We start from the raw sequence: 57,671 nt of genomic DNA on the forward strand, positions 1-57,671 counted from the left end.
CTTGAGCAGTTCTCAGTTCGATCTCATACACATAGCGACCATCATCATGATCAAGTTCGACTTTGGTTACTTTACCACCCGTAACTTGTTTCAAAGCAATGTTTGAAGCTTGCGATGCTGTCAATTTAACCTGCTTGGAAGCAGAGCTGTTAGATGCGTTACCTGTTACAGTACCTTTATAGTCATCATCATCATCGTAGTCTTCATCATCCACGACTGCCAAGATTTTGCCTGTGTACGCATCCAGACGAACGACAACATCATTTTTGCCTTTTCGATCAATCTCGATTTCATAGAACGTTTGGCCGTTTCTGCGCTCCAGATCCACGTCATCCACTTTACCATCGGCTGCTTTTAACGCCAACGCTTTCGCTTGTGATGCATTCAGCATTTTACCTGTGCTGTTCTGATTCTGTGTTACAGATTGTGTTGTTGACGTTGGTGTAGTTTGCACCGATTGTCCGTTCACATTCCCGCTAGCCGCTACGGCCGATCCACCAAGTAATACCGCTGCTGATAAGCTGCCAATCCAAAGTTTATGTTTGTTCATCATCATCATTCATCTCCTCGTTGTTGTTGTTTTCGTTCTCGTCTACATTTATAGAATAACCTGCAGGAATGAGAGATCAGCGAGAGTTAGATTAGAATTTGATGAGAAAATGAGGAGAGTGCTCATTTAACAGGTATCCATGTCCATCTAATTGAAAAAGATGACCCCTAAACTAGGAATCATCTCTTTGAAGCGATTTTACCCTGTATTCAAAGGGGTTTCTTCTGAACTTTAACTTTTAATCATCGTCCTCATCCCAAGTCACCGAACGAATCGCTCCCGAGATGGCATTCACCTGCACAATAGCCTCCCGGCCATCCGCCAGATCAATTTCAACCAGATAATACGGATTCCCGCTATTGGTTCCACGCAGTTCAATGTCGTCCACTTCCCCCGGGACCTCCGCAAGTGCCTTCTGCTTGGCTTGTTTCTCGCTCAGAAACTGAGGTTTGGGATCATCCTTGGTTGGTTCAGTTGTCGGGGCTGTTATTGTTTTGGAAGATATCGTCTCTCCCGTATATGGATCAATCGTGAGTTCTTCACGGCTGTTATCCTTCGCCTTCACTACCGCAGTGTATACCGGACTGCCTTGCTGCTCTACAAGTTCAAGCGAGACCAATTGGTTATCTGTTTGTTGTTTTAACAACGCCGTCTTGATCTGCTCGCGGCTCCATAACGTCTTCTCTTCCGCTTGCGGGTTCGACTCCAGCCGTTTAATGGAATTCACAGCAGCTGTAACGGCATCCACTTGCACATCATATAGGCCGGTCTCCGAACGGAGCTGCATGATATACGTCCCGTCCTTCAACGTGGAATTCACAATCTCCCCTGGATATTGATCCAGTACGGATTGAGCTGCCGCATCTGCCGTAAGTACCGCACCCGTCGATTGCCAAGGCTTCCACCAAGCAACTACTGCTACAATCAGCACAATGAGAAGCCCTGAACCCCACCAGAGTGATCTTCGCGATTTCGCCCATCCACTGTTCCCCTGTTCATGCCGTTTCATCTCCGGTGGTCGCTGCTCATGCTCTGTCATCACGTTTCCCCCTTATAGCTCTCCCCATAGCCCAAGTTCAAATGCTATATATTCGGTCTGAGTTTAGTTTCCAATGGCTACTACATAAAATGAACTAATCTTTTACACAGTACGGAGAGGACAGAAAAAACCTGAAAAGCGAAGCGTTCGCCTTTATCCCCGGATTTTCCCCTTTGAGAAAAGGGAATCGAAAAATCTGGGGATAACAGCGATTGGAAGGTTGTTCTGTCATCGTAGTGTCAGTGTGAACAATCTTTAGTTCAGTTTATATAGTATATAAGAGAAGAATGAGAATTTCATGAGAGCGGCCCGTTCTGAACGGATATTGGCAAAATAATCGAAGCCTCGGTGCCTTCACCCTCGGTGCTGGTCAGTTCGATTCGTGCTCCAACTGCTCCTGCAAGCTCTTTGGCAAGTGACAATCCCAGACCCGAACCGCTTGCGCCCAAGCTGCGTGTTCTGGCCGGATCAACCCGATAGAATCGGTCAAATACCTTCTTCAGCTCATCCTCCCGTATACCAATCCCGGTATCCACAATCCGAATTCGGCACTCTTGTCCCTCGGCTTCCAGCCTGACTTCAATTGCATCTTCACTATACTTCCGGGCATTATCCAGCAAAATAAACAACAGTTGCTTCAGCTTGCTCTCATCGCTGATTGCCCAGATTGGACCTGGATCGACACACCGGACTTCGCGGTGGTAGGCTTCGCGAAACGCACGTGTGGATTCTGTTGCCAGTCTCGTGATATCCACTCGCTCCAACTGTACATTCCATTGCTCTGGCTGCTTCGCAAGCAGTAAAAGTTGCTCGGTCATCTCCCGCATACGAACCGATTCGGACAGAATCGCTTCTACCGCTTCATCAAATACCTCGGGTCGCTCTTTTCCTCGCCGCTGTAGCAGACTAGCGTAGCTCTCAATAATGGTCAGCGGCGTTTTGAGTTCATGAGATGCATCCGATACAAATCGTTCCTGACGTTCAAAGTTGGATTCGAGCAGATCCATCATCCGGTTAAACGTCTGTCCCATCGTTTTCAGTTCATCCTTCGACCCTTCCTCCAGTGGAAGACGCTTGAATTGGCCGCTGGACTGTATATCAGTCATCGTACGTGTCATCTGCTGAATCGGTCTGGTCATCCGGTTCGCGAGAATTCGGCTGGAGATAATGGCTGGAATGAGAGCAATAATCGTGACTGCCACAAGCACGGTACGCAGTACCGACAGACGATTCTCCGTTTCTGCTATGCTCTCGGTGACCTGTACATTCACCACCTCACCATCAGGCCAGATGACCGGGACTGATACCCACACATACCCAATCTGTTCCACTTGGGTATACTCCGATTTCTTCTCACTTTCGTACTTATAGGGCAGCTTGCTCAGCTGCTCGGAGGCTGATGTTGTCGTCACCGGGGAACTGGTGCCGTCTTCATTAACAATCCGAAGCATGCCGTTCACAGGCGCGTAGGCCCGCAGCAAGTCATCCGGCGGAATGGAGCCGGCAGACTGACGTACTCCTTTGACAATAGACTCCGCTTCCGCTTCCACCCGATTAACCTCGTTATCAATCGACATTCGTTCAAACACGATATAGACGGACAGGTTCACCGCGATTAACAGCACAGCAAATAATACAGACGAATATCCGTAGATTTTACTGCGCAGACTCATGACTGTTCCTTCAGGACATAACCTACGCCCCGTACGGTATGTATTAAGGGCGGTGTGAATCCGTTATCCACCTTTTTGCGCACATAACGGATGTACACATCCACCACATTGGTATCTCCATAATAATCGTATCCCCACACGGCCTGCACAATCTGGTCACGACTGAGCACCTGACGTTGATTCTGCAGCAGATACACGAGCAAGTCGAACTCACGTGGAGTAAGCTCAATGGCTACACCATCTCGAGATACCTCTCGCGTTCCTTCATTTAGTTTCAACCCGGCTGCCGTCAACCAGCCCGCCTCAGCTTCATCCTGATGCCCAGAAGAGTCATTCCCCGTATCAGCAGTTGTAGACGAAGAAGCAGAAGAAACAACAGACGCCACTGCACTAAGCCGTAAAGCCGCCCGAACTCGGGCAAGCAGCTCTTCAATCTGGAACGGCTTGGTGATGTAGTCATTGGCTCCGAGATCCAGACCGGATACTTTGTCTTCCACGGAATCTTTGGCGGTGAGCATGATGATCGGAACCGTAGCATCTTTGGCCCGAATTCGCCGCAACACTTCAATTCCACTCAGACCAGGCAACATCACATCAAGCAGAATCAGATCCCACTGTCCTTCTGCATACTTCTCCAGTCCTTCTGTTCCACTACCCGCCTTGCCTACCTGATATCCCTCATACTGTAATTCCAGTTCCAGCAGACGTGCTATTTTGGGCTCATCCTCTATGACCAGCACGGCTTCGTTCATGCAGCGCTCCCCCTCATCCCCATCATTTCATTCTCCCGTTATCTTACAATAACATCTACAATTTGCCCAAGGCATCTTCAACCGGATGCTCCCCAGCAATCAGATCAAAGGCCATTCGGTACGTCTTCTCTTCCTGCAAAGAAGCCACAATTACACGGGCCACATCTTCACGCGGGATACTTCCCGGCTCCAGATCGGTTCCTACTGCAATCTTGCCCGTACCCGGTTCATTCTTCAGACCACCTGGGCGAATAATCGTGTAATTGAGATCACTTGCAAACAATGCACGATCCGCGTAATGCTTAGCCACGTAATATGGCTTGATGGACTCTGACCATTTCTCCCGTTGATCTGCGCCATACGCACTGACCAGAATATATCTGGAGATTCCTTGCTGCTCTGCGGCTTCCATCGTTTTCACCGCACCGTCGAGATCAATCAGCAGTGTTTTGTCCTGACCGGTAGATCCGCCAGAACCTGCAGTAAACACAATGGCATTATGATCCTTCATGGCTTCAGCCAAGTCCTCCACACTACCCTCCAGGTCACCGATTATCACATCTGCACCGAGTTCCTTCAGTGCATCCGCCTGCTCCGGTTTACGGATCATGGCCGTTACTTTATGTTTGCCTTCCTGTGCCAGCTGCTCCACCACCAACTTGCCGATTTGTCCATTTGCTCCTATAACTAAAACGTTCATACGTCATTTCTCCTCTCGGTTGAACGGACCACTTGTTGCAGCTATCCGTTCGTTATATATATAGATACTCATCTATAATTTAAACGAAAGCCGGCGCTTCTAAGCGCCGGCTTCATGTTCATGCCCGTTCAGTTCATCTATGAAATGTGTGTCATCCGTTGTCCCCATTAATATGCCATATCCCCTAGGTGGTTTATACGCGACCTCACATTGACCGCTTCTGCCATACCTTTTTCACATCTGAATATCTGTGATTCCTTGCCATCGGGACAACTAAAAAAGACGCCCAAAAGGGCGCCCTTGAATAGCATTTAAGATTAGTAAGCCAGTGCGAACAAACCGTGAATATGAGCCAGGTAACGGATGTTACTTGCTTCTTTCATCATGGTTGCAGGCAGACCTTTCAGACGAGTCTGGTTGCCACCGATCATGCCGACAGCATCTTTACGACCCAGACTTCCCAGCGTACCGGAGAATACTGGTGTGAAGGATTCCATTGCGCCACCTTTGAACATAACACCCAAGTTGTGACCAATAGTCTCACCCATTTGCCAAGCCAATTGTGCTGTTGGAGGGTATGGGCGAGCGCCTTCGCTAGGGAAGACCACTGCGCTGTCACCAGCAACAAACACGTCTTTGTGAGAAGTAGATTGCAGAACTTCCGTAACTTTCGCACGGCCACGATCCACTTCAATTCCGCTGTTAGCAACAACAGCGTTGCCTTGTACGCCACCTGTCCATACGAGTGTGTTCGTAGGGATGGAGCTGCCGTCTTTCAGCAGAACTTCGTTTTCTTTCATCTCGGTAATCGCTACGCCAACGATGAAGTTAACGCCACGTTTCTCAAGACTTGCTTTCGCACGGTCAACCAGCTCTGGCGGGAATCCTGCCAGGATGGAAGGACCTGCTTCAACGGTATACAGGGATACTTCTTTGAAGTCGATGCCTTTTTCTTGACATACTGCAGGAAGCAGGTCAGCGAATTCGCCAACAAGCTCAATACCTGTCAAGCCGCCGCCACCAATAACAAACGTAGCGTCTGCTTTGTTGCCGGACTGTTTGTAAGCATCAAGACGTGCTTCAACGTGTGCACGAATACGGTTTGCATCGCTAACCGATTTGAGCGTGAAGCTGTACTCTTGCAATCCCGGAATTCCGAAGAATGCCGTTTCGCTGCCCAAGGCAACAACAAGTGCATCGTAAGAGTATGTGGAGCCGCTGGTCATCAGAACTTTCTTCTCGTCCGGCTTGATTGTATCCACCGTATCGATTTTCAAGTTCACGTTTTTGCCACGCAGCAATTTTTCAAGTGGAAGAGCAACAGCTTGTTCAGCAATGCTTCCCGCTGCAAGACGGTGCAGTTCCGTGATAATTTGGTGTGTAGGGTAACGGTTAACGACAGTAATTGTCGCTTCTTCCGGAGACAAGTATTGACGTGCAGTCAATGCAGTCAACAGACCGCCGTATCCTCCACCCAAGATCAAAATTTGCTTCGACATATCCATCCTCCGTTCTTCTAAGTCTTAACGTTTCGGTTGTTGACGCTCGTTCAGGATGCTCAGGAAAGATTGAGCAAAACGAAGCGATTGTTGTACGTTTGGATCTTTAAGCATTTTCAGCATAGCGAACAAGCCAACTGAAGTTTGCTCTGTTTGCGCACGGTCATTGGCTTCGATGGCAGCAGAAGCTACCCCTTTAGCTTTGTCTACAACAGGCTTAGCGAACTCGCCCATCGCGCTCATTGTGTCGCTGATCAGAACTTTGTCTGTTGCTACACTTTGTGCAAAGTCATAAGCTTTCGTCATAGCAGTAACCATTTCAGCCAATTTAGGCAGGTTCTCCACCAGAACGGTTAAAGACTCCTGTACCTCAGGCTTCATCAGTTGATCCAGAACGTCCAAGGACTGGCGCTCGGAAACGTTGGCACCTTCTGTAACTGGCACCTCTTGTTGAGTAGGCGATTGTGACATAAGAGAAAGTCCTCCTTTACTTTGGGATAGAAGTCCGCGACTTTCATGATGCCTGTCAAGCAGAGCCGAACCACAAAATACATCGAATACATCTAAATGTACCAAATTTCACACAATAGGATGAGCGTAGCTCAGGGCCACTCCCATATCATGCATTGTATCTTGGATCTATTGCGGACAACATGTGTTGACGCACAAAACGACAAGCAGGCCGAAACCGAACTCTATACCCCTATATTACACCTCTTACACATGAACATGAAAAAGAAATTTTTTACACTTGTGAAGATATTGTGAACATTGTAACAAAATCGATCTTTTTGTCAACCCATGAAGACAGACTAAATCCGCCGATCCTCCTGTCCAAGATCCGTATTCCTACCACATGTGGTATTAAGACAAGATCACATATGACCAGATGTGCGATATGTACACAAGGAAGGATTCGTTTATCCAAAATTTCAGGAATTGTTTTCCAATATCTCGATAATCATGCAACGAAATTGGTCACTGTCGTTATTATGCAGCGTTGGGCTCGGCCTTATTCCATCATTGAGACACTTTTCTATTTCAAGTATGAACCTCTTGCGTCACGAATGCAAAAAAGTCAGAAAGAAGGCCTGACGGATCGCCCTGCCTCCTGATATTTGTTTTCGCTGTTTGCCCAATCTGATCGTTATAATTAGGTCACATCATAACTTTTTCTGGAGAATGCTGATCCATTCCTTCAAGCAACGCTTTTATTACAACGACGGCGGCTCGCTCCAATTCCTCCACTTCCAGAAGTATCGAGATAGCCTGATCAGCATGAAGCTTCTCATTGGGCAGTCCTCCATCTGGAAAAGGAAATAATGCCGCGAGTGTATTTAACTTTTGGGACATGTTTCGATATAATTCTTCTGCCTGAAGACAGAATGGAATCAAGCTGGAATAGCAGGCAGTCGAAGCCCACTTTAGAGAAAGTTCTTTGAAAAACTCACTAGCATAACGTCTTGCATCCCACAAAACCGCAATGTTATAGGCGTGACCGTTTGGTTCTACCCGTCTGTGTTCTAAGGCTTCTCTCCAGACTGCATAGGCAGCCACACCACTGACTGTGTTAGGCAAGGTATACGGGTCCTCTCCACGATAATGAGCCAACACAGCTGTCATTGCCGCGTGCAAGTTCATTTCTCGTATCATGCCATCCGATTCCGCTGCCAGTACAAATACTTCCTGATTCACCCCCCGGCCTACATGATCATAGGGAATTGTTCCTGATTTAATGAAATCGGTACCGTATAGGGTCCGGGCTGCATCATCATAGCCATAGATCAACCCGAATTCGGGAATATTCAGGTCCCACACAACGGCCGGAATTCCCCGATGAATGGCGTAACGTATCAGGGAGAGGGCCTGGACAAGTCTTGGATTAAGCAACCTTTTCCCTTTCGCTTTCTCCTCTAGCATCAAAGGATCGACCAGATTGGCATTGAGACCCGCTTCGCTCGCCAAAGCCTCAACTGCATGGGAACGATAACCCATATGTTGCAATCCTCTTGTAAGCACCTCTTTGAAGTTATAGGCGGTAGGTCCAGCGATATGTATGTCCTGAGGCAGGATAGTCAGACGAAAAGAAAGTCCACTCATCCCCATAACCATGGGGAGAGACGGAGATGGACCGATATAACCTAACATCTCGTGAATGGACGCTGCTGCCGAGTTCCAGGTTTGGGGAGCACGAAACGAAAGGGGTTCCTCCAGAGTCACTCGGTTTTGCCCGAGTGAATTCCACTCTGCCAGCATTTCCTCTACAGATAAATGAATATGAAGCTGAGACACTTTTTTACGTGAACGGGACAGAATTTGATACACATTGGCAATTGTCAAATTGAATTTGCAGGCCATTTCTTGCGCTGACAGCTGCTCCATCCAATATGATGTGAAGACCTGTTGTTCTCTTTCATTCAGACAAGCCAACAGCCTGTGGAGATTGTTCCTCATTTCCTGCTGAGCAACAGCTTGATACGGATCATAGCCTGTCTCCTGCGATGTCCGATTTGAGTCATTCAAAAGATGATTCAGCGTGATGTCGAGCGAGTCTTGATCGCTCCATGAGGCATCATCGGCTCCAAATCCAAATGCAAAGAATGAAGAAAAATGTTCTTCCCGCAGCTGCTTTTGGCGCTGCATATGTGAGTATGCCTGATTACGCACAATGCGCTGCATCCAGGCCATAAAACGCTCAGCATTCTGAAGCTGTCCCATATGAATGAACGCACGAATAAGCCCATCTTGTAAAATGTCTTCTGCGAGATAAGAATCATACGTAAGTGCTCGCACATAACGAAACAATTGCCCACGGTAACGGTAAATCAACTCTCCAAAGGCCTCTGTATCCCCCGTTTGGGCTCGTTGGATAAGCGCGATATCCGGCTCCTTTTGCCGATCCTCTAATATCTCATCTTCCCCTGGCCTGATATGGCGATTGTTAGTTAATCCATCCATGTATATCTCCCTTTCTTATAGCGCCGCTTCACTTTCATTACCCCATCTTCAAAATAGAAGCTTCGATCATGGCTTCCGTCTCCGCGAGTGCCACCATGATTGTCGCAGCAGCCTCCCAGTTCCGAGAGACAAGACGGGATTGGCATTCCCCGAATTGGCGGGATTGTGCGTATTTCAAAGCAGAAAGGTCAGGATGGATTGTTTTAAAAAACAAACCATAATCATGGGCACGACGTGCGCCTACTGGCAGAGCAAAATACACATAATGAGCCCACTCATTACCATCGATTGCTCCAGTACGAACCTGTTCCGCCTTATGCAGAATGGCTGAAGCTCCGGTTCGTCCTTCCTGTGCAGCAATATCATGGGTCTGTTCTGTAAGGATTGATTTGAACCAAGTAAAAGCCCGGCGGTTAATCTCCTCCAGATCAGGATGTTCAATGCGTTCAGGACTCCACCATCGTCGATACACACCACTACTCCATGGGAATTCAGACTTCCATGCTTCCTCAAGTTTATCCAGTGTCAGGAGTACATTGGGGAATCCCGCTGGGTCATGCAGGCATATTTCATCGCCCCTCATATTGAGCGCAACTACATAATGATCGCTACCACCCAGGTTGGGAGAGTTGGGATTGTAAACGAGTTTGCCCATATCCAGCGGACCCATCATTACAGGGCCCTGCTTCAAAGCCTCTCTTAGCTCGTCTACAGGCATCTCTGTACCCCGTGCTTGCACACTTTCGCACACCCTAAATCCCAGAATGCTCATCGCCTTGCTGATGGCCAGATCAGGACTGGATGTACAGTTATCAAAAAAAAGCATATCTTCCTGCGTTCGAAAGGCCCCTAGTGAAAAGCCACCGATGGTTTCGAGCAGGCCGGGATCTATCTTTTCTCCAACGGACGACAGCAGCATTGAAGCTGAATTGGCGTAGCAATACGCACCATTTCCAATATAATTGCTCATATCATAACATCCTCTCATTCCTTTAATGAAGCACGGGATTAAGCAATGCCTATACTTATACTGACTCTTCGTACAGATCATTTCTGACAGAATATCCAGAACAAATTTCTGACCGCCATGAAATAGTGAACGTTTAGAATGCGGACATCCCGGTTAATAAGGACTACACCAGAAACGAAGGAGATGTTCGATATGAGTAATTCAACTAGCGATAAAATCAAAGCAGGCGTAAACAAGGCCAAAGGCGAAGTGAAGGATCAGATCGGTAATGCAACCAATAACAGATCCCTTCAGGCTGAGGGTAAAAAAGACAAAGCCAAAGGTGCTGTACAGGATAAAATTGCCGACATTAAAAAAGATCACTAGATCCTTTTGATGTAAAACTCAGAAAGCACGAAGATTTCGTGCAATAGATCGTTTTAAAATAGCCTGACCGTCCGTGTTCGGAAGCTATCCGAAAATGAGACGGAGGCGCAAAAAAGCCAAGGAAGGTGTTACTCAATACACCCTTCCCTGGCTTTTTTTGTGCATTTTATACGGCTGGAACTGCGTATCTTGCCATATCGATAATGAAACTGCGCGTTTCCCTTGTTGTATGGTATTCACGGCTGAACTGTCTGACCCATTCGGGATGTTCCCGATACCAACGGAAAGTTTTTTCCAATCCCTTTTCCAACGTGGTTTGCGGTAACCATCCCAATTCCGCTCGCAATCTGCCTGAGTGCACGACCAGACTCGACCCCCTGGACTGGGTTGGTTCTTGCTCCCGGATCTCTACAGCAGCTACGGATCGATCCATTGGTTTCAATATCTCCCCGATCTCCTGCATGGTTGTTCCAAGCCCTGTCGATATGTTGTAGACCTGTCCGTCTTTGCCTTTCAGCATAATCTGTTCAATGGCCCGGAGGGCATCATCCACATACAAGAAATCACGCACTGCCGATCCCTGAATATCCAGAGGCAGTCCGTCCAACATCCGTCCAAAATTTCGGGGAATAATACGGTCTGGTAATTGCCAGGGTCCATAGAGGTTGGTCAAACGAAAGAGTTTGACTGGAAGCTGGTAACATTGAGCGTAGGAGTGAGCCAGCATTTCACAGGCAACTTTGGATGCGGAATAAGGAGAGACGGGTGCATACGGATCTGATTCGTGATAGACTCTGCCCCAATCGCCTCCATACACTTCAACGGATGAAGCCAGCAAGACTGGAATGTGATGTTCCGTAGCATATTGCAGGATAGCCTGTGTGCTAAGTGTATTATTGCGGAAGACTTCTCCTGGTTGATGATACGAATAATCCACGTGTGGCATGGCCGCCAGATGGATAATGTAATCTGTTCCTGAAGGTAGATGAATTCGGTCCGATGCAAGGTTACAACAGATGAACGGCATCTCATGCAGAGGAGAGATATGAACCAGCCTCTGACAATAATCATCCCGATCCAGAAGGGTAATTCGATGCCCTTTTTGCGCCAAATACTGTGAAAGATTAAATCCCACAAATCCAGAAGCCCCTGTAATAACAATGTTCACACACGATTCCCCCTTGCGATTTATACAACGAGTGCATTGAAGAGAGTTTATGTACTGAGTATAACCTTAAAATGATACATTTTGTATCATTTTACAATTGTTTTTTGTTCGTCCTTGAGATTATCGGGTAATTTATAGTGAGGTGATGTGAGATGAATGAACGGAAAAAGGACATAGAGACGTTATTCCTTCAGGATGACGGTGTAATTCCCAATCACCCGACCCTGCCTGTGCTTTTGTATAAAAACGTATGGGCTGAAGAGGCTTTTCATGCAGAATCGTTGCTGAACCGTAATGGCTGGGGAAATAGCTGGTTGAATGGTGTGTTCAATTATCATCACTATCATAGCAATGCTCATGAGGCTCTCGCGGTGGTGAGTGGATTCGTACAACTGATTCTGGGCGGAGAACATGGGCAGAAAGTTTATCTTCAAACAGGTGACGTTGTCGTGCTTCCTGCCGGGACAGGGCATAAACGTCTGGAGGCCAGTGCCGACTTTCGTATTGCGGGCGCCTACCCGGGCGGTATGAGCTACAATACACGCACAGGTGAGGAAGATGATCGTGCCAAGGCTCTTCAGGAAATCCGAGAGGTTCCGATCCCGGATACCGATCCTGTCTATGGTCAGGATGGGCCACTAATCGAAATTTGGAGTGGGAAGAATTCATAACCGATATGAAGAAAATGAAGAAAAGAATACTATTGGACCATGCACAGTTGAAGTTGGTTCAGTTTTTAACGAGAAACAAATAGACTGTTCTCCGGACATGTAGGAGTTATCCACCGGTGGAACAGTCTATTTAAGTGGGAATTATAAACATCTGGTATCGGAGAAACTTCGTGATAACCTTCCTGATTGCGGAAGGAAATGCTCAGGTCTTTTTTCAAACTTTTCGATCACGTATATTGATTTCTATCCGTACGTTTCACCTTAGGCCCTTTCAGCGTTCGGCAAGCCGAACACTGTAATACCTCATTGCAAGTGGCTTTCCATCCATCTCAAGTCGGCCTTGCAGCACCAGTTGTCGTAGACGGTACTCCACGAACGCATCACCTATATGCTGGCTGCTCGTCCCAATCACTTCGCCCACAATACGAGCTGCTCGGATATACTTGCCTGGCTCCCAGTTCGGTGTCAGTTCCCTTACCTTCTGCATAATGTACTCGTCCAACGCATCTTCAGGTAGACTTCGAATCTCACCATTCTCCATCATACGCAATAGTCCGGGCTGTACCGAAAGTTCCAGCCAATCCTGTTCCAGTTGGAGGCGTTCTTGCTTGGACAGCGGCTCTTGCTCAGAGCAGACTTGCCACATCGACAGAAGCTTTTCCGGAAGAATCTCGCCTGTGTGGAGCACATCATATTGAACATCAGGTCTATTGAATAATTGCTGATATAAGCCGCTCGTTTCGATCAGATATATAGGACTCTTACTGCTGCGCAATAGATGCATCGCATAGAGCAGTCCCGTCTTCTCACGTGCATTATTCGAATACCAGATGATGATTGACGTCTTGGAATCAATAGACTGCATTGTGGAGCTAAGCTCAAATATTGATTCAAGCTCATGCATGGCATAAGCCTCGCGGTCACTGAGACACATTCGTTCGGTCAGCCAAAGATGCCTGCGCTGCAAATCTGCACGATGGGCCAGATCACCTAACGGACCCACAGCATAATCATCATCCATAGAGAAGAAGCTCCGCTTTTCCTGATTAGGTAACGTGCTCATTCCCATTTTCAGACTACTCAGAGGTGATTCTCCAAACGTAATATGAATTTCATTTGGCTTGTCGACCTCGGCGAGAGCTTGTTGTTCCAGACGCCCCAAATCAAACGGGGTATCCATATTCCTAAACAGTGACTGTACCGCGTCCGCAAAATCCACCTTTTCGCCTTGCTCTTCCTGCCGCTTGACCACCTGTGCTGATTTCATATAAAGCACACGCAGTGCTGAACGAAGTTCATTCTCATTCATGCGATTCAACCATCGACTGAAAGCAAAGATATCATCAATCATGCTGATCCTCCTTCAAGCTAACGTCAATATTGACAGAAACTATATCTGAACACTGATATTCCTTTGTTTATGAGGAGATTGATTTTCCAGATGGTTGATTCAGATCATTCAACTCTTCACCATCTGACGATGACCGGGTAAAATGTCGCTCCAGTTTGCGGCTTGCCCACAGGGATACTGCAATAAAAAGCAATACACCTACCCATCGTACAGGGTGCTCCAGAAATTGTTCCACATTGGAACCGATATACGTCACAGAGAAAATCATAATCGCTTTACCACAACCCACCGCGAGCAGGAAAGATAACAACCGCATTCGCGCGATTCCTGCCGCCACATTAATAATGACGAACGGACCCACCGGGAAGATACTGAGCAGAAAGACATACCCGAACGCGTTCCTCCGAATCCATACCATGCTGCGTTGTACACGAGGTTTGCGTGCCCACCGTTCCACAAAAGCAGATTTCCCGATCTCCCTTACGATCAGAAATGTCACAGTACAACCGAGAATCATGCCAATCCATGAATATAAGAACCCTGCCCACAGACCATATACCGCACCGTTCACGCCCACAATCAACAGTGTTGGAAGTGGCGGCACAAATGATTTCATAAACGTAAGCAATATTCCCGGTAAGGGGCCGAAAGAGCGAAACTTCTCCAGCCAGAAACGAATATTTTCTTCCGTAATATATGACATAATATCCAATGCTGCTGGGGTCATTTGCATCCATCCAATCTATACAATCTAAATTCTTAGGTTTGATGTCCACATTTCATCATTCAACTGAATGATGAAGCTTCTTACGCAACTCCCTCCCAGTATAACGTACATCTTCGATGAACACCGTTGTCAATTTGAAGAAATTATTGCACAGTGAACAAACTTTCCACCGAAATCTAATTGAAATCCAAAAAGCACACCCCGACCCTCTTGTGGTCTTGGTGTGCTCTTCATATTAAAACCCGATTTTATCTTCGGGAGTATATCATCCTTATTCCAGCTGCGCTTCCTGCATTGCGAGTTCAATCAATTCTGCCTGATGGGCAGCATTCCATTCGGGAATCCCGGAACGCATGAACTCTTCAGCATCCATTGCCGCTTTGGACTGGTTGCAGAGATTGCAGGCGCAGACACAGTTAAGCGGGGTGGTATGTCCACCTTTGGCACGCGGCAGCAGATGGTCGATTGTATCCCCATACGATCCACAGAAGTAACAAGTGTAGTGATCCCGCGTCAGAATATACCGCTTGAAATCCTTGTTGCTGAACAATCGGCGAATCGTGTACCGATTGACCACCACAGCAGCTTTTTCCTTGACCAACGTAACCGCAAGCTCCATATCCACTTCCTGATGCCAACGGCGCCCCTTGTCCGTCTTGCCACGCATCCGCACCATGCCTTGCCGGTTGGTCCGGAGCGAAGCCGGATCTTCCGGGTCGATGGCTACCGGAGCCGACGGGGTCTGGCGGCGGGGACGGCCATCCGTGCCAGCGCCGTGGCTGCGGCTGGCATGCGCGGGTCGCTGCCCGGATGCACCGCGGGCAGCGTCTTCGCCGTTCGCCTTGGGCGCACGCTCCTTGCGCGCCTGGCGCGGCTTGGACCCTGGCGAGCCAGGCTGGCGCACGGGCGCTGGAGGCCCTGCCTCCGCAGCAGCCCCCGGCGCTTGCCCAGGCTCGCGCCTGGTGGCGGCAGGCTGTGCCTCCGCCGCCGTAGGTGCAACGACCGTGGTGGCATCGCCACGGTCGCTCAGTGCCGGCGCATGGGCCTCAGCAGCTACGCTGCGGGCCTGCCCTGCGCCGGGCGCGAGCGCGGCAGCACGCTTGCGGCGCCGCTTGCGCTTGCGTTTGGCTGCGGTCGGTTGATCCGCAGCCATGGGCTCTGCTGCCGGGCCTTGCGGCTCAGCAGGCAGCAGAGCTTGGTGGGCCGCCGCAGCTTGTTCGGCTGCCTGCACTGCAGCGGCTGCGCGCGCGCCAGCCCGCTGTGCAGTGCCTTTTTCATTCGCAGCAGCATGCCCCTGCGAATGCCCTTCTTCCCCACGCCAGTGCTCACCTGGCTGTGGCTCATCTCCTACCTCACCCGCCGAGCCATCCTGCTCCAGACTCGTCTCTCTCAGTTCATTTCCCGTTATGCTCTCCGATCGGTTGCTCTTCCTCCGTCTTCTCCTCTTCTTCCGTATACCCGAAGAAGAGGGGGGCGAAGTCACCAATTCAGCGCGTTCATCGTCATTCGAAGAACTTGAGTCTACTGACGATTGAGACACCAGACTTCTGTCAGACTGAGACACCGTAGCAGCTCCATGCTCCATACCGTGGGAGGTACGACCTGCCTCATTTCTCGCAGATGCAGAGGGTCTGGCAGTAACAGCACGTGTCTCTAAGCCATCCCGTTGACGCTCCATCCGTTCATTCGTTCGTCCGACGCTTGAACCTGACTCGTGATCAGCAGCCTGTCCACCAAGCTGGCGACAGCTGCGGCAGGCTCCCCGCCTGGCTCCGAGACCTGCCCGCTTTCCGGTTCTGCGCCGGAATTCGGACATCGGCCGCTGTTGTCCGCAATACATACACGTTTTGCTCAGTCGCGCTTCTTGTTCCGTCTTTCCTTGCCGGAAAGGGGCTGGACCCGTCTCCATGTTGTCACCTCGGTTCCGTATGAATCCGGTTTCTTTCTATTGTATCACATCTGCTCGCGAACACCCTCATGGCCAAAGGCCTGATAATCTTTCGAGTTGTACTCCTGTATCTGTTCACTGCATTCGTGAAGAATGTGTTCCACATATTCCAATATATCCTGCATCGGTCTCCCGCATTTTTCGCATGTTGTCATGTTATTCACCTTAATCCTGTTATCCATAATGTATTATCGTTCCGCCTTATGATTACCCATCAACCATGAAAAAGAAACACTCGTTCCCCACATTACACATATCTGCATACATCAAAAAAACCGCTTCCTGCTCTCCCCTAAGGTCGACCAAGAAACGGTTTATTATTCCTGTGTTGGAAATACATCTTATCAAACGTCCAGTTGGCCCGAGTTCTGTTGTGGGACCAGTCGCGGTTTCGGTTTTGGCAGATTGCCAAAGATGACCCATGCATAGGGAACGAACCTTGCCGTCAATCCAACGACAATCCACGAAGCGATCAGAGCTACACCGAATCCTCCCGCATACCACAGATGCACTAACCAGGAGACTCCTGTTTGCGGTGGAAATTCACGATACACCAGCAGGAAGAAGGGGTGAATCAGATAGATGCCAAAAGACAATGCCCCAAGCCGATTCAGCGGCTTGACGATGAGTGACGGCCCTTTGCGATAGAGCAGATAGGCAATCTGGATAAGCACCAGCGCACAAGCAAAGGTATGCACATTCCAGAAGAATTCATACCACAGTGTGTTATACGTTGCGATCTTCAGACGCAGCAGATAATAGATATACACATGGCCAAGTCCGGCAATGATCCACACCGCCCAAAGCAGAATCCATGAAGCTACGCGCCCTTTGGTTGCATTGGCCCGACTGATGACAAACCATTGCTTGATTTTAGGGAAATACACCCCGATAAAAGCACCCAGCATGAAGTAGGAAAAATACGAGAAAGCCCAGCTTCCCTTGTTGGGTACCTGGAATCCATATTTATTACTTACGATGAATGCCCATTGAATCAATAGTCCAATCGGAACAGACCATTTCACCACAGAAGGATATTTCTTAAGCAACCATAACACCAATGGGAATAACAGATAAAATTGCATGTTAATAAACACAAAGTACAGATGTGTATAGGCCTTACCTGTAAACAATTTCGTGATAAAACTTACTGCCGATTCGCCGAAAGGTCGGCCCTGATAATGCGTGAAATGCAGCAACACAAAATACATTAATGAAAACAGGAAATACGGAAGCAATATATACACGAATCTTTTCTTGTAAAAATTACTTACGAGTTTCTTATCCAGCGGACGGGAATAATAGTTATAGAACAGTACAAAACTGCTCATAAAAATAAAGGTTGGCGTACCATATTTCATAAAGATATTAATAAAGTTGTACAGCCAGTAGTAGCCTGAACCCGTCATGTCCACCGTCGCATAGGACGTGGAATGCACGCACAGTACGCCGATAATTGCCATGGCACGCACCAGATTCAGCTCTGGGATTCGCTCTCTTTTCAGTGTTTCACTCATGTTTACGTTTCTCCTTAATGTGTTCGTCAATATGTCAGATATGACTTAATACAATAAAGCTCTCTATCTATTAAAAGCCATAATGCTTAAGATGGATAGTCCATTTTCTTAACAATTCCTAAAATTCCAACACATTTCACACTATTTTCATGTCTATATATGTAAAAAAGACCGCGAGTACGCGGTCTGTGGAACATCCTGCTCTCAACCAAATGAATATTGGATCAACCGGATGAGAATGGTAAATTTGGGTTGGGACATGATCACGCCCCTGACTGAGTCTACTTCCCACGACTCGCCAGAATCTGTTTGTACACCTCAATTGCTGCCTGTCTTGATGCCTTTAGATCCACAATGGCATCCTTGCGCGGCTGATGAATGTCTTTGCTGTGCAAGTCTTTCAATTCAGGCAACCACTTGCGAATATAATCGCCTTGCGGATCATATTTCTCGGACTGCGTTACCGGGTTGTTCACCCGAAAATACGGAGCCGCATTCTCCCCAAGCGAGGCACACCATAGCCAGTTACCACGGTTCTGAATGTTATCATAGTCACTCAGCTTGCGCCTGAAATAGGCTTCACCCAAGGTAAACGGACATTGCAGGTTTTTGGTGAGAAACATCGCCGTGAGAATCCGCAACCGGTTTGGCATATGTCCGGTTTCATTCAGTTCCGTCATAGCTGCATCAATAATTGGAATGCCTGTCTCCGCCTTGCACCACCGTTCAAAATGATCGTCATGGAGGGACGAGAGATCGTACACCTTTTCATATGTAAAATAGTGACTCTCATAGACCGCCCGATACAGATAGAAGTCGCGGAAACACAGCTGCCTGATCCACTCTCCAGCTTCCGCCGTGCGATTCGCGGCATCGTACATTTTGCGGATAGACACGGCTCCCACCGCTACATACGAACTGAGATGACTCGGCTCGTAAGCCTCATATTCATCTCGATGATCCCCATATTCAGCAATTCGATCCGATAAGAATTCATCCAACAGCAGATGCGGGTCCTCGTCATTCGAACCACTGCCCTCCAGCAACTCTGAAGGTACCCTCATCGCATCCGGCCATTCAATCGGACGATCACTCACCTTCAACTCGGCAACGGTTGTTGCCGAAGGAGGATTGGGATGTTCATTCATGAATTCCACCCACCGCCGATGGAAAGCCGCAAATACCTTATAAGGCTCCGACTTGCCCGTGAAATTCGCGAATCCATTCAGATCCATCAGCAGATGATCTGTCAGTTGTGTGAACGAAACCTCGCGTGCCTCACTGACTTTGCGTATGGCCCTATCCCGCTCGATTGCATATGGCGTCATGTCCCGATGGACCACAATCTCGTCAATCTCACCTTTGAATTCGTTCAGGATGAATTCAACCACTTCAGCCGGTTTGCCGTAAGCAACATGCAGTTTTCGTTTGGCTTCAAGATACTGCCTGCCTAATTCCGCTGCGTGCTGCCTGAAATTCACACCGCTGTGTTCCTTCTCTCGGCCTTGCCGCAGGAGGAATGAATCATAGATGAGAATATGCACACTCTCTTCTTGGTGTTCCCGCAAATAGTCGAATGCGGCCAGATCATCCGTACGCAAGTCTTTGCGGTGTATGAATAGCTTCATGCCCCACCCTCCTGTCTGATCTTACGTCTATTTATCCGTCAGGCTCTGATATAACCTGCTTGTTTCCGGTTCTGGCTGATGTCCCAGATCCTCATTTAATGTCAATGTAAATGAATGATACAAACGAAGTATGCCTTGCTGATCATCCATGGATGCATACACTTCCATCATGAGTCGGCAGATCTCTTCCGAATAAGGCTCCCGTTCCTGTAATATCGTTAATTGCTCAATCGCTTCTTTGCCACGCCCATGCTCCATGTCCCATCTCGCGATATCCATAACCAGCGCTGTATACTTGCGTCTGAGTTCCCTTGCTTTGGCCTGTGCCCAACGATAATCATGCTCTTCCAGATAATCGCCACGATAAAGCGGAATCATATGCTTCAAGTCACCAATATTGTCTGATGTGATGACGTTGTAGACCATGGCTTTTTCAAATTGGTCCACATCACTTACCAGATTACCTGATAACAGACGATAACGGTTCATATTGTACTCCAGCTTGCCTGTCATGTTCCATTCCTTAAAAAGCTTTCGAATCTGGTACACGGAAGTATGTAGATGGGTTAATCCCTTTTCCTGGGAAACATCACCCCATAGCTTATCCAGCAGAATCTCCTTGCTTACCCATTCTTCCCTGTGATGAAACAAAAAAGCAAACAATTCCTGTGATTTGGTTGTGCGCCACTTATGTTTCTTGGCACCCTGATCCAAACTTCTGTAGATATCCAGATGTTTGAACGTTAGCAGCCCCGGAACTTCAGTATCCAACTCCACAGGTACGGGTTCCGATCCCTGTACCTCGGCGGTGGCTGCAACTTGGGAATGATGCGACATTATGCCCGCGATTCGATCAACGGTTTTGGCCAATCGGGTCGAGCTTACCGGTTTCAGTACATAATCCAGTGCATGCAGTTCAAATGCTTCCACTGCATGGTCCGCATAAGCCGTAACAAAGATAATACGAATACTCTGATCCAATTGCTGTATATATTCAGCCGCTTCCAGGCCATTCATCTCCGGCATTCCAATGTCCAAAAATACAACATCTACACGTTCCTTTGCCAGAAAATGCAGACCATCACGAGCTGTCGAAAAACATTGCACGGGTGTAATTCGTCCGTCCGTTCGTAGTAGTCGCTCCAGATGAAGCTGCGCTGGCTTCTCATCATCGATCACAATGGCTCTCACCGTTCTTTCAGCCTCCTGCCATGAAAGATTCAATTAGAATGCCGATTTTATCGGCATCCGCTTATTAGGGCGTGTCTCAAAACTCGCTGAAGTGCATCTTTTACCGCCTATTCGCCCCCTGCTGCGTCACTTTCCCTTGACGTGCCCCGGCACGCCTGCGTAAAACTTCCTGGCTTGGAACGAAAATTCGGCAAAATCTGCTTCCTTCGGAGTTTTCAGACACCCCCTAGTCTGTTAACCATAATTGCTTAATTCGGCACACTATTTGGCATAATCCACCTTTTGCACAGGGATGCGGAACCGAATCTGTGTGCCTTTACCCACATGGCTATGAATCTCCAGTCCCTGACCATAGAGGGACATCAGGCGACGGTTTATATTTTGCAGCCCGACACCTCCAGGACCTTCGGTGTTCCCAGACTTGACCTGAGCCATACGCTCGGGAGGGATACCCACACCATCATCCTGAACCTGTACAACCACATGCTCACTCTCTTTGAAAATCCTAAGATGAACTGTCCCGCCGGCTGCCCGCTCCATCACGCCGTGTCGAATGGCATTCTCCACAAGTGGCTGGATACTTAGAGGTGGCAGATAGAGCTGCACATCCGGTTCCACCTCATATTCAACCACCAGTCTTTCCTCAAATCTGGCCTGTTCCAGATGCACATACGATTCCACCAATTCCAGCTCTTTGGTCAAAGGAACAAGCTGCTCCCTGTTCTGGAAGTCAAAACTTCCGCGCAGGTAATGACTGAGTTCAATCAGCAGATCGGTTGCTTTGTCCGGATTCACTGCACAGGTCGCGATAATGACATTGAGTGCATTATATAGGAAGTGAGGCTTGATCTGGGCCTGCAAAAAGGCCATTTCGGTCCGGATAGCTTCCTGCACCGAACTCCGCATTTCAATTAACGTCCGAACTCTGGCTCGCAATTCACCAGCATCCACCGGTTTGCTCAGAAAGTCATTGGCTCCCGCCTGAAATCCGTGTTTGATATCCTCAGGCAACCCTCGAGCAGTGAGCATCAGAATCGGCAACTCAGACAAGGAACTGTGCTCGCGCAACTTGCGACATAACTCAAGCCCGGACATCTTAGGCATCATCCAGTCCGTAATAACAAGATCAATGGACGGGAATTCTTCACGGAGTTTCAATGCAGTGGGCCCGCTGTCCGCTGCAATCACACGATACCGTTCCGTCGATAACAGGTTAAGCAAAACCTGTCGATTGACGGGATCATCGTCTACAATCAGAATCGTGTGCTCGGATTCTGCAAGATCTTCCTGCTCATCTGACTCTCTTGTCACAAACTCCTTTGCCCCCGCCCCCTGTGCAGCAACATATCGTGCCACAGTTGGTTTCGAATGAGATTGCAGCAGAGGCAACTTCATCACAGGCAGGGTGAAATGAAAGATCGAACCTTGCCCCGGCTCCGATTCAACCCAGATCTCACCACCGCCAAGTTCAACGAGTTTTCGCGTAATACTCAGACCCAGTCCGGTTCCATGATTCAATCGCTCAATCGTGCCGTTACTCTGCTCATACGCCTGGAAGATATCCTCCTGTTTGTCCAAGGCAATACCTACCCCTGTATCAGCGACCGATACCTTCACCCAATCTCCTTCAACACTAGCGTACAATCGAATCTCACCCTGCTCAGTGTACTTATAGGCGTTACCCAGCAAGTTATACAGAACTTGCCTTAGGCGATCTTCGTCTGCCTCAACAAGTGGCAAGGACTGGGGCCATTGTTGAATCAATATAACCGGCTTGTCTTCAAACGTGAAACCCGAGACTTCAACCACAGTACGAGCAACGGATTCCAGATCAACAGCTACCCGTTTCAACTCAATTTCACTATTTTTTAATTTGGCAAAATCCAAAATGTCGTTAACCAGCAGTGACAGGCGCTTGCCGGTTGAAGTAATCATGGACAGATTTTTGGCTTGCTTGGGCGTAACTGCTCCGGCAGCTCCTTCCAGCATCGATTGCGCAATATTAATAATGCCGTGCAGGGGAGTTCGCAGCTCATGCGACGTGTTCGCCATGAACTCGTCCTTGAGGCTGTCAATGGCAAGTAATCGCTCCGACAGGGCTTCCACGTCCCGGAATGATTGTGCGAAACGGATTGCGGTCACAATCATCTGGGCAATTACAAATAATAAAAGTTCAATCAGCGCGAAGAATGCTGTGTCTACGGCAGTAAACGCACCAATCGTGTGTAGCACAACAACCATGAGTATGCTCATCATGCTCACCAGTGCAAAATGGCTGTCATTGGGACGTCCTTTTAACCAATAGAACATGGCTCGCAGTGAATAGAACATGACAACAAGTGAGATCAGCAGCATAGGAATCTCAAAAGTCGAGAAAAGCGTCGGAGGAAGCGTTAGACCCACAATGGTTTGGGCAACGATTAGCACGACAGCCAATCGAACAAACCACTGATGAACCGCTCCCGGTACACGGGCATCCATATACCGAAGTAAAAAGTAATACGCAAAGGCTGAACTAAGGAGTTGAATCCGAAGCATCTCATTATTGGTCAGGAACGGTACAAACGTTCCCAGTAACTTCTCCCCATGGGTCAGAGCGTATACCGCACCAGAAAGGCTGAATAATCCGAGGAAACGAAGCTCCCTCTCCGTACGCCTTAATCTGAACAGAAGTAGAAAAAAGGCGGCTGGCAAGATAAAACCAAATAAGGTCATCAGATCCTTGAGCCAATCTTGTTGCTGGCTTTTCAGAATACTATGCTCGTCTCCAAACAAAATGGGCGCCACAATGCCCCCGGAAGAATAACTATAGTTCGATACCTGAATGATAATGTCAGCCGTGTTGCCATCAATGGACGTGAATCCCGTAAAGGGCAGATTTAATTGTAAATCTGTTCCCGGTGTCATTCCTGGCAGGCCTTTGCCGCCAATCTCTTTACCATCAATAAATACCCGGTGTGCCATGCGTATATTCCGCGTGCGTATACCATAATCGTTTTTCGTCGTTCGGGGTGTAAGCTGGACTTGCAAATGATAGGTCCCATACCCATGCGCTTGCCCCAGAGATTGGTTCCATCGGGCCGGAACCTGAGTACCAGACGAAGCAGGCAATGGCTTACGGCCAGATACACTCGCTTCAATATCTGCCGGGCTCAGCAACTGACCGGGGTAGAAATCCCAGTCTCCCTTTAAAGACGCTGCACCCATACGATCAAAGTTCCATTGGGTCAGGTCAATTTTTCCATCCATAGCCTGGGGATTACCACGCTCGTTAATTAACGTCTGGGCAATCCAGCCTAGCGGAACAATGACAATACATATGAAGCTTATGGTCAGCATAATCCAGTGTTTTCTCATCTATGTATTCCTTCCATCCACAATGGCGAGAGACGTCTAATTTTGTCGATTTATCACTAAAATTCATGTTACACGTTTCTGGTGCTCACGGAAATAGTTTCCGTATCATAATCGGTCAAATTCGTTATAATTTGAAGGATCTCTATCTGTTTTCGCCAGTTCTTGGTACACCAAGAAACCCCAGGCCGAATTTCACCGGAATGAACGGGCGAAATTGCCTGGGGTTGATTGAATGAAGATTTATTTAACAACTTGGGCAAGCTTCTGAACGATTCCGGCCCATCCCTGTTCCATACGTTCGCGTACGATGGCGTGGGCCTGTCCAAACTCAGTCAGTTTATCCGCATCCCAACCGCTGTGAATCAGTGTGAAATCCGTACCTTCGGGCTGTTCATTCAGTTGGAACGTCAACGTCCAGTCCTTACCCCAGCGGAATGACAGCTTGTGCAGCGGAAGAACTTCCGTCACCTGACATGGTGATTGGCCGAAGGGGCCTGCTTCCAATATAAACTCATGACCCTCCACAGGTTCCAGATTGCCCGGCATGAACCATGCACCCAATCCTTGCGCTGTCGAGACCATCTCCCACACCTTCTCTACAGGTGCATGAAGCAATAGTTCCTCCCGGATATCCGGTAATGCACTTGATGATGATTCCAATCGTATCGCCTCCTTGGATATATTTATTCATTGTTTGAGATTTTAGGATTCATGTCAAATGGGTTCACATAACGACCAAAAAAGGTGTTGACCCCAACTGTGACACCACCCATAATTGGAATATACTACATATAAGGTGCGTGATTTCTATGATAGTCTGCTCTGAAAAATCCAATTCCAACCGTTGCCGGAAGGGATTATTTTAACGTATTCCCTTCCCCTTTTGCAATTCATTACATCAAAATGTGGGGGATACTTACACGATGTCTTTCAGTTATTATGGTCCATTGTGCACTGCCGTTTATGATCTAACCAAACCCGTGGGACACTCCTTGGGAGGAGACATCGAATTCTATCGTCACTATCTTCAGCGCTGCAAAGGACGGATCCTTGAAGCCATGTCGGGATCAGGCCGAGTGCTCATTCCTTTGCTTGAGGCAGGCCTGAAGGTGGATGGACTTGATTATTCAACCGATATGATTGACTCTTGCCGTTCTCGTTGCACCGAGCGGGCATTACCTATACCTGAGCTGTTCGTTGCCGATCTGGAGAAGCTTGACCTTCCATATCGATACGAGGCAATTATCATTCCCGGAGGTTCTCTGCTCCTCATCCAAGACAGACAGGCGTCGATTAACGTATTACGTAATCTATTTCAGCATTTAGAACCTGGCGGCAAGTTCGTGTTTGATCTGTTTCTGCCCGATGTGACACAACCCTCTTCTGTGGAAACATCAACCGTTTCATTACCGGATGGCGATACAATCACGGTAGAAGTGAAAAACATTGAAGTGAACCTTCTTCAACAGTACAAAGTGAGTCTGATCCGCTACGAACAATGGCATCAGGGTTCTCTTGTTGCTACGGAGCTGCAACAACTCACTCTACGTTGGTACGGCATAGAAGAGTTACGCCTAATTCTCGAAAACATTGGTTTCTCTGACATTAAAGTGTACGCCGATTTCAACCCGAATCAGCCACCTACACAGTCGAATCAAAAATTCGTCTATGAAGCAACTCGAAGAACGTAGTCATCCGTAATTTAGTCTACATGCTTCTCATCATACAAATCAGGCCACAGCATGAGTTTTAACCCATGCTGTGGCCTGATTTACTATATAAGATTTGCAATAACATTTACACGAGAACGCAGAGGACAGAAATAGCCTGAAGAAGCGACGCTACAAGCTTTCTGCAAGAAAGCTGCATCGAAAGCATACACTTCGCCTTTATCCTCAGATTTGCACCTTTGAAAAAGTGAATCAAAAAATCTGAGGATAACAGCGATCGGAAGGTTATTCTGTCATCGGAGTGGCAAGTGTAACTGTTAGTGCAAATTAGTATCCACGAGAATATTGCTCCGCAATGGCAGCTTGATCCTTGCTGACACCCAGTTCCAGAGCGGCATGGTTCGCCCAGTACGGATCACGCAGCATGCCTCTGCCCACGGCAACCAGATCCGCGTCGCCGTTTCCAATCACCGCCTGAGCCAATGCTGCATCCTCCAGCATACCCACTGCGATGACAGGAACGCTAAGTTCTTCACGGAAGCGACGGGCAAATGGTACCTGATACCCCGGATAGTTCCCCGGTTTCCGCTGTCCCGAAGGTCCTTCGCCACCTGAACTGATATGGAACATGTCCACGCCTGCGTCTTGGTAAGCACGAGCGATATTGATCGTATGGTCGATATCATACCCGCCATCCGCGTATTCGACAGCCGAAATCCGCATAATTAGCGGCATATCTGCTGGCATTTCTTTTTTCACTGCCCGAATGACTTCAACGCCGAAACGGGACAGATCCTGCCCATATACATCCTCACGATGGTTCATCAGCGGGGAATGGAACTGGTGGATCAGGTATCCATGGGCACCGTGCAACTCAATGGTATCGACTCCAGCCTGGACTGCGCGGCGAACACCGTCTGCGAACTTCTGCACCATAGCTTCTACCTCTTCCGTACTTAATGCACGAGGTTCCTTGTACTTTTCTCCCGGGAATGTGACTACCGAAGGAGCAACCGGCTGCGCTGCATCCTCTGCTTTTCGTCCTGCATGTGCGATCTGAATAGCTACTTTGGAGCCGTAGGCATGAATTCCATCTACAAGTTTGGTGAAGGCAGGCACATGCTCATCTGACCATATACCCAAGTCATTATCCGTAATACGACCATCCGGATCGACATCGGTCATCTCGATCACGATGAGTCCTGTTCCTCCAACCGCACGGCTCACATAGTGAACCTGATGCCAATCGTTCGGAATGCCGTCCTTCGCAGTGACAGAATATTGGCACATTGGTGCCATGACGACACGGTTATTTAATTGCAGACTCTTGAATTGATAAGGGGAAAATAATTGCTCAGTCATCGTTGCTGCATCTCCTGTTCCTTGATCATGATATATATGAAGCCTTCCTTATTTGTCTAAGTCCGAAAACAGTTTTCCGTTCTTACCGTAATTGTCCTTCTCCAAATCCTCAATGAAGATAAAGACTTTGCTCGGATCAACATCCAGTGTCTCACAAGCCACCTGAGTCATACGTTCAATCAACTGACGTTTCTGCTCAACCGACTTGCCTTCCAGTACCTTAACCGTGATAAATGGCATGTCTAGAACCCATCCTTTCTTCATCATTTATTATGAACCTGACGTATGGAAACACAAGTACGTACATTTTTGTGCCTTGGTACCCTTTTTGATACCTAGTCATCCTCCTATTTCCGATCTACCCCATTCTGGAAATGACTGCAAAACATGATATGATAACCGTAGAGAACCACAATAATTACTATACCCAATTTACATAAGTTGTGACTAACGGTTACACGATAACGGAGAGGGCAGAAATAACCTGTAGAAGCGGAGCGTTCGCCTTTATCCTCAGATTTTCACCTTTGTAAAAGTGGATCAAAAAATCTGGGGATAACAGCGATCAGAAGGTTATTCTGGCCTCATAGTGGATCAGTGTAAAAACAAGTAGCTCAACTTAAATACTACTCAAGCTAGGGAGAGGTTATTATATGAAAGATATATTAATTCAAAGACTGAGTACTTATGTTCAGATGGATACCCAATCCGATGAAAATAGCGAGACATGCCCTTCCACACACGGCCAACTGGCCTTGGGCAAACTGCTCGTTGAAGAATGTACCTCCATTGGTCTGCAAGATGTGACGATGGATGAGAATGGTTATGTCATGGCTACACTGCCATCCAATACCGACAAGGATGTTCCCGTAATTGGTTTCCTGGCTCACCTCGATACAGCGACCGACTTTACTGGCAAAAATGTTAAACCACAGGTTATCGATAACTACGACGGTGCTGACATTGTGCTGAACTCGGAACTGGATGTAGTGCTGTCCAACAAGGATTTCCCGGAACTGCACGAGTATAAAGGCCACACCCTGATCACAACCGATGGTACAACGTTGCTTGGTGCAGATAATAAGGCAGGCATTGCCGAGATTATGACCGCGATGGCCTATCTGATTGAACACCCGGAAGTGAAACACGGTAAGATTCGGGTTGCTTTTACCCCGGATGAAGAGATTGGCCGTGGACCGCACAAGTTTGATGTAGCTGCTTTTGGAGCCAAATATGCGTACACGGTCGATGGCGGACCGCTTGGTGAACTGGAATACGAGAGCTTTAACGCAGCTGCCGCTAAAATCACCGTACGAGGCACCAATGTGCATCCCGGAACAGCGAAGGATAAGATGGTGAACTCCCTGAAAATTGCGATGGAATTGAATCGACGCCTGCCTGTGGAGGAAGCTCCTGAATTCACGGACGGTTATGATGGTTTCTACCATCTGTTGTCTCTGGAGGGTGACGTTGAACTGACAAAGATGAGCTACATCATCCGTGATTTCGACCGGGAGAAGTTTGAAGAGCGCAAAACAAATCTATTGAATATCGCGAACGAACTGAAGACCAAGTATGGAGAGAAAAGCATCACGGTTGAATTGAATGACCAGTACTATAACATGCGTGAGAAAATTGAACCCGTACGCCAGATCGTGGACATTGCCCATGAAGCCATGACACGATTGGACATCGAACCTGTTATTCGCCCCATCCGGGGAGGAACAGACGGTTCCCAACTATCCTATATGGGCATGCCCACACCAAATATCTTCACTGGTGGTGAGAACTACCACGGCAAATTTGAATATGTATCGGTAGACAATATGGTGAAGGCCACCCGTGTCATTGTAGAGATCGCTCAATTGTTCGAGCAGCGCGGAGATATCTAATCCACTTGACGTACAGTGCACAAAGAATACAAAGAGTACCCCTTCGTATATTCGGGAGGGTGCTCTTTGTTATGCCATATTGTATTTTGTTGTACCGCGTCATGTCGTACAGATATGCTGGCTTGATCTTTATTTTAGATGCCATTACTCATATATATTGCCCCCCGCGATGGCACGCAACTGTTCCAGATCACAGATCAGAAGCTTACGCTGCACTTTGCGAATAATATTTCGATTACACAGATCTTGAACAACTCTATTAAGATGTCTATAGCTGGTGCCCAGCATATCGGCCAGTTCGGTGAGCTTGGAAGTCTGGATCTCTTCCGAAGAAGACTCGTCCTGGCCCATTGTGGACAACAGATAGCTGGCAAATCGACTCTCGACCGGATATAACATATTCAGACTCGACAGGTTGGAAAAGGTATACAATTTGTGCGTAACTTGGCTCAGCATAAAGTGGAGAAACTTAGGGTTCTCTGCATAGGTATTCTGGAGAGCGCGATAGCTGATACCCAGCAGCAGGCTTTTACTCACAGACTCTACCGTATTCATAGCCTCCTTGCCATTTACCAGTTCCAAATCTCCCACAAGCGCAAGTGGTGTACTGAAACGAAGCAACAGAGACTTTCCGTTAGGCAGGGTGGTATAGATCTTGAGCTTGCCCTGCACGAGAAAATACAATCGCTCGGGTCGCTCACCTTTGGCACAGATCATCTCGCCCTTCGCAGCCTCAAGTAGTCGCAACTCAGCGAGTGCAGGCTCGTCCAGCACCTGATCCAACCCATTCTCACGGGCGAGTTGCCGCACAAGTCCAAAGTCCATGATTTCTTTCATTCCGACTTCCCCTCCGTTGTCGTATATAACCTATGTAAAAGGACATATGTCCTATATTTGATATACATCCGTACAAATATCTTGATATAAAAATAGTTACAACTAACACTTATATCCAATAAATCATTTCAAATGGTAAATACTTTAAAATTTAATCATAAAATGTTCATTCTTTCATGCAAAATGCCGTTCACGAAAAGTCATTTCCGTCCGATGAAAGATAGAGCATTCCATAGATCGTTAAAAATAATACATTCAAATATTGAAAGGATGGTCCTCTTCCATGAACGTTGTAGATGCCCTGCTTAAAGTAATGCCTTATATCAGCAAGATCCTTAGAGAACCAGCTAGTTTAACTGTATATGATCACGAAAAGGTATTGGAGGTTATTACCACCGACAAGTTTGACCTTGGTTTTGAAAAAGGAATGCCACTCTTGGAATCGTATCAAAACTTTTCCATCTTAAAAAACGGAAGAGAAGCTACCCTCGCTACTCTCTCCAAGGATGTTTATGGTATCGAACTGGATATTCTGAACATTCCGATCTTTGATGATCACCAGAAAGTTGTTGCTGTTTTCTGTGTATCTTACGACCAATCTAACCAGAACCAACTTGAGGATATTATACAAGAAAATCAAACCATCAATGGTAACCTCGTTGATATGGTGCAGCATGTCGCTGCTCATGCCGAAGAATTGCAAGCAACCAGTGAACAGATCTTGCAGAACACAAGACTTGCTGTTCAGAACTCTTCCCAAATCAACAAAGTAGCCGGGTTCATTCGTGAAATCTCTGAGCAAACCAACTTGCTTGGCCTGAATGCCGCTATTGAAGCCGCTCGTGTTGGTGAAGCTGGTGCCGGCTTCGGTGTGGTTGCTTCCGAAGTACGCAAACTCTCTGTGGATGCCAAACAAGCTACAAGTGATATCGATACCAGTCTGAGAGATGTACAACAGGTCATCAAACAAATGGAAGTTGAAGTCTCCCAGATTGCAGCCTCTTCACAGGAACAAGCAACGCTTGTATCCTCCTTTACGGATGTGATTGAGCAGCTTAATGAAACAGGGGAGCGAATGAAAGCTCTGTCCGAACAACTGATCAGCTATTCCGTTAAAAATTAATGAAAATATATCTTTGATGAACTTTGGCTAGTACAAAGATACATTTTATATGCAACAAACAGGACTCGGGTTGCCCATGATGGATAATCCAAGTCCTGTTGTTTGTTGTGTCCATTTTATATAACCAACCACGTTCAGATAAAATCTTAATTGGCTACATTGATTTATCTCCAATAACCTCTTCTTCCGACTGCCAGCATTCAACTTCACCCGGAATATGAATCCGGTCCCGGGTAAAGACGGGATCACGTCCTTCAGCCTTCTGTTTCTTGTAGTCCTTCAGCGCTTCAAAGGTTACCTTGGACAGCATCAGGATGGCAATCAGGTTTACCACCACCATCAGCCCCATGAACAGGTCAGCCAAATCCCACACTAGCTGAACTTTGGCAACGGCGCCAAACACCACCATCGCGATGACGCAAATACGGTATACCCACAGCCAAACTTTGTTGGATTTGATAAACTCAATGTTGGTTTCTCCGTAGTAATAATTTCCGATTAGTGTACTGAAGGCAAACAGGAACACCATAACCGCCAGAAATCCCGATGCCCATGAACCAATATGTACACTTAATGCTGCCTGAGTTAATTCAATGCCACCCAGATCGGAACCTTTGTATACCCCGGATAACAAAATAATCATGGCAGTGCTTGTACATATCACTAACGTATCTGTCAGCACACCAAACGCCTGAATAAGTCCCTGTTTCACCGGATGTGTTGTATCCGCCGTTGCAGCAGCATTCGGGGCGCTACCCATGCCCGCCTCATTGGAGAACAATCCGCGTTTCACACCGTTCATCAGTGCAGCGCCCAACGTTCCGCCAGCAACCTGTTCGATGCCGAAGGCACTTTTCACAATTAACGCAATCATGGCCGGAAGCTGGGTAATGTTCGCCAGCACCACAAAAGCCGCTACCCCAATGTACAATACGGCCAGTACAACGACGATGTATTCCGACGCTTTTGCAATCCGTTTGACACCGCCCATAATAATTCCTGCAAATATCACAGCCATAATGATACCCACCGTTAACCGATCCGTACCAAATGAGTTCTCAAATGCAACGGTAATCGTGTTAGACTGCACCGCATTAAAGACCAATCCAAATGAAAGCGTAATGAGAACGGCAAATAAAATCCCCATCCAGCGTTTGCCCAACCCACGTTCCATATAATATGCCGGACCCCCACGGAATCCACCTTTATCCTTCACTTTATAGATCTGGGCCAACGTACTCTCCACAAAACTGGAGGCTGATCCGATAATTGCAATGATCCACATCCAGAATATAGCACCAGGTCCCCCCAGTGCGATAGCCAGTGCAATACCGGTAATATTCCCTGTACCTACACGGGCCGCCATACTAATACAGAACGCCTGAAAAGGTGAAATTTTGCCTGGTTCCTTGCTTTTCGGCTCTAGAAGCACCTTCACCATATCTCCAATCATGCGGAATTGCATGAACCGGGTCTTGGTGGTGAAGTATATACCACATACTACCAATAGTATAATTAACACTTTGGACCATAGAAAATCATTGAAAATGACGACAATATCTTGTATTGTTTGCTCCATCGGTATGCCCCTTTTTATGGTGTATTTCAAGATCAGAGATGGACACGTGAAAAGTTTGTACCATTCTGCACAACACTAGCCCCAGACTTTGGGATGTTACTTATACTACAAGGGCATCTACGGAAATCGACAAATACCTACATGCAATTTATACATTTATTTTAAAATCGGGCTTTGACCGCCCAATCATTGTCATTTAACCTGACATGTCAGGTTCTATGCAAGAAGGAAAGGAACGATTACACTGGAACGAGAGTTCATCGCGGCGTTAACCGCCTTTACCATAGATTTATCAATCACACCATTCACAGAGAAAGGGAATGACTGACATGCGTTATTTTATCGTGGATGATGATCCTGGCGTTCGTTCCATGTTGATGGATATTATTGAGGATGAAGGCCTTGGCGATATTGCCGGGGAAGCTGAGGACGGAGCACATATTCACGCGGAACTGTTGGAACTGCATAAGGTGGATGTCCTGCTGATTGATCTGCTGATGCCCCAACGAGACGGGATTCAGACTGTGCGAGCGCTTGAAGGAAGGTTTGAGGGCAAGATCGTCATGATCTCCCAGATCGAGTCGAAAAATATGATCGGTGAAGCCTATTCACTAGGCATTGAATATTATATTACGAAGCCGATTAACCGGCTGGAGATTCTATCTGTTCTGCGGCTGGTGAGCGAAAGGCTGCGGATGCAGCAATCCATCGCAGATATCCAACGGACATTACAGGGATTGTCCGGTTTGAATTCTACCGAACGTGCTGCGGCTCCGGTTCCGGACAAAACAATCACGACTGCAGGACATTTCCTGCTGTCCGAGATGGGCATGATCGGTGAAGCGGGCAGCAGGGATCTGCTGGACATGCTGGAATATCTGGAGCAGGTAGAGACAGATGAGCATAAGCTGTCCCCCTATACGTTCCCATCTCTCAAAGACATCTTTCAGAACGTAGCGATACGCAAGCTGGGAGAGAACGCCACACTTGCAGAGATTAACAAGGAGATCAAGGCATCGGAACAACGTGTTCGCAGGGCCATCTTCCAGACGCTGAGCCATGTGGTTTCTCTGGGATTAACAGATTATACACATCCCAAGTTCGAGAACTATGCATCCAAATTTTTCGATTTTACCGAAATTCGCAAGAAAATGCTGGAGCTGCAAAACAATGTGGAGCCTTCCTTGTCACAGACACGCATTAATACAAAAAAATTCGTACAGGTATTATATTTGGAAGCCAAACGGTTGCTGCATTAAACAGATGCATGATGGATACGATGCAAAAACAAACGGGCATGAATATGACGCCGGTAGGATACCGCCTCTTCAACTGAGGCTGTCCATACCGGCTATATTCATGCCCGTCTGTACGATCAAGCGTTACAATCTATGTGATTTGTTCCATGTATAAAATTTAAATCGCTTTGGGTTCAGGCCCGTGAATGGTTTCGGCTAATTCGGTTATACTCATTAATCAATTCGTCCAATGCCATAGACTGCCGAATCACATCGGGATGCCCAAGACCACCCTTGTTATGCTCTACCAGCATATGAAGGTTATGTCTGGCCTTTTCTATTTTAATTTTCAAATCCAAACTCATAACCATGACCCCTGATACCTCCTTATTCTGTGAACCATTTTAGTTTTTCCTGTCAATCTATAGTTGGATTAACATATGGCATAGGAGACAAGGATGTTTTGTATTCTTCTCCAAATTTTGATAAAGATTATTTTATCACACAAGAGCTTATCCGAAAATGGCTGATATGACGCAATTTTAGTGGTATTATCGAGGGTTGGATTCTAACGTCCGGCCTCATCATTCACGGCCAGAACGGATTGTGTCGTAAATGTGTATATTGAAAAAACCAAAAGTCTATTGGTTCAAAAGGTAATAAAATCCCTTTCCATAATGGGGTCATTCAGGTACAATAGGGCGATGTGTGTGTCCGGACCCGGCGGATACAAATGATGTAATTTAGAGGACGGCCAACGACGGCCATTGATCCTGATTTGATATTATTGGAGGCTTATCATCACCATGCAGACCGATTCACAGACTAAAGTCAAAATTGTTAACGCCGATCCCAGCGCAATGGGATTATTTGGGTTGGCTATCGTAACCCTGGTCGCTTCTTCCCAAAAGCTTGGCATCACAGATGGACTTAGCTACGCTATTCCTTGGGCGATCTTCCTGGGTGCTTTTGCCCAGCTATTCGCATGTATTCAAGATTCCAAACGCAACAATACCTTTGGCACAACAGCTTTTGGTGCGTACGCATTCTTCTGGTTTGCAATGGCTGCCAACTGGATGATCAAAATGGGCGTATTTGGCTCCACTCTCGCTGAACAGGCCGATGGCAAGCAGCTCGGATTTGCTTTTGCCGGATACCTCGTATTCACCCTGTTCATGACGATCGGTGCGATTGAAGCGAATAAAGTATTGCTTATCATTTTCATTCTGATCGACTTCTTGTTCCTTGGCTTGACGTTTGACGCTTTCGGCGTAGCTCCTCACATTTTCCACACCATTGCAGCATACGCTGAAATGGCTATCGGAATTGTGTCCCTGTATGGTACAGGTGCTTCGGTACTGAACGCTCACTTCGGTTATGCGTTCTTGCCGATCGGCAAACCGTCCGGCATTTTCAAACCCAAGGCTTAATATACAGCAGTAAACCGCCAGCGCGCCGGTCCGCGCCTGGCGGTTTTTTTGCAGTCCAAACTTCATTTGAATATGGTTCTGACCGACACTTATACTAAAAGATACTATATAAGTCAAACTAAACATTTACACAGAACGAAGAGGAGAGAAATAACTTGAAGAAGCGGAGCGTTCGCCTCAAAGCTTTCTGAAAGAAAGCTGCATCGGAAGCATACGCTATCCCCGGATTTTCACTCTATAAAAAGGAATAATAAAAATCTGGGGATAACAGCGATCGGAGAGTTATTCTATCATCGGAGTGGCCGATGTAAATAATCTTTAGTTGAACTTATGTCACAGCAGCCATACTGTAAGGAGGAAAAAAGCATGAGAGAGATACCGAAACCAACGGAGATGGATCAGGTGGAGAAAAAATATGTACGCGAAACACGTTGTTTCAAGACGGCAAGGGTGTTCCCAACCGATGTCAACAATCATAATACGCTATTCGGCGGGAAGCTGATGTCCTACATCGACGATATTGCATCCATCGCCGCTTCCAAGCTATGCCGGGTCAATACCGTAACCGCATCAACCGACTCGGTTGACTTCCTGTACCCGATTAACCCAACGGACTCGGTTACGCTTGAATCGTTCGCGTCCTGGACAGGACGAAGTTCCATGGAGATTTTTGTGAAGGTGATTCGAGAGGATCTGAAGACCGGAGAGAAGAAAATTGCGGCGACTGCATTTCTGACCTTTGTAGCCCTGGACGAAAATAATCGCAAACTGATCGTACCTCGTATTATCCCGGAGACCGAAGAAGAAAAGAAACTATACGAGACCGCTCCGGATCGGGCGGCCATGCGGAAAATGCGGCGGGAAGAGAGCAAGAAATTTGCTGACTTCCTGACCGTTACTTATCCTTGGGAGTAAGAATACGCTAAATATGCACAAGCTTAAACAACGATTTATCGGGACGATGCCGGATAGATGGACACCGCTCTGTTATCCGGCAGTTCGCCACCCATCGAGACACACCACTGTTGATAGATGCGATACGCTGCACCACTCTCCAGCAACCCCTGACAAGTGTATATGCCCTCTTCGATGGAATTGACACGCCCCGCCGCATACAAGCGGAAACCTCCATTTAACAAGACCTGATTCACAAAAGCAATATGCCCGTCACCACATAATACACTTTCCACCACTTCGAGCTGCTTGGCAGCTGTCCATACCAGTTCAGGCACAGGCATATCCAGTTCATAAGCTGCGGGGTCAATCAGTTCCAGCTTCATCTCTCCGTCTTCTACTGCGTATACGCGGGTTGGCCGATCAATATACAGATCCTCAGAACCTTCCATTCCCTGTACAACATAAGCACGGCGATAGTTAAACCGGGTGAGCAGCTTCGCAATCCGATCCAGAAAGGTATTATGAAACACACCAAACACCAAATACGGTGAATGGTTATAATCAATCAATTTCTCTGCTGTGTTAAACACCGTTCGAAAACCCAACTCTTCCCGTAACGGACGAAGCTTACGAAGAGGTGCGCACCAATCCTCGGAGGATACGTACATGACACTCGAACGCAATGCAGCGCTCCGGGCATCTTCCCGATCCATCTTGTGTGTATCAATACCCACTTCCTTCAAAAGTACCGACAACGTGACGCCCCACTTGGGTGGTAAAGGATCACTCCCGTGCAAAGTCACCGGCAACCCGGCCGCCGCGAGTACAAATGCAACCGGAAACGTGGCCATGAACGACTTTGTCCGTCCATCATAAGGACCGGCGCAGTCCAATCCATCCTGAAATATGGAGAAACGTTCCGCACTGTTACGACATGCATGAACAAAAGCTTCCAGTTCCTCAACGTTTTCCATTTTCATTCGTTCAGCCATGAGAAACGCAGCCGTCTGGGCAGGGGAAACCTCCTGTTTTAGGATTTTCTCTGCAACGGTCAGTGCTTCTGTATAATTCAGATCACGCGAGCCTCGTTTTCCACGTCCGACCTCTCGAAGTATGTGAGACATATCCATGGAGAATTCTCCTTCCAAATTAAGACTGGAGCAGTTGATGTGCCTTCACAATTGCCGTAGCTACATCGACCATCCGTTTGCGTTCATCCATCGCTTTCTTACGTAACAGGTCATAGGCTTCGGCCTCGGAGATCTGCTTCAGATCACTAAGAATGGCCTTCGCCATATCAATCCACTTTCGATCCTCCAGCCTGGATTGCAACTGCTTCCGTTCTTGCTCCCACTGTTTACGTTCCATGTAGCGCCGAGCTGCAAAGTGAAGCGTCCAGTGGATCTCGGGCCCGGTCATGGATGGTGTAAGTATCCCATCAAATGAAGTTTCGACCTCGCAGGATTCTGCGGAGGAAGAGGCCGTATCTGGCCCGCACCACCAGAGCAGCGGGGAATCAGCCTTCCCCTTTCCCAGGCAGTTCACCCAGTACTCCACATCGGCCAGCGACAGATGCAAGATGGACGCTTCCGCCTCACGGGCGAGCTTCAACGCTTCCGCTTCACTGCCTGCCACCTGTACATGGTACCCGTTCGCCCCCAGCAGTCTCTCCGGTGTCAGAGGGATTGCATCGGACGAATCAGCTATCGTCGACTGTATACGAATGACCAATAAAGATCGCATGATGGAGCAATCCCTCCCTAATTACGTATAATTAGAATCACATTATTTAAAGCGTTAACACAAGAAAGCGCTATATATGTTATATTACCTGACAAAAAAAACAGATCAATCTGATTTTATAACTGATTTCGAGATAATAAATACAACAATCATGACGGATCGTCCTAGTAGCCCAAAAGAGTAAAACACTAATTATGATACGTTTTCTATGCTTTTTGTAGTGCCCAGTGCACTATATTTCACCAAAACATTCATTTTCATGAATATATATCCTTAAAACCTCTTCGATCATTCGTGTTCCAATAAATTCATGTAAACATAATTAACTTTAAATTTCAAATACTTTTTTATGTTAACTATATTGACATGGTTGGATCGATCTTTTATAGTTAAGCCATAACAACTCCATATTTGAATCGATCACAGTTACAACGGCGTAGCTGGTTGAAACGGCAATGAAGCCTGTTTTGCAATCTCGGAGCAAGGGATGCGTATGTATATGCGCAGTCCTCCGAGGCATAACAGGCTTTTTCGATTTTAGAGACAAGGTTTTGAGGCAGTTTGCAGAATGGACCTAAGGGGGCTAATCATAATGAGTACAACGAAAAAACTGGTGCTGGTCGGCAATGGCATGGCGGGAATCCGCACAATCGAACATATCCTTAAGCTTGCTCCACACGCTTATGAAATTACAGTCTTCGGCGCAGAGCCGCATCCCAACTACAACCGGATCATGTTATCTTCTGTACTGGCTGGCGGAACATCCATCGAAGATATCGTAATCAATGAGTGGAGCTGGTACGAAGATAACGGCATTCGGGTGTACCCGGGTGACCCGGTCGTTCAGATCGATCCCAAGCGCAAAGAAGTTGTATCTCAAAATGGTGTACGCGCAACCTATGATGAGCTGATTATGGCAACCGGTTCACAAGCGTTCATCCTCCCTCTTCCCGGCGCTAACAAGGAAGGCGTTATCGGATTCCGCGATATTAAAGACTGCGAGACCATGATGGCAGCATCACAAAAGTATCGCAAAGCTGCCGTTATTGGAGGCGGATTGCTAGGACTGGAAGCAGCGCGGGGGCTGCTCAATCTGGGCATGGATGTCACGGTCATCCATATTAACGGTCATCTGATGGACCGGAACCTGGATCTCCCGGCAGGACTGATGCTCCAGCGTGAGCTTGAAGAGCAAGGTATGAAGTTCCTTTTGAACAAACATACCGAAGAAATCACAGGCAAACATCGAGTAAAAGCCCTTCGTTTCACTGATCAAACGGTACTTGAAGCGGATTTGGTTGTCATGGCTGTCGGGATTCGCCCTCAGATTGAACTGGCTCGCAATACCGGCCTCGATGTGAATCGTGGAGTCATTGTAGATGATTATATGCATACCAGCATCCCTGGTATATCTGCCGTCGGCGAATGTGCAGAACACCGCGGTATTGCCTACGGACTGGTTGCTCCATTATATGAACAAGGTATGGTGCTCGCAAAACGCCTGGCTGGTGCGGCAACCGAAGGATACGCAGGTTCGGTCACGTCCACGAAGCTCAAAGTATCTGGTGTGGACGTATTCTCTGCCGGACAATTCAAAGACGCTGCAGACACTCGCAGCATTCGCATTCAGGATGACGTTGATGGTGTGTACAAAAAGATGGTGATTAAGGATGGGCAGCTCATTGGAGCTGTATTGTTTGGGGATACCACGGATGGCGCATCGCTGTTTTCCCTCATTAAGAGTGGAGAGAACATCAGCGGTCGGGAGAAAGAAATTTTGCTCGGTGTACCTTCCGGTGGTTCAGGCTCGGGTCCATCTGTCGCAGAACGCATGGCAAGTATGCCAGATGACGAGATCGTCTGTGGGTGTAACGGTGTTACCAAAGCTTCCATCGGGGACGCTGTTCTGAATAAAGGCTGTAATACACTCGGTGCAATCAAATCCTGTACCAAAGCTTCCGCTTCTTGCGGTGGATGTAAACCGATTATCGAAAACCTGCTCACGTATTATGCCGGTGATAATGTAGGTGAACAGACCAAAGAAGGCATATGTGGCTGCACATCCTATGATCGGGATGAGATTGTTGCACAGATCAAGGAAATGGGACTCAAAAGCGTGAAGGAAGTGATGAACGTTCTCGGTTGGAATGAGCCGGAAGGTTGCTCCAAGTGTCGTCCGTCCCTGAATTATTATCTCGGTATGATCTGGCCGGCTGAATACAGAGATGAGCGTGTATCCAAATTCACCAATGAACGTTATCACGCCAACATTCAGAAGGACGGTACCTACTCCGTTATTCCAAGGATCTATGGTGGTGTTACTTCCCCGGCGGAATTGATCAAAATTGCGACTGTCGCAGAGAAATACGATGTTCCGATGGTGAAGTTCACGGGTGGACAACGACTCGATCTGCTCGGTGTACAAAAGGAGAACCTGCCGAAGATCTGGGAAGAGCTCGATATGCCTTCCGGTTTTGGTTATGGCAAGGCGCTTCGTACAGTGAAGACTTGTGTTGGTAATACATTCTGCCGATTCGGCACACAGGATTCCATTGAGATGGGTATTCGTCTGGAGAAAAAACTCGACAAAATGGTAGCTCCAGCCAAAGTGAAACTCGCTGTCTCCGGATGCCCGCGGAACTGTGCTGAAGCAACCATCAAGGATCTGGGTGTTGTCGCCATCGATGGTGCATGGGAGATTCATGTTGGTGGTAACGCCGGAGTTAAAGTTCGCACAGCTGAGTTGCTCTGTACGGTGAAAACTGATGCGGAAGTGGAAGAGTGGACCTACTCTTACCTGCAATATTATAGAGAGAACGCAAAATGGAATGAGAGAACAGCGGCATGGATTGAACGGGTAGGTCTGGATCATGTGAAGGAAGCATTGGCGGATCGGGATGTACGTCTCGCTCTGATCGAACGCCTGGAAGTTACGCTGGGTCACACGGTTGATCCTTGGAAAGAAATCATTGAAGACGAGAAATTGCGTAAAAACTTCACCCCACTGTCCGGTGCCGAGCCGGTAACTCACTAGAAACGGAGGAACAGCGATGAACAAATTCCGGATTGGACACTTGACGGATATTGATGAAAAGGGTGCACGGACCTTCCTGATACAGGATACCGAAATTGCAGTCTTCAAACTGAGCGACGGAAGTCTGCACGCCGTCGAGAATCGCTGCCCTCACAAGGGCGGCAAGCTGTCGGAAGGCATGGTGTGCGGGACAGCGGTTCATTGTCCTTTGCATGATTGGAAGATTGATCTGCGTAACGGTAAGGTACACGAGCCGGATGAAGGCTGCTTGAATACCTACAAAACAGAAGTGGACGGCAACAGCGGAGAAATCTTCATCACAATTGCGGGTTAAAGGCTAGAGATACCCTGACATCAAGGAGGCGTGCGCTATGGATTTTGTTAAACCTGCAGAAGTGCTGCAATCGATGGTCGAAGCTGGTGAGAACAAAGCCAGAATGAATCGGGTACAGATGCTGATCCGCGGTTTTCTGGCAGGGGCTATCCTCGCCTTTGCAACCACATTGGCATATACCGCTGTATCTCAAACTTCCGTTGGTTTGGCAGGTGCACTGATATTCCCGGCTGGATTTGTCATCATTATTCTGCTGGGTCTCGAATTGGTGACAGGAAACTTTGCGATGCTTCCACTCGCAGTGTTGAAACGCAGAATTACATGGATGGATATGCTCCGAAATTATTTCTGGGTGATCACAGGACATCTGCTCGGATGTGCATTCTATGCTCTGTTATACGGCTTGACCATTACCAAGATGGGTACGGATATGAACAACCCTCTAATTCAAACGCTAATCCAGACCAGTGAAACCAAAACATTGGGATATCAGCACTTGGGCGGGGCTGGCATTGTACTGGTCATCATCAAAGCCATTCTATGTAACTGGATGGTCACACTCGGGGCAGTGATGGCCATGACGTCCACTTCTACACTGGGTAAAATCATAGCGATGTGGCTGCCCATTACGATATTTTTCGCTCAGGGATTTGAGCATGCTGTGGTAAATATGTTTGTCATTCCGGCAGGCATGATGCTCGGCGCACAGGTGAGTGTCGCTGACTGGTGGCTGTGGAATCAGATCCCGGTGTTGGTGGGTAACCTCATTGGCGGAGCTATATTCACAGGCCTCGGTTTATATGCTGCCCACCACTGGGGAAATCCGGTAAAGCTCTCGTCCAAACTGGCAGCCATTCAGGGTGGTCGTTCAGGATTGGCAAGTTCTGATGCTGCTCCGAAATTGGGGACACGATCATGAGCCGGGGCCTGGTTAGTATTGTTGGCGCTGGTCCTGGAGACCCGGATCTGATTACGGTAAAAGCCCTGAAACGTATTCAGTCGGCAGATGTCATTATGTATGATCGGCTTGTGAATGATCAATTGCTCGCTGAGGCTCGCGAAGGAGCACTCCGCATCTACTGCGGCAAAGCCCCAGGGCTTCACTCCATGAGTCAGGAGATGATTGGACGGATGCTGGCTGCGCATGCAGCAGAAGGCAAACAAGTTGTACGACTCAAGGGAGGCGATCCGTTTATCTTTGGCCGTGGTGGTGAAGAAGCGCTTGTGCTGGCGGAAGCAGGGATTGCATTTGAGATTATTCCTGGCATCACTTCGGCTGTTGGCACGTCCGCTTCCTCCCTTATTCCGTTAACCCATCGCGGGATCGCTTCATCCTTCGCATGTGTCACGGGAACTGGCAGTGACGGAAGTGTATCATCGGTTCGCTGGGATCTACTCGCTCATAGTGTGGACACACTGGTCATCTACATGGGTATTAGCCAACTGCCCCAGATCCAACATGAATTGCTTCACCATGGGAAAAGTGGACACACCCCTGCGGCTCTAATCGAACGGGGAACCACTTCGGAGGAACGCATTATTACCGGCACACTTGCCGAACTCCACTCCCTCTCCCTGTCACATCAAGTGAATAACCCGGCATTAATTATGGTCGGCGAGTCCGTCCTGATCCGCGAACAACTGCTTCAGATGCAACAGGCCGCTAATGCCTCCATGACCGGATAATCCGGTACTTTAATCCAACAGCATACGCTCGTGAATAGTCCGACCCTTCTGCCCTGGTTCAATCAGCAGACGGGTCGGTTTGATGTTAATCAGCGCCGTAAGTTGCTCTCCCATATAATGCGCAGAATATTTGAACCCAATCTCCGCCCAATGCATGATTACGCCTACAGTTGCAGATACCAGATAACTTAACATGATGTCGTAATTAATCGTCCACTCACTATCCTCGGTCACCAATACAAAATCTTCGGTTAGATACGTTCTAAACATATTGCACAGCCGGGAACCCATATCCGAATGCATCGTTATTAATGCACGAAAGATATCCTGATGGGCTTCAATATATTCGAATACAGGCATCGTGGATGGCAGCAACACAGTCATGTCCACTTCCTTAAGCTGTGCGTATGGTTCTGCATATGCTCGCCCCACTCCCTGCATGAAATCATCCAGAATGAACTGCAACAACTCCGGTTTGCCGGGAAAATGTAAATAGAAGGTTCCACGGTTGTAATCCGCCCGCTCCGTAATATCCCGGATTGTGAGGGCATCCGCTCCCTTCTCCAATATCAAAGAAACCGCCGCAGCGATGATCGCATCCTGTGTTCTTCGTGCTCTCCGGTCCTGAGGATGTTCAATAATCAACATTTTCGCCTCCTTTGTTCATTATTGTAATATAAATAAACACCGCCTACACCTCTGTCCGATAGCTGACATATGCGCTGTCAATGATTATTGTCACATTGCTATGTATATCTTAACATTGAGACAGGAAAGATAGACGACAGGTTGAAACTTTTTTTGAGAAATACCTGCCAATAATGAATAAGGAGCGAATATATCATGAGTACAACGTATACACATACAGCCGTAATTACAGGAGCAGCCGGAGGCATTGGTAAAGAATTGGCACGCCGCCTTGCAGAGCGCAAAATCAACTTGGTTCTGGTGGACCTGAATGAAGAAGCCATCCAACAGACGATTACTGATCTGAACCTCGACAAAGAGCACGTCATCGCCGTAAAAGCAAACGTATCCCAGGAAGCAGACGTGAAAAACTATGTGCAAAAAGCACTGGATGCATTTGGCCGAATCGATTATTTTGCCAACAATGCCGGAATTGAAGGTCCAACAGGGCTGATCGAAGACCTGAGTGTTGAAGCACTCGACACTGTATATAACGTCAACATTCGTGGCGTATTCCTGGGTCTGCAAAATGTCATTCCAGTGATGAAAAAACAAAAATCCGGTGCGATTCTAAATACCTCTTCCCTTGCGGGTCTGATGGGCGCACCTGCCGTATCTCCATATATTATGTCCAAACATGCCGTAGTTGGTCTCACGCGTACCGCTGCAAATGAATTGGCACCTTACAATATCCGGGTTAACGCTGTATTGCCAGGCACAATCAACACACGTATGATGCGCCAAATCGAAGCCAATTCCGGCAACGTGGAAGATTATCAATCTGCTACGGTATCTGCCATTCCAATGGGCCGTTACGGTGAACCGGAAGAAGTCGCTGCGGTGATGAACTTCCTGTTGTCCGAAGAAGCATCCTATGTAACAGCTTCCCTCTACACTGTAGATGGCGGTATGATGGGTCAATAAGATGAATCAAATAGATTCTAGATACCTATAAACTTTGTAATTGAGTCCTACCTTGTTGAACATTTAGATACTGTAAGAACTATAAAAAACACTCTTAAAGAGGGCGTTACCCTCATTCTAAGAGTGTTTTTTTCGTATAATTCTTAGGGAAATCATACTTCTGTCTGCAGAACATATTTTTCATATTTAAAGAGTGTTAGTCTATCTGAAACCTTAACCTCTTTAATCTTAGAGAATCCCATTTTTTCATAAAAATAATGATTTCTATAGCTTAAATGTGGAGTATATAGAGTCCATAATTTTGCACTGGTATATTCTTTTTGAACAAAATCCATCGCTTTTGTGCCCATACCAGAATTTTGACATTCTGTTTTGATGAATATTTTATTTATATGCATCCTTTCATCATTCCCTCTAATGTCAATGGCTCCAAGAATATTATCATCTCTATCGAAAATTGTGAAATGATGCGCAATCTCTATACTTTTCTCCATTTTTTCCCACGTTTCACATGCAGGATTGGTATCGTAATCCTGATACTTCTGTAAATCTTCTTCAAAAACCTCCTTCTGAATTTCGAGCAACCTTGAGATATCTCCCTTATTGGATGGACGATATATCATTAGAATACCTCCTGCGTCGTCTTCTATGGATTTGTAATCCACCATATATAATCACTTAAAAATGATAGCATAATTATACCTACACTGTAGGATGCTTTATAACTTAGTTTCTTCACTAGAAATCGCCTCCTATAAAAGAGTATACTAGGTAAATATTGCAATAACATTTTTTGTAATAAATATTATACATCTAAGGAGAGTCACATGAAAATCGGCCAACTTATCCAATATGTTCGTAAAAGTAAAAACCTTACACAGACTGAGTTAGCAGAGGGTATCATGATTTCAAGACCATATCTGGCCAAAATTGAAAATGACCGGCATCAAATTTCTTCTGAAAAACTTTCAATGATTCTTGAATTTTGCAATGTTAATTATGACGAGTTCCTTTTCATGCTTAATGACTATAAGTTAAGCCCTAAAATGGCTGCATATAAAGATGTTTTTGATACATATCAATCGGATAATAAGAATGAACTAGCTATCTCAAAAACACATATATATCAAACCTACGAAGAATCTAAGGATATCTTTTATAAACATCTATTTATTCTATGTGAGTGTATAGAATTAGACTTTAACAAAGAAAAAATTCCAATCAATCACTGTAAAGAAATTGCAGATTATTTAATTAGCGTTGAAAATTGGTGTTATTACGAATTAGTACTTTTCAATAACTTTTTATTTGTTTTTCCTGAATCCACTGCTATGCATTTATCTAAGAATTTGATCAAACGTTCTTTAATGTACAAAGATTTAAAGTCTGATAATAAAATTCTGAGTTCTTTATTATTTAACTTAATTCAATTAAGTATTAATATCGAAGACTTTATTCATACCGATGCTTTACTTGATACAGCAAAGAATGTATTCAATGATAGAACTAATTTTTTTGAACAAACCATGATTAACTTTTATTTAGGAATTAGAATGATTACATCAAACAATTTCAATGAGGGTGAACAACATTGCAGAAATAGCTTGAAGGTATTTGAAGTTTTAAAACAAGATGAGATGTATAACAGATATAGTGCTCAACTAAATAACGCTCTATTCAGATACAGCAACCCTACTAAGTCAATCTAAGAATATAGGTTTATATTGCAAGTTAATATTCATAAATACTTATAGATTGAACTAAAGAATCAGTTGTTCAACTCTCAATTCATAACCAATATGAATCAAATGTCCAAAGTTTCTCGCAGCCACAACATAAGGTTTTAATCCTCCTTTTCGGTTATGGTAAGGTTATTAAGTTAAGCAGATTCCACAAACGTGGAATGCGTAGCTGTAATCTAACAGAAAACTATTCATGGAACCGCCACCTTTTGGAGTTTGTAGTAATACAAACGATGTTTCAAGGTTGCGGTTCTTTTTCTACTCTAATCGATTTTTCAACACAAGCGTTAATGATACTAGTATTAATCCAACAAACCCTATTATAAATATCAGTATGCTTATAATTGATAAAGTTAAGTGACCTGATAATAATAGATAACCACTTGCCATTAATAGAGCCAACACATTTGATAATGCTGACAATGCGGAAAAAGATCCCCTTTTGTCCTTTGGAATAAACTCTATTTGTGCTGCCTGCCAATTCGGAGAAAAAATAAGCTCTCCAATGGTTGCAATGACTACACAGAGGATAAGTATATAAAAATTTAGGTTATATGAAATTAAGCTGTAACCACATATATATAGAAATACGCCGATTAAAAGAGCATTTTTTGTTGACCATTTCTCAACTACTCTACCAATTTGAAAAGTGCAAAAAACAACTAAAATAGTGTTAATCAATTGTAAAACAGAAAACATCCTAATGCCTGAAATGTTAATTCCTAATATACTAAATTGAGAGAAATCCCTTGCAAGCCTTATATTAGAGTAGTAAATCAATGAGAACTCAACAGAAAAAATAAATGCGCTACCCAATAAAAAAATTACCCAATCCTTATTTTTAAGTGCCTCCTTATAATTGTTAAAAAGATTAACGAAAAAGTTGTTTTGTCTAACTTCTTTTCGAAATATTTGGTTATCATTTTCTATAATAATGAAAAAGCCAATTGTTACTAGAATTAAAATAAATATTGAAGTTAAGTACAAAGATATTAAATGGTTACTAGAGAACCAACCTCCTATACTTGTACCTACAGCCAGCGACAAGTTAGTAGTCCAATAATTAAATCTATAGATATCTCTTCGATTATCTTTATTTGTCGAGTCCATAATTAAAGCATTGTATGCAGGCTTATAAGTCCCCCCTATCATACCTTGTAGTACATAAGAAATAACTATGCAATAAAGCAGAACTCCTTCTTGAGGGTTTTTTTCAAGAAAGTAGAGTTCAAAAGTCAATATAGACAGCATTGCTATCTGAACAGTTTGGAAGGTAGTTATAAACCGCTTCCTGTTAAAAATATCTGACAGGTAACCACCGATAATACTGGATATGAAATTCAAAGAAATACTGAGTATAAGAAGAAGACCTAAGAAAACATCGTTCAAATAATTAGTTAAATATAAAATTAAAAAAGGAGAAGTTGCAGTTCCGATTGTTTTAGAGAAGAAGGAGCTAAGTATACGAAATTTAATATTTAATGGGAATTGCATGAATGAACTCATACTCAATCTACCTCAGTAACATACTTCAATAATTTTGCAAGAGCGTAAGCAATTCCAGCTGTTCCCCCATAAAATGAACTATCAACATTCAAGAGAAGACTATTAGGATAATAAACATAACCATTGTAACTTAAGGCAAACGACTCCATAACATTGAATATTCGCTCGAAACTAGCTAAGTCAATGTATACTCGCTTTTCTTGGACTACCTTTAAAAGAACCAAAAGTTCTCCAGCCAGACCACTCCCGAAGGAAGGATCAGCATATATAGACTTTTCAGTACTGTCCACTAAGTCTAATAATTTTTTTTCGTATACCGGGTTGCTCTCTATATCCAAATAGGCCGAGATAGCTAATATAAGTCCAGCATTCCCTAAAAAGCTAGCATTAAAGGCATGCTCATCCTCATCACTCATGAGTACATACTCCTTATTAGGGCCAATTAAGGAATTTTCAAGCATATAGTCAAGCATTTTTTGTGCACATCTTGCAAAAATTTCATTACTAGTCCGTTTATTCAATTCACATAAATAGTAAATTATACCTGATAATCCGTTAAAAAATCCATATTCTGTATAAGACCCATTACACAACTTATCCCATTGGTCATTGTTGATTACAGATACAATTCTTTCTCCTATAAATACAGAATACTTTCTAAAATTATCCGACTCTTCTTTTTCTAAAGAGAGAAGTACAATTCCCAACCCAGCAATTCCCCGATGTAGAGTATACGTCTCAAGCGATTGGAGCAAGTTCTGTATTTTATCTTCGGTGAGCTCTTCCCCATCTAATCCCAATTGATTTAATAAATAAACATATCCTAAATACCCATTAAAAAAATCTGGTTCTTTGTAATTTATAGTTCTTATAAATCTGCTAATAACCTCTTTGGGTAAAAAAGTATCAACTTGAATTACACTTTCAATCTCTCTTATACTAAGTAACAAGCCAAGCTTTCCATCCATTAACCCATTAAGCTTATCACTCATTAAGAATGGCTGTTTACCTGAGGCAGAAATAAATTCATTAATTAATGTCTGATGAAGTATTCTCAAATGTTCCTTCAACCGGTTTTCAAGAGGCTCTATTTTTTTGAAATCTATGAAAGAATGCCTTGAATTCATATTATCCAATGTGCTTATGATTTTTGGTAGATCGACTTCCTTTGATCGAAAAATAAGATCTTGAATTATACCTACTAGCTCCTTAGGTATTAAAGATTGTGAACTCAACAGATGAAGGAATTCTTTTATTTTTTTATTATCAATATCAAACAGTGCACCTGTTGGAAAAAAGTAACTAATCATTATAAGCCCGATCGCTTCATAATCAATTTGAAATCTGTGATTTAAATCTCTGTATTTCCGGTAACGAAAACCGGACGTACCCATTAGTATAGTAGCATCGTTTCTATGTTTATCACTACAACCAAGCTCGAAGTCAATAAAACGTATTTGATCCCGGTGATCAATCATAATATTTCTTAGTGAAATATCCCCAACTGACACACCTAAACGGTGTAAATCACTCAGTGCAGATAGAATACGCTTAAATAGTTTAATTCCTTTTTCAATGTAATCCATAGTTCGAATAGTTTTATGTTCATATTCCCATGGTGAACTTAGTTTCTCTTGTAAGTTTTCACCTTTTATTTCTTCAACACTAATAAAGTAATGTTCCCATTCAAAAAAATCATCATATATTGAAGGAGCACTCGTTCCACCCGATTGCAACAATTCTTGCAAAATTTCTTTTTCTTGATGCCTCAAGGAAATAGCATCTAGCCCATTATCTAAAACAACCGTACCCGGTCTAGCCTCCTTTAAGATTACATTTTTATTTAAGTACTTATCAAACGCTCTATAAACACCACCGCTGTTAGAGATTGAAATAATATCTAATACACTGTATCTTCCATTCTTAAGTCCTTGATTATCTTCTGAGAAATCATCTTTTTGAGTTACTGGATTTTTTATCCATTCTGGTTGCTGGTAATAAGGTTGGGGTTCATCTATAAATTGCTCTTTGTTGGGACCAACTATAATATAATCACCGTTTTGATTTTTTAAAGTTTGGTCTGTAGCCGCCATGCTACCATAACGATAGTATAGTACCTTACAATCCTTATATCTTTTATCCGATAATACAAAAGGCCCAGTATATAATTTAAGCAACTGATATAATTCATCAATTACTAACAAAAACTGTTTTGTGTCTTTTGGATAAATAGTAATAAATTTACCAGAAGAGCTTCTACTCCAAACTTTAGAAAGGCTTCGCTTTAATATTTCTGCATCTTTCATGAACTTAAATGGCACCTTATTTTTGCCGCAGTATTCATTCACAATCGTCAATATATCCTCTGCATTTAATGGTGTTGCTGAAATATGAATTTTCCATCCAAATTCCGGCAAATAAGCATCAGAAAAATAAACTTGTAAGTAATAGGACCCATTCTTCACTTCACACTTTTGGGATCTTTCAATTATATCTCTATAAGTCTGATCTTCTTTATATCTATAAATATCATAATACATGTTCAGAACATTGATTTTCTTATCACTTAGCAACTTTCCATCCCTCCATAAAAATTAACTAATTAATATAAAAAAAGACTCTCCTTAGAGATTCCTCTAATAGGAAAGTCTTTTCTTATGTAATTGAGAAAATTATTAAGTGCTCAACAGCCAGCTAGTACCTGGATAGGCTTGAGCAATCAACGTTTTACCCTTTGTTTCTTTAGCCATTTTTTGCAGGTTCAGAATTTTCAACATACTAATCACCCCTTTCTGTTTGTACTCCCAACAATTAATTGGTATATATACATTTAACTACAAATATATATATTTTTATTTTTTGTAATAAATATTACACATTCTTATCTCTGTTTCCAAAAACTAAATTTTTCTTTTTGGAATCAGTCATCTACCATCAACAAATAAATCGACCTCCTAATAGTACTGAAGGTCGATTTATAATAAACTATGTCATAATATTGAAAACAGATCTAATCGACGTACCCTGCGTGACCCTTGTCCATCAGATAGTCCATTTCAGCATCCAGAATGCTTTCCACGGTCAGCTCATCCAGCTTCACATCTTTGCGACTAAGGATGTAGTCAGCCAGATCATCGCCGTCAATATCCACATCGTTACCTTTGGCATTTTCGTGCGCCTTGTTGATGTACGCTTGCTGATGCTTCAGCACAAGAGCGATGTTCGCTTGGCTTGCCTTCGTTTTATCTGCAATATATTGCATCATTTCTTGTTCATTAATTGCGTTTGCTTCTGCCACGTTCAGTTCATCTCCTTGATTCATACATACTGTTGCCATTGTAGCATAGGTTAACCCATTACAGGCAGAACTTATCCCTGTAGAACGATTATAGATCCAGAGTGAAGAAACGCATCACTCCGCCCCTACGACAACCGTACGTAAAATGTAGCACCCTCTCCGACTACACTTCGGGCGTATAGCTCTCCTTTGTGCTGATCCACAATAGAACGAGCAATCGCCAGCCCCAGACCATGCCCACCATGTTTGCGGGCTCTGGACGAATCCGTACGATAGAATCGATCAAAGATCCGATCCAGATGTTCTGGTGCAATGCCCTCACCCGTGTTGGACACGGCCAGCGTGACATCATTATTCTGTTTCTGGAGCGTAACGTTTACGGACCCTCTGGGCCCGCAATACTTCACCGCATTATCGAGCAGGATCAGAATGACCTGTTTGATCTGCTCACTGTTCCCATGAACCGTAAGATTCGGCTCAATGTTGTAGTCAAGGGAGATGTTTTTCTCAAAAATAACGGCTTCCATTGGCAATATAATACTTTCTACCGCATCGCTCATATTAAACTTCGCATGAATCATCGTCGAGCGTGAGTCATCCATCTGTGTCAGATAGAGCAGATCATTCGTAAGTCCGGTCATGCGTTCGGTTTCCGATTTGATATAATGAAGCCACTTCGCCTGATTCGCTATGGTATCCTCCTGATTTGCAAGCAGCACGTCAGCATTGGTATTGATGATCGCCAGAGGGGTCTTCAACTCATGTGAAGCATCACCGATGAATTGTTTTTGTTTCTCAAATGCTTCTCTAACCGGTGCAATGGAGCGATTCGCAAAATAACGGCTCAGGAAGTAGATCACAATCAACATGATTAATCCAACAACAGCAAAAGTATAGATCAGATTCGTAAGAATGCCCTGTTGTGCCGTCACATCAATGAATACGATCATATGCCCGTCACCGGTCGTATCAACTACATAGGCCCAGTCCGTTCCATCCAGCGCAAATTGTCCAGTCTGCCGTTCCGAATCACCAACTTTATCCCGATCCACTTTTTGCAGCGCCTCGGTGTAGAAGGTTTCGTCCATATCAAAACGGGAATGGGTATCCGTGATTTGCCACTGGCTATCCGTCTTGATCATGAACGAAATGGAACGTGCCGGAGGTGCATTGGGGTCTCCACCGGGTCCTTCATTGTTACCACTCATGGCATTGGATGGTAGCGAATCTGAACCTGAACCTGAAGCACTTGTACTAGCGCCTGATCCAGACCCCGTCCCCAGACCCCCACCTTCCCCGCGCGGCATCTTGGATGAATTATAAGGACTGTGGTAGAAATCAGACACCTTGTACAACTCCATATTTGTCTCACGTTGCACATTCTGATACGTAATCGTATAGATCGTCGCAAATGCCACCAGCATCATAATCGATATGGACACCAGATTCACGATCAGGAATCGATTCCGGAGTTTCTTGAACATCAGGACGTCACCTCAAGCACATACCCCACACCCCGAATCGTGTTAATGCGAACAGTCGAGTTCAGGAAGGTTAATTTTTTGCGTAAAAACGAGATGTACACCTCCACATTGTTATACTCCACTTCCGAATCGAATCCCCACAACTTCTCGATAATCTGCTCTTTGGAGGTAATCGCCTGTTTGCGCGTAATCAACAGCTCCAGCAGTTCATTCTCCTTCAGATTCAGCTTGATTGCCTTCCCCTGTACGCTCAGCTTCAACTGAGTTGTGTTCAGCTCCATGTCGCCGAATTTCAGTCCGTCCTCCGGAACAACTTCGCCCTTCCGCCGTAAGGCTGCACGAATCCGGGCCAGTAATTCTTCTGTGGCGAAGGGCTTGGCGATATAATCATCGGCACCATAATCGAGGCCTGTGACCTTGTCCGATAATTCACCTTTGGCCGTAAGCAGAATGACTGGCGTATGATTGCCTTCACTGCGAAGTTTCTTCAGGACGGTGATTCCGTCCATCTCTGGCATCATGATGTCGAGCAGTAACAGGTCGTAGATGCCGCTCTGCGCATAATCGAGTCCTGATCTGCCGTCGTGGACCATGTCCACGGAGTAGTTGTTTTTTTTCAAAATCTGCGATACTGCCTCTGCCAAATGAACCTCATCTTCCGCAATTAATATTCTCATCATCTATTCATTCCTCTGCTTGAATTATTCGTCTTCATAAACGCTGTATGGTATCACCCATTCTATCAATTGAACCTTGAATCAATCTTAATTCATTTTGTGTATGCCCACTATTATAGGAAGGTAAAAAAATGTTAACGCAATGTAAAACCATTTAAGATTCATTCAAGGTTGGCCCTCTAAGATACAGACATGGAAGCAATACACGATGCATCAAAACATACAACCCACCAACGAAAGGACTGAATCCCACATGGCAATTGAAGTATTCAACCGATATGAGAGCAAGTACCTTCTGACGGATGAACAGTACGCCCATTTCTACAACGACCTGCTGAAATACATGGAACTGGATGCCTACAACAAGAAACATGAGTACTACTCCATCAGTAACCTGTATTTCGATACTCCACAGGATTCCCTGATTCGCGCCAGTCTCTCCAAACCAAAATACAAGGAGAAGCTGAGACTGCGGGCGTATGGAATACCTGAAGAGAATGCCAAAGTGTATCTGGAGATCAAAAAGAAAGTCTTTGGCCTGGTGAACAAGCGCAGAACCGCCTTGAAGCTGGATGAAGCGTACGAATTCGTTCGTTCAGGACAGGCACCGGAGCTGGCAGACTATATGAACAAACAGGTTGTGGAAGAGATCAAATACTTCCTTCGCCTCTACGATCTTGAACCGAAAGTGTATCTGGCGTATGAACGCAAAGCACTCTTTGACAAGAACAGCCGGGATCTCCGCATTACCTTTGACACCAACATTCGCAGCCGCAGATACGATCTGAAGCTGGAACAGGGAGATTACGGTGAACCGCTCGTGAAGGACGGAAGGTGGCTGATGGAAGTGAAAGCCGAGAAAACCGTTCCGCTGTGGCTGTCGCAACTGCTCTGTGAGCATGGTCTCTACCGCACTGGATTCTCCAAATACGGCAACGAGTTCAGACATCTGGTGAGAACAACCAACCTGAATTACCAGTCGGAGCGCATTCTTGTACCAGGTACTGACTTCAACCCATCCATAGAACAAGAACAAGATAAAACGATTATAGAAAGAGAGCGTGTCCTATATGCTTGATTCACTATTCAGTTCCGCCCTTACCGATACCAACCTGACGTTTAACAACGCAGTCATCACCATTGGTCTTGCCATCATTCTGGGGTTAATCATCAGCCTCACGTACATGAAGACCAACCAAGCCACATACTCCCAGAGCTTCACCCTAACGATGGTCGTCCTGCCCGTCATTGTCGCCATCATCATCCTGCTCATCGGCAGCAACATTGCTCGAGCATTCAGCTTGGCAGGTGCCTTCTCGATCATTCGTTTCCGCAGTGCACCTGGTGATCCAAAGGATATTGCTTATGTATTGTTCACGATGGCTTCCGGTCTTGCCTGCGGTGTAGGTGCTTTTGGATACGCAGTGCTGTTCACGATTATCCTGTGTGTGCTGATGTTTGTCCTGAGTCGCTTCAACTTCGGCGGCAAGAAGAGTCAGCTGAAAACGCTGAAAGTCACCATTCCTGAGAATTTGAGCTATGAAGAAGCACTTAATGAAGTGTTCCATACATTTAATGTACCTTTTGACCTGAAAAAGATCAGAACGACCGAGCTCGGCAGTCTGTATGAGCTGGTCTACAGTGTAACCATCCACGAAAGTGTTAGCCAAAAGGAATTCCTTGATGCCATCCGCACACGGAACGGCAACCTGGATATCTCGTTAACCATGAGTCCAACAACGGAATATTAATTCTTAATTCGAAGGGAACGATCTATATGAAGAAAAACATGATAACAGGCAGCAAACTGTGGTCCATCGCCATGATTACCAGCCTACTCGCTGCATGCAGTTCACCAGCAACGACAAGCACAACCGCCAATGCCGCAACGTCAACGACAGGAACAACCAAAACGGTATCGGTCAGCGAGCAAACCTCTGTGAAATATGCAGATCTGGTCTCTCTGGATGCTGACGATACCAACATTAGCTGGAGCGAGGCAGATTCCACAGCGATTAAGTTGAACGGCACAACGGCAACGGTAACCGGTTCGGGCGCCAAAGCAGCCAATGGCTCAGTAACAATTACGGAAGCAGGTACTTATGTACTTAGCGGTGAGCTAACCGACGGTCAGATCGTGGTCAACGTTGCCGATAAGGGCACCGTACATCTAGTATTAAACGGAGCTACGATCCATGATAATGACAGTGCCGCAATCTATATTCAGAAGGCCGGTAAAGCGGTGATTACACTCGAAAAAGGAACCAAGAATACCGTATCCGATGGTAAAACGTATGTGTACGCTGACGCTACAACAGACGAACCGGATGCTGCAATCTTCAGCAAAGCGGATCTTACGTTCAACGGTGCAGGTCAATTGACCGTCACAGGTAACTATAATGAAGGGATTACGAGCAAGGATGATCTGAAGATCATCAGCGGTAGCATCAGTGTCAAAGCAGCCGATGACGGTATCAAAGGTAAAGACATGGTCGCTATTCAAGTGGGTACGATTACCATTAAAGCCGAAGGTGACGGCATCAAATCCACCAATGACACGGATACCACCAAAGGTTTCGTTGCCATCGCAGGAGGTACCTTCGATATTCAAAGTGGTAACGACGGTATTCAAGCCGAAACCGCACTTGTTGCGGATGGCGGCACATACAACATTGTGACTGCTGGCGGTAGCGCCAATGCTCCAGCCAAAGTCGAAGAAGGTCCATTTGGTGGCGGCGGTGGATGGGGTGGCGGAACACCTCCAACCGATATGGGCACACCACCAGATGGCGAACCTCCTGCAGATATGCCGGAGATGCCTAATAACAGCGGCAATGCAGGTGCTAATACAAACAGCGAAGCAGCGTCCAGCTCTGCCAACACAGCAGCAACAACCGATACCAATGCCGATGCGGACACTGCTGCAACAGCAACCGAGTCCACAAGTGCCAAAGCACTGAAAGCAGGTACTGACCTTACGGTGAATGGCGGTACGTATACCATTGATTCCATGGATGATTCCCTGCACAGCAACAATAACGTGACAGTTAACGACGGAACATTCAACATTCAATCCGGTGATGACGGCATTCATGCCGATCAGGAACTGACGATTAACGGTGGCACCATCACCATTGCGAAGAGCTATGAAGGACTTGAAGGAGCAATCATCACCCTGAACGATGGGGATGTGGATGTAACAGCATCCGATGATGGCGTCAATGCTGCAGGTGGCGAGACGGAAACAACTGCGAATACAGCGGCAAGTACAGATAGCGCTACTACAGCAACCGATGCTGCTACGACATCCAACATCTCTGTAACCGAAACGACGGGTACAACATCGACTACCGATCAGGCATCCCAAGGTACAGCTGCTACTCAGCAAGGACGTGGACCGGGCGGAATGGGAGCGGCGAGTAATAACGAGTTCCACATTAACGGCGGTACACTTACCGTGAACGCAGGTGGTGACGGACTGGATTCCAATGGTTCCATTACCATGACCGGTGGTACGGTTATTGTGAACGGACCAACGGATAACGGTAACGGAGCATTGGATTATGACGGTACATTTGTAATCAGCGGTGGATACCTCGTGGCTGCCGGAAGCTCTGGTATGGCACAAGGAGCATCCGATGCGTCTACGCAAAATACCATTGTAATGACATTCCCTGCAACGCAAAAAGCTGGAACACTTGTACATGTACAAGACAGTGAAGGCAACAACATTCTGACGTTTGCTCCGGCAAAAGATTATCAAACTGTGGTTGTCAGCTCCCCGGATCTGAAAAAAGACGGCTCCTATGTAATCTACTCCGGTGGTACGTCTACAGATAAAGCAGTGGATGGGCTCTACACAGACGGTACTTACAGTGGCGGAACACAAGTGGTTGCATTCCAATCGACCAGCAATGTAACTTGGGTGAATGAATCTGGTGTGACCACAGCCAATACAGGTATGGGTGGTCCTGGCGGAGGTCGTGGCCAAGGCGGATTCGGAGGTGGCAGAAATCGGACGCAATCCGGTACAACATCCGACAGCACAGGCACTACGGATTCTGCAAAATAATCATCATGTCCTGAGCCATAGCGCATAACTCGCTTCTCAGGCGCAGGCGAAACAAAAAAGGCTCCGAATTCACGTTATGTGAGTTCGGAGCTTTCTTTCGTTATTCTTCTGGACCAGAATTACAGGGAATCATAGCCCTCTGCCCAAGGTGCAGCGGATGTACTCTTTTTCTCAGAACGAGTATACATACACCTTGGTACGCAAGGCATCCCGGCATGTAATCGTACGTAGTGGTTCCTTACCCGGGAGCGCAAAACAGACACTAATCACCTTGGCACCCGGCGGAAGCTCCCGACTGAATTTGTCCAGAAGTCGGTTCATCGCTCCCGGAAACAGATAACAGATCACACAATCCGCATGTTCATAGGAACTGGTGTATATATCCCCGCGC

The 57,671-nt window shown here is 45.9% G+C and carries 52 protein-coding genes (2 of these 52 only partly in view); 17 read left to right on the top strand and 35 right to left on the bottom strand.

Annotated features, from left to right (window positions below; translation table 11 throughout):
• From F0220_RS28905 to F0220_RS28945, 9 genes are all read right to left on the bottom strand, one after another.
• Positions 1-553, bottom strand: the 5' portion of a protein-coding gene (locus F0220_RS28905; protein WP_181155511.1) for a PepSY domain-containing protein. Its footprint begins 77 nt before the window's first position; the window shows 553 of its 630 coding nt (coding positions 1-553); it begins with the start codon at positions 551-553; the stop codon falls past the left edge of the window.
• A gap of 235 nt (positions 554-788) precedes the next feature.
• Positions 789-1,589, bottom strand: coding sequence for a PepSY domain-containing protein (locus F0220_RS28910; protein WP_105600392.1), 801 nt, complete (start codon positions 1,587-1,589; stop codon positions 789-791).
• 296 nt (positions 1,590-1,885) lie between these two features.
• Positions 1,886-3,262 carry a sensor histidine kinase gene (locus F0220_RS28915; protein ID WP_105600393.1) on the bottom strand — a complete coding sequence of 459 codons (1,377 nt, stop codon included), beginning with the start codon at positions 3,260-3,262 and terminating at the stop codon, positions 1,886-1,888.
• Complete coding sequence (locus tag F0220_RS28920; RefSeq protein ID WP_091012530.1) at positions 3,259-4,014, bottom strand: response regulator transcription factor; 756 nt, start codon at positions 4,012-4,014, stop codon at positions 3,259-3,261. Before F0220_RS28920 ends, F0220_RS28915 begins: the two co-directional genes overlap by 4 nt.
• A gap of 55 nt (positions 4,015-4,069) precedes the next feature.
• Positions 4,070-4,714 (bottom strand): SDR family oxidoreductase, encoded by a 645-nt coding sequence (locus F0220_RS28925; RefSeq protein WP_105600395.1) that lies wholly within the window; start codon positions 4,712-4,714, stop codon positions 4,070-4,072.
• Between the two features lie 317 nt (positions 4,715-5,031).
• The gene (locus tag F0220_RS28930) at positions 5,032-6,213 is read right to left on the bottom strand and encodes an NAD(P)/FAD-dependent oxidoreductase (protein WP_091012527.1); all 1,182 of its coding nucleotides are present in this window, start codon (positions 6,211-6,213) and stop codon (positions 5,032-5,034) included.
• 24 nt (positions 6,214-6,237) lie between these two features.
• Positions 6,238-6,684: a DUF1641 domain-containing protein gene (locus F0220_RS28935; protein ID WP_017691658.1), complete on the bottom strand. Its 447-nt coding sequence runs from the start codon at positions 6,682-6,684 to the stop codon at positions 6,238-6,240.
• Between the two features lie 687 nt (positions 6,685-7,371).
• Entirely contained in the window at positions 7,372-9,171 is a 1,800-nt protein-coding gene (locus F0220_RS28940) for an RNA polymerase sigma factor (RefSeq protein WP_105600396.1), read from the bottom strand.
• A 37-nt stretch (positions 9,172-9,208) separates the two neighbouring features.
• Positions 9,209-10,141 (bottom strand): cysteine peptidase family C39 domain-containing protein, encoded by a 933-nt coding sequence (locus F0220_RS28945; RefSeq protein ID WP_105600398.1) that lies wholly within the window; start codon positions 10,139-10,141, stop codon positions 9,209-9,211.
• Between the two features lie 192 nt (positions 10,142-10,333).
• Between F0220_RS28945 and F0220_RS28950 the strand changes: the two genes are divergently transcribed.
• Positions 10,334-10,507 carry a CsbD family protein gene (locus F0220_RS28950; protein WP_105600400.1) on the top strand — a complete coding sequence of 58 codons (174 nt, stop codon included), beginning with the start codon at positions 10,334-10,336 and terminating at the stop codon, positions 10,505-10,507.
• Positions 10,508-10,673: 166 nt separating this feature from the next.
• Here F0220_RS28950 and F0220_RS28955 read toward each other — a convergent pair whose 3' ends face one another.
• Positions 10,674-11,675: an NAD-dependent epimerase/dehydratase family protein gene (locus F0220_RS28955; RefSeq protein ID WP_181155512.1), complete on the bottom strand. Its 1,002-nt coding sequence runs from the start codon at positions 11,673-11,675 to the stop codon at positions 10,674-10,676.
• A 152-nt stretch (positions 11,676-11,827) separates the two neighbouring features.
• On the opposite strand from F0220_RS28955, the gene F0220_RS28960 reads away from it, so the two are divergent.
• A complete protein-coding gene (locus F0220_RS28960) occupies positions 11,828-12,346 on the top strand; it encodes a cupin domain-containing protein (protein WP_105600401.1) in 519 nt (172 codons plus the stop codon).
• Between the two features lie 271 nt (positions 12,347-12,617).
• On the opposite strand, the gene F0220_RS28965 is transcribed toward F0220_RS28960, so the two are convergent.
• The 9 genes from F0220_RS28965 to F0220_RS29000 form a co-directional block, all read right to left on the bottom strand.
• Positions 12,618-13,697, bottom strand: a complete 1,080-nt coding sequence (locus tag F0220_RS28965) for a DUF1835 domain-containing protein (protein ID WP_105600403.1) — start codon at positions 13,695-13,697, stop codon at positions 12,618-12,620.
• Between the two features lie 67 nt (positions 13,698-13,764).
• Positions 13,765-14,400 carry a TVP38/TMEM64 family protein gene (locus F0220_RS28970; protein ID WP_223199811.1) on the bottom strand — a complete coding sequence of 212 codons (636 nt, stop codon included), beginning with the start codon at positions 14,398-14,400 and terminating at the stop codon, positions 13,765-13,767.
• 295 nt (positions 14,401-14,695) lie between these two features.
• A complete protein-coding gene (locus F0220_RS33445) occupies positions 14,696-16,333 on the bottom strand; it encodes an HNH endonuclease (protein ID WP_374954414.1) in 1,638 nt (545 codons plus the stop codon).
• Positions 16,334-16,377: 44 nt separating this feature from the next.
• On the bottom strand, positions 16,378-16,527 hold the full coding sequence (locus F0220_RS32675) for a hypothetical protein (RefSeq protein WP_179198391.1): 150 nt from the start codon (positions 16,525-16,527) through the stop codon (positions 16,378-16,380).
• A 189-nt stretch (positions 16,528-16,716) separates the two neighbouring features.
• Positions 16,717-17,889 (bottom strand): acyltransferase, encoded by a 1,173-nt coding sequence (locus F0220_RS28980; RefSeq protein WP_105600407.1) that lies wholly within the window; start codon positions 17,887-17,889, stop codon positions 16,717-16,719.
• A 281-nt stretch (positions 17,890-18,170) separates the two neighbouring features.
• Entirely contained in the window at positions 18,171-19,517 is a 1,347-nt protein-coding gene (locus F0220_RS28985; RefSeq protein WP_105600408.1) for a cryptochrome/photolyase family protein, read from the bottom strand.
• 27 nt (positions 19,518-19,544) lie between these two features.
• Positions 19,545-20,708, bottom strand: a complete 1,164-nt coding sequence (locus F0220_RS28990; RefSeq protein ID WP_105600410.1) for a response regulator — start codon at positions 20,706-20,708, stop codon at positions 19,545-19,547.
• 261 nt (positions 20,709-20,969) lie between these two features.
• Positions 20,970-24,065 (bottom strand): ATP-binding protein, encoded by a 3,096-nt coding sequence (locus F0220_RS28995; RefSeq protein ID WP_105600411.1) that lies wholly within the window; start codon positions 24,063-24,065, stop codon positions 20,970-20,972.
• Between the two features lie 240 nt (positions 24,066-24,305).
• Entirely contained in the window at positions 24,306-24,725 is a 420-nt protein-coding gene (locus F0220_RS29000) for an SRPBCC family protein (protein ID WP_197997899.1), read from the bottom strand.
• A gap of 263 nt (positions 24,726-24,988) precedes the next feature.
• Here F0220_RS29000 and F0220_RS29005 point away from each other — a divergent pair, with 263 nt between their 5' ends.
• A complete protein-coding gene (locus F0220_RS29005; RefSeq protein ID WP_105600413.1) occupies positions 24,989-25,756 on the top strand; it encodes a class I SAM-dependent methyltransferase in 768 nt (255 codons plus the stop codon).
• 306 nt (positions 25,757-26,062) lie between these two features.
• Here the strand turns inward: F0220_RS29005 and F0220_RS29010 are convergent, their stop codons facing one another.
• Positions 26,063-27,097 carry an NADH:flavin oxidoreductase/NADH oxidase gene (locus tag F0220_RS29010; protein ID WP_105600414.1) on the bottom strand — a complete coding sequence of 345 codons (1,035 nt, stop codon included), beginning with the start codon at positions 27,095-27,097 and terminating at the stop codon, positions 26,063-26,065.
• Positions 27,098-27,145: 48 nt separating this feature from the next.
• Complete coding sequence (locus F0220_RS29015; RefSeq protein WP_017691642.1) at positions 27,146-27,337, bottom strand: tautomerase family protein; 192 nt, start codon at positions 27,335-27,337, stop codon at positions 27,146-27,148.
• Between the two features lie 413 nt (positions 27,338-27,750).
• Between F0220_RS29015 and pepT the strand changes: the two genes are divergently transcribed.
• Complete coding sequence (gene pepT / locus F0220_RS29020) at positions 27,751-28,989, top strand: peptidase T (RefSeq protein ID WP_091012501.1); 1,239 nt, start codon at positions 27,751-27,753, stop codon at positions 28,987-28,989.
• Positions 28,990-29,133: 144 nt separating this feature from the next.
• Here pepT and F0220_RS29025 read toward each other — a convergent pair whose 3' ends face one another.
• The gene (locus F0220_RS29025) at positions 29,134-29,826 is read right to left on the bottom strand and encodes a Crp/Fnr family transcriptional regulator (protein ID WP_105600416.1); all 693 of its coding nucleotides are present in this window, start codon (positions 29,824-29,826) and stop codon (positions 29,134-29,136) included.
• A 664-nt stretch (positions 29,827-30,490) separates the two neighbouring features.
• Here F0220_RS29025 and F0220_RS33450 point away from each other — a divergent pair.
• Positions 30,491-30,949: a methyl-accepting chemotaxis protein gene (locus tag F0220_RS33450; protein ID WP_223200021.1), complete on the top strand. Its 459-nt coding sequence runs from the start codon at positions 30,491-30,493 to the stop codon at positions 30,947-30,949.
• A 154-nt stretch (positions 30,950-31,103) separates the two neighbouring features.
• Here F0220_RS33450 and F0220_RS29035 read toward each other — a convergent pair whose 3' ends face one another.
• On the bottom strand, positions 31,104-32,528 hold the full coding sequence (locus F0220_RS29035) for an alanine/glycine:cation symporter family protein (RefSeq protein WP_149846871.1): 1,425 nt from the start codon (positions 32,526-32,528) through the stop codon (positions 31,104-31,106).
• Positions 32,529-32,857: 329 nt separating this feature from the next.
• On the opposite strand from F0220_RS29035, the gene F0220_RS29040 reads away from it, so the two are divergent.
• A complete protein-coding gene (locus F0220_RS29040) occupies positions 32,858-33,787 on the top strand; it encodes a response regulator (RefSeq protein WP_091012493.1) in 930 nt (309 codons plus the stop codon).
• Positions 33,788-33,960: 173 nt separating this feature from the next.
• Here the strand turns inward: F0220_RS29040 and F0220_RS29045 are convergent, their stop codons facing one another.
• Positions 33,961-34,137: an aspartyl-phosphate phosphatase Spo0E family protein gene (locus tag F0220_RS29045; protein WP_091012492.1), complete on the bottom strand. Its 177-nt coding sequence runs from the start codon at positions 34,135-34,137 to the stop codon at positions 33,961-33,963.
• A 435-nt stretch (positions 34,138-34,572) separates the two neighbouring features.
• Between F0220_RS29045 and F0220_RS29050 the strand changes: the two genes are divergently transcribed.
• Together F0220_RS29050 and F0220_RS29055 are read left to right on the top strand one after the other, a co-directional pair.
• Entirely contained in the window at positions 34,573-35,196 is a 624-nt protein-coding gene (locus F0220_RS29050; protein ID WP_091012490.1) for an acetate uptake transporter, read from the top strand.
• Between the two features lie 402 nt (positions 35,197-35,598).
• Positions 35,599-36,111, top strand: a complete 513-nt coding sequence (locus F0220_RS29055) for an acyl-CoA thioesterase (protein ID WP_091013218.1) — start codon at positions 35,599-35,601, stop codon at positions 36,109-36,111.
• A gap of 35 nt (positions 36,112-36,146) precedes the next feature.
• Here F0220_RS29055 and F0220_RS29060 read toward each other — a convergent pair whose 3' ends face one another.
• Complete coding sequence (locus F0220_RS29060) at positions 36,147-37,223, bottom strand: anthranilate phosphoribosyltransferase (protein WP_105600419.1); 1,077 nt, start codon at positions 37,221-37,223, stop codon at positions 36,147-36,149.
• 19 nt (positions 37,224-37,242) lie between these two features.
• The gene (locus tag F0220_RS29065; RefSeq protein WP_091012487.1) at positions 37,243-37,836 is read right to left on the bottom strand and encodes an ANTAR domain-containing response regulator; all 594 of its coding nucleotides are present in this window, start codon (positions 37,834-37,836) and stop codon (positions 37,243-37,245) included.
• A gap of 592 nt (positions 37,837-38,428) precedes the next feature.
• Between F0220_RS29065 and nirB the strand changes: the two genes are divergently transcribed.
• From nirB to cobA, 4 genes are read left to right on the top strand one after another with little or no spacing between them, the layout of a single operon-like run.
• Positions 38,429-40,870, top strand: coding sequence for a nitrite reductase large subunit NirB (gene nirB, locus F0220_RS29070; protein WP_105600420.1), 2,442 nt, complete (start codon positions 38,429-38,431; stop codon positions 40,868-40,870).
• 16 nt (positions 40,871-40,886) lie between these two features.
• Positions 40,887-41,204: a nitrite reductase small subunit NirD gene (nirD, locus tag F0220_RS29075; protein WP_091012484.1), complete on the top strand. Its 318-nt coding sequence runs from the start codon at positions 40,887-40,889 to the stop codon at positions 41,202-41,204.
• A 37-nt stretch (positions 41,205-41,241) separates the two neighbouring features.
• A complete protein-coding gene (locus F0220_RS29080; protein ID WP_105600422.1) occupies positions 41,242-42,123 on the top strand; it encodes a formate/nitrite transporter family protein in 882 nt (293 codons plus the stop codon).
• A complete protein-coding gene (gene cobA, locus F0220_RS29085; RefSeq protein WP_105600424.1) occupies positions 42,120-42,890 on the top strand; it encodes a uroporphyrinogen-III C-methyltransferase in 771 nt (256 codons plus the stop codon). The genes F0220_RS29080 and cobA overlap by 4 nt, the downstream gene beginning before the upstream one ends.
• Before the next feature lie 9 nt (positions 42,891-42,899).
• Here the strand turns inward: cobA and F0220_RS29090 are convergent, their stop codons facing one another.
• The gene (locus F0220_RS29090) at positions 42,900-43,538 is read right to left on the bottom strand and encodes a TetR/AcrR family transcriptional regulator (RefSeq protein WP_091012478.1); all 639 of its coding nucleotides are present in this window, start codon (positions 43,536-43,538) and stop codon (positions 42,900-42,902) included.
• Between the two features lie 195 nt (positions 43,539-43,733).
• Here F0220_RS29090 and F0220_RS29095 point away from each other — a divergent pair, with 195 nt between their 5' ends.
• A complete protein-coding gene (locus tag F0220_RS29095; protein WP_091012476.1) occupies positions 43,734-44,501 on the top strand; it encodes an SDR family NAD(P)-dependent oxidoreductase in 768 nt (255 codons plus the stop codon).
• Positions 44,502-44,653: 152 nt separating this feature from the next.
• Here F0220_RS29095 and F0220_RS29100 read toward each other — a convergent pair whose 3' ends face one another.
• Positions 44,654-45,124: a GNAT family N-acetyltransferase gene (locus F0220_RS29100; RefSeq protein WP_167483726.1), complete on the bottom strand. Its 471-nt coding sequence runs from the start codon at positions 45,122-45,124 to the stop codon at positions 44,654-44,656.
• A gap of 204 nt (positions 45,125-45,328) precedes the next feature.
• On the opposite strand from F0220_RS29100, the gene F0220_RS29105 reads away from it, so the two are divergent.
• Positions 45,329-46,210 carry a helix-turn-helix domain-containing protein gene (locus F0220_RS29105; RefSeq protein ID WP_105600425.1) on the top strand — a complete coding sequence of 294 codons (882 nt, stop codon included), beginning with the start codon at positions 45,329-45,331 and terminating at the stop codon, positions 46,208-46,210.
• Positions 46,211-46,501: 291 nt separating this feature from the next.
• Here the strand turns inward: F0220_RS29105 and F0220_RS29110 are convergent, their stop codons facing one another.
• The 6 genes from F0220_RS29110 to F0220_RS29130 all read right to left on the bottom strand — a co-directional run bounded on the left by F0220_RS29110 (position 46,502) and on the right by F0220_RS29130 (position 53,208).
• Positions 46,502-47,749, bottom strand: a complete 1,248-nt coding sequence (locus F0220_RS29110) for an MFS transporter (protein WP_091012472.1) — start codon at positions 47,747-47,749, stop codon at positions 46,502-46,504.
• A 2-nt stretch (positions 47,750-47,751) separates the two neighbouring features.
• The gene (locus tag F0220_RS29115; protein ID WP_091012470.1) at positions 47,752-50,322 is read right to left on the bottom strand and encodes a class III lanthionine synthetase LanKC N-terminal domain-containing protein; all 2,571 of its coding nucleotides are present in this window, start codon (positions 50,320-50,322) and stop codon (positions 47,752-47,754) included.
• A 102-nt stretch (positions 50,323-50,424) separates the two neighbouring features.
• Entirely contained in the window at positions 50,425-50,526 is a 102-nt protein-coding gene (locus F0220_RS32680; protein ID WP_188310509.1) for a class III lanthipeptide, read from the bottom strand.
• Positions 50,527-50,759: 233 nt separating this feature from the next.
• A complete protein-coding gene (locus F0220_RS29120; RefSeq protein ID WP_223200022.1) occupies positions 50,760-51,014 on the bottom strand; it encodes a hypothetical protein in 255 nt (84 codons plus the stop codon).
• A 158-nt stretch (positions 51,015-51,172) separates the two neighbouring features.
• A complete protein-coding gene (locus F0220_RS29125) occupies positions 51,173-52,531 on the bottom strand; it encodes a sensor histidine kinase (RefSeq protein ID WP_105600427.1) in 1,359 nt (452 codons plus the stop codon).
• Positions 52,531-53,208 carry a response regulator transcription factor gene (locus F0220_RS29130; RefSeq protein ID WP_105600680.1) on the bottom strand — a complete coding sequence of 226 codons (678 nt, stop codon included), beginning with the start codon at positions 53,206-53,208 and terminating at the stop codon, positions 52,531-52,533. The genes F0220_RS29125 and F0220_RS29130 overlap by 1 nt, the downstream gene beginning before the upstream one ends.
• 253 nt (positions 53,209-53,461) lie before the next feature.
• On the opposite strand from F0220_RS29130, the gene F0220_RS29135 reads away from it, so the two are divergent.
• Genes F0220_RS29135 through F0220_RS29145 form a run of 3 tightly spaced genes read left to right on the top strand, consistent with a single transcriptional unit; the run spans position 53,462 to position 57,280 of the window.
• On the top strand, positions 53,462-54,286 hold the full coding sequence (locus F0220_RS29135; RefSeq protein ID WP_091013215.1) for a polyphosphate polymerase domain-containing protein: 825 nt from the start codon (positions 53,462-53,464) through the stop codon (positions 54,284-54,286).
• Complete coding sequence (locus tag F0220_RS29140; protein ID WP_091012463.1) at positions 54,279-54,959, top strand: DUF4956 domain-containing protein; 681 nt, start codon at positions 54,279-54,281, stop codon at positions 54,957-54,959. Before F0220_RS29135 ends, F0220_RS29140 begins: the two co-directional genes overlap by 8 nt.
• Before the next feature lie 26 nt (positions 54,960-54,985).
• Complete coding sequence (locus tag F0220_RS29145) at positions 54,986-57,280, top strand: carbohydrate-binding domain-containing protein (RefSeq protein WP_105600428.1); 2,295 nt, start codon at positions 54,986-54,988, stop codon at positions 57,278-57,280.
• A gap of 171 nt (positions 57,281-57,451) precedes the next feature.
• Here the strand turns inward: F0220_RS29145 and F0220_RS29150 are convergent, their stop codons facing one another.
• Positions 57,452-57,671 carry the 3' portion of a class I SAM-dependent methyltransferase gene (locus F0220_RS29150; RefSeq protein ID WP_105600430.1) on the bottom strand. It continues 359 nt past the right edge of the window, so the window shows 220 of its 579 coding nt (coding positions 360-579); its start codon lies beyond the right edge, outside the window; its stop codon occupies positions 57,452-57,454.

The organism is Paenibacillus sp. 37 (genome assembly GCF_008386395.1).
GTDB classification, from domain to species: Bacteria; Bacillota; Bacilli; order Paenibacillales; family Paenibacillaceae; genus Paenibacillus; species Paenibacillus amylolyticus_B.

Coding starts and splice junctions, on each gene's coding strand:
- F0220_RS28910 (WP_105600392.1), bottom strand. CDS start 1,589: ATGACAGAGCATGAGCAGCGACCACCGGAGATGAAACGGCATGAACAG.
- F0220_RS28915 (WP_105600393.1), bottom strand. CDS start 3,262: ATGAGTCTGCGCAGTAAAATCTACGGATATTCGTCTGTATTATTTGCT.
- F0220_RS28920 (WP_091012530.1), bottom strand. CDS start 4,014: ATGAACGAAGCCGTGCTGGTCATAGAGGATGAGCCCAAAATAGCACGT.
- F0220_RS28925 (WP_105600395.1), bottom strand. CDS start 4,714: ATGAACGTTTTAGTTATAGGAGCAAATGGACAAATCGGCAAGTTGGTG.
- F0220_RS28930 (WP_091012527.1), bottom strand. CDS start 6,213: ATGTCGAAGCAAATTTTGATCTTGGGTGGAGGATACGGCGGTCTGTTG.
- F0220_RS28935 (WP_017691658.1), bottom strand. CDS start 6,684: ATGTCACAATCGCCTACTCAACAAGAGGTGCCAGTTACAGAAGGTGCC.
- F0220_RS28940 (WP_105600396.1), bottom strand. CDS start 9,171: ATGGATGGATTAACTAACAATCGCCATATCAGGCCAGGGGAAGATGAG.
- F0220_RS28945 (WP_105600398.1), bottom strand. CDS start 10,141: ATGAGCAATTATATTGGAAATGGTGCGTATTGCTACGCCAATTCAGCT.
- F0220_RS28950 (WP_105600400.1), top strand. CDS start 10,334: ATGAGTAATTCAACTAGCGATAAAATCAAAGCAGGCGTAAACAAGGCC.
- F0220_RS28960 (WP_105600401.1), top strand. CDS start 11,828: ATGAATGAACGGAAAAAGGACATAGAGACGTTATTCCTTCAGGATGAC.
- F0220_RS28965 (WP_105600403.1), bottom strand. CDS start 13,697: ATGATTGATGATATCTTTGCTTTCAGTCGATGGTTGAATCGCATGAAT.
- F0220_RS28970 (WP_223199811.1), bottom strand. CDS start 14,400: ATGTCATATATTACGGAAGAAAATATTCGTTTCTGGCTGGAGAAGTTT.
- F0220_RS33445 (WP_374954414.1), bottom strand. CDS start 16,333: ATGGAGACGGGTCCAGCCCCTTTCCGGCAAGGAAAGACGGAACAAGAA.
- F0220_RS32675 (WP_179198391.1), bottom strand. CDS start 16,527: ATGACAACATGCGAAAAATGCGGGAGACCGATGCAGGATATATTGGAA.
- F0220_RS28980 (WP_105600407.1), bottom strand. CDS start 17,889: ATGAGTGAAACACTGAAAAGAGAGCGAATCCCAGAGCTGAATCTGGTG.
- F0220_RS28985 (WP_105600408.1), bottom strand. CDS start 19,517: ATGAAGCTATTCATACACCGCAAAGACTTGCGTACGGATGATCTGGCC.
- F0220_RS28995 (WP_105600411.1), bottom strand. CDS start 24,065: ATGAGAAAACACTGGATTATGCTGACCATAAGCTTCATATGTATTGTC.
- F0220_RS29005 (WP_105600413.1), top strand. CDS start 24,989: ATGTCTTTCAGTTATTATGGTCCATTGTGCACTGCCGTTTATGATCTA.
- F0220_RS29010 (WP_105600414.1), bottom strand. CDS start 27,097: ATGACTGAGCAATTATTTTCCCCTTATCAATTCAAGAGTCTGCAATTA.
- F0220_RS29015 (WP_017691642.1), bottom strand. CDS start 27,337: ATGCCATTTATCACGGTTAAGGTACTGGAAGGCAAGTCGGTTGAGCAG.
- pepT (WP_091012501.1), top strand. CDS start 27,751: ATGAAAGATATATTAATTCAAAGACTGAGTACTTATGTTCAGATGGAT.
- F0220_RS29025 (WP_105600416.1), bottom strand. CDS start 29,826: ATGAAAGAAATCATGGACTTTGGACTTGTGCGGCAACTCGCCCGTGAG.
- F0220_RS33450 (WP_223200021.1), top strand. CDS start 30,491: ATGGTGCAGCATGTCGCTGCTCATGCCGAAGAATTGCAAGCAACCAGT.
- F0220_RS29035 (WP_149846871.1), bottom strand. CDS start 32,528: ATGGAGCAAACAATACAAGATATTGTCGTCATTTTCAATGATTTTCTA.
- F0220_RS29040 (WP_091012493.1), top strand. CDS start 32,858: ATGCGTTATTTTATCGTGGATGATGATCCTGGCGTTCGTTCCATGTTG.
- F0220_RS29045 (WP_091012492.1), bottom strand. CDS start 34,137: ATGGTTATGAGTTTGGATTTGAAAATTAAAATAGAAAAGGCCAGACAT.
- F0220_RS29050 (WP_091012490.1), top strand. CDS start 34,573: ATGCAGACCGATTCACAGACTAAAGTCAAAATTGTTAACGCCGATCCC.
- F0220_RS29060 (WP_105600419.1), bottom strand. CDS start 37,223: ATGGATATGTCTCACATACTTCGAGAGGTCGGACGTGGAAAACGAGGC.
- F0220_RS29065 (WP_091012487.1), bottom strand. CDS start 37,836: ATGCGATCTTTATTGGTCATTCGTATACAGTCGACGATAGCTGATTCG.
- nirB (WP_105600420.1), top strand. CDS start 38,429: ATGAGTACAACGAAAAAACTGGTGCTGGTCGGCAATGGCATGGCGGGA.
- nirD (WP_091012484.1), top strand. CDS start 40,887: ATGAACAAATTCCGGATTGGACACTTGACGGATATTGATGAAAAGGGT.
- F0220_RS29080 (WP_105600422.1), top strand. CDS start 41,242: ATGGATTTTGTTAAACCTGCAGAAGTGCTGCAATCGATGGTCGAAGCT.
- cobA (WP_105600424.1), top strand. CDS start 42,120: ATGAGCCGGGGCCTGGTTAGTATTGTTGGCGCTGGTCCTGGAGACCCG.
- F0220_RS29090 (WP_091012478.1), bottom strand. CDS start 43,538: ATGTTGATTATTGAACATCCTCAGGACCGGAGAGCACGAAGAACACAG.
- F0220_RS29095 (WP_091012476.1), top strand. CDS start 43,734: ATGAGTACAACGTATACACATACAGCCGTAATTACAGGAGCAGCCGGA.
- F0220_RS29100 (WP_167483726.1), bottom strand. CDS start 45,124: ATGATATATCGTCCATCCAATAAGGGAGATATCTCAAGGTTGCTCGAA.
- F0220_RS29105 (WP_105600425.1), top strand. CDS start 45,329: ATGAAAATCGGCCAACTTATCCAATATGTTCGTAAAAGTAAAAACCTT.
- F0220_RS29110 (WP_091012472.1), bottom strand. CDS start 47,749: ATGAGTTCATTCATGCAATTCCCATTAAATATTAAATTTCGTATACTT.
- F0220_RS32680 (WP_188310509.1), bottom strand. CDS start 50,526: ATGTTGAAAATTCTGAACCTGCAAAAAATGGCTAAAGAAACAAAGGGT.
- F0220_RS29120 (WP_223200022.1), bottom strand. CDS start 51,014: ATGATGCAATATATTGCAGATAAAACGAAGGCAAGCCAAGCGAACATC.
- F0220_RS29125 (WP_105600427.1), bottom strand. CDS start 52,531: ATGTTCAAGAAACTCCGGAATCGATTCCTGATCGTGAATCTGGTGTCC.
- F0220_RS29130 (WP_105600680.1), bottom strand. CDS start 53,208: ATGAGAATATTAATTGCGGAAGATGAGGTTCATTTGGCAGAGGCAGTA.
- F0220_RS29135 (WP_091013215.1), top strand. CDS start 53,462: ATGGCAATTGAAGTATTCAACCGATATGAGAGCAAGTACCTTCTGACG.
- F0220_RS29140 (WP_091012463.1), top strand. CDS start 54,279: ATGCTTGATTCACTATTCAGTTCCGCCCTTACCGATACCAACCTGACG.
- F0220_RS29145 (WP_105600428.1), top strand. CDS start 54,986: ATGAAGAAAAACATGATAACAGGCAGCAAACTGTGGTCCATCGCCATG.